43 protein-coding genes and 1 pseudogene are annotated in these 45,187 nt (G+C 41.4%); 25 read left to right on the top strand and 19 right to left on the bottom strand.

Features of this window, described 5'->3' with window-relative positions; genetic code table 11:
• Positions 1-96: 96 nt before the first annotated feature.
• Positions 97-664 (top strand): annotated as a pseudogene (locus ASG93_RS18590) (IS66 family transposase); the annotation flags it as partial.
• A gap of 529 nt (positions 665-1,193) precedes the next feature.
• Here the strand turns inward: ASG93_RS18590 and ASG93_RS18585 are convergent.
• From ASG93_RS18585 to tnpA, 5 genes are all read right to left on the bottom strand, one after another.
• Entirely contained in the window at positions 1,194-1,535 is a 342-nt protein-coding gene (locus tag ASG93_RS18585) for a (2Fe-2S) ferredoxin domain-containing protein (RefSeq protein ID WP_056834116.1), read from the bottom strand.
• A gap of 234 nt (positions 1,536-1,769) precedes the next feature.
• Positions 1,770-2,018, bottom strand: coding sequence for a hypothetical protein (locus ASG93_RS18580; RefSeq protein ID WP_056834114.1), 249 nt, complete (start codon positions 2,016-2,018; stop codon positions 1,770-1,772).
• Positions 2,015-2,356 carry a hypothetical protein gene (locus ASG93_RS18575; RefSeq protein ID WP_056834112.1) on the bottom strand — a complete coding sequence of 114 codons (342 nt, stop codon included), beginning with the start codon at positions 2,354-2,356 and terminating at the stop codon, positions 2,015-2,017. Before ASG93_RS18575 ends, ASG93_RS18580 begins: the two co-directional genes overlap by 4 nt.
• A complete protein-coding gene (locus ASG93_RS18570) occupies positions 2,346-2,822 on the bottom strand; it encodes an RNA polymerase sigma factor (protein WP_056834109.1) in 477 nt (158 codons plus the stop codon). Before ASG93_RS18570 ends, ASG93_RS18575 begins: the two co-directional genes overlap by 11 nt.
• An 864-nt stretch (positions 2,823-3,686) precedes the next feature.
• Positions 3,687-3,922, bottom strand: a 236-nt coding sequence (tnpA, locus tag ASG93_RS37205) for an IS66 family insertion sequence element accessory protein TnpA (RefSeq protein WP_414858877.1), incomplete at its 3' end; no start/stop codon positions are given.
• A 441-nt stretch (positions 3,923-4,363) separates the two neighbouring features.
• On the opposite strand from tnpA, the gene ASG93_RS18560 reads away from it, so the two are divergent.
• From ASG93_RS18560 to ASG93_RS18545, 4 genes are all read left to right on the top strand, one after another.
• Entirely contained in the window at positions 4,364-4,975 is a 612-nt protein-coding gene (locus tag ASG93_RS18560) for a hypothetical protein (protein ID WP_056834105.1), read from the top strand.
• A gap of 163 nt (positions 4,976-5,138) precedes the next feature.
• Positions 5,139-5,909, top strand: a complete 771-nt coding sequence (locus ASG93_RS18555; RefSeq protein ID WP_056834103.1) for an isocitrate lyase/PEP mutase family protein — start codon at positions 5,139-5,141, stop codon at positions 5,907-5,909.
• 211 nt (positions 5,910-6,120) lie between these two features.
• On the top strand, positions 6,121-7,035 hold the full coding sequence (locus tag ASG93_RS18550) for a phosphotransferase (protein WP_056834101.1): 915 nt from the start codon (positions 6,121-6,123) through the stop codon (positions 7,033-7,035).
• A 257-nt stretch (positions 7,036-7,292) separates the two neighbouring features.
• Positions 7,293-7,874, top strand: coding sequence for a histidine phosphatase family protein (locus ASG93_RS18545; RefSeq protein ID WP_056834099.1), 582 nt, complete (start codon positions 7,293-7,295; stop codon positions 7,872-7,874).
• Positions 7,875-8,061: 187 nt separating this feature from the next.
• On the opposite strand, the gene spoIIP is transcribed toward ASG93_RS18545, so the two are convergent.
• From spoIIP to ASG93_RS36420, 3 genes are read right to left on the bottom strand one after another with little or no spacing between them, the layout of a single operon-like run.
• Positions 8,062-8,985, bottom strand: coding sequence for a stage II sporulation protein P (gene spoIIP, locus ASG93_RS18540; RefSeq protein WP_056834097.1), 924 nt, complete (start codon positions 8,983-8,985; stop codon positions 8,062-8,064).
• The gene (locus tag ASG93_RS18535) at positions 8,978-9,400 is read right to left on the bottom strand and encodes an RNA polymerase sigma factor (protein ID WP_235550888.1); all 423 of its coding nucleotides are present in this window, start codon (positions 9,398-9,400) and stop codon (positions 8,978-8,980) included. The genes spoIIP and ASG93_RS18535 overlap by 8 nt, the downstream gene beginning before the upstream one ends.
• The gene (locus ASG93_RS36420; protein WP_235550887.1) at positions 9,397-9,552 is read right to left on the bottom strand and encodes a hypothetical protein; all 156 of its coding nucleotides are present in this window, start codon (positions 9,550-9,552) and stop codon (positions 9,397-9,399) included. The genes ASG93_RS18535 and ASG93_RS36420 overlap by 4 nt, the downstream gene beginning before the upstream one ends.
• Before the next feature lie 208 nt (positions 9,553-9,760).
• Here ASG93_RS36420 and ASG93_RS18530 point away from each other — a divergent pair, with 208 nt between their 5' ends.
• The 4 genes from ASG93_RS18530 (at position 9,761) to ASG93_RS18510 (ending at position 13,442) form a co-directional block, all read left to right on the top strand.
• Positions 9,761-10,012: a hypothetical protein gene (locus ASG93_RS18530; RefSeq protein ID WP_156410953.1), complete on the top strand. Its 252-nt coding sequence runs from the start codon at positions 9,761-9,763 to the stop codon at positions 10,010-10,012.
• On the top strand, positions 10,009-10,389 hold the full coding sequence (locus tag ASG93_RS18525; RefSeq protein ID WP_056834093.1) for a YolD-like family protein: 381 nt from the start codon (positions 10,009-10,011) through the stop codon (positions 10,387-10,389). The genes ASG93_RS18530 and ASG93_RS18525 overlap by 4 nt, the downstream gene beginning before the upstream one ends.
• A gap of 503 nt (positions 10,390-10,892) precedes the next feature.
• Positions 10,893-12,014, top strand: coding sequence for an SEC-C domain-containing protein (locus tag ASG93_RS18515; RefSeq protein ID WP_056834088.1), 1,122 nt, complete (start codon positions 10,893-10,895; stop codon positions 12,012-12,014).
• An 81-nt stretch (positions 12,015-12,095) separates the two neighbouring features.
• Positions 12,096-13,442, top strand: coding sequence for a hypothetical protein (locus tag ASG93_RS18510; protein ID WP_056834086.1), 1,347 nt, complete (start codon positions 12,096-12,098; stop codon positions 13,440-13,442).
• Between the two features lie 130 nt (positions 13,443-13,572).
• On the opposite strand, the gene ASG93_RS18505 is transcribed toward ASG93_RS18510, so the two are convergent.
• Positions 13,573-14,577 (bottom strand): DGQHR domain-containing protein, encoded by a 1,005-nt coding sequence (locus ASG93_RS18505; protein WP_056834084.1) that lies wholly within the window; start codon positions 14,575-14,577, stop codon positions 13,573-13,575.
• A 133-nt stretch (positions 14,578-14,710) separates the two neighbouring features.
• On the opposite strand from ASG93_RS18505, the gene ASG93_RS33655 reads away from it, so the two are divergent.
• Positions 14,711-15,055 (top strand): helix-turn-helix domain-containing protein, encoded by a 345-nt coding sequence (locus ASG93_RS33655; RefSeq protein ID WP_063891905.1) that lies wholly within the window; start codon positions 14,711-14,713, stop codon positions 15,053-15,055.
• 151 nt (positions 15,056-15,206) lie between these two features.
• On the opposite strand, the gene ASG93_RS18495 is transcribed toward ASG93_RS33655, so the two are convergent.
• The 7 genes from ASG93_RS18495 to ASG93_RS18465 all read right to left on the bottom strand — a co-directional run bounded on the left by ASG93_RS18495 (position 15,207) and on the right by ASG93_RS18465 (position 24,464).
• On the bottom strand, positions 15,207-17,390 hold the full coding sequence (locus tag ASG93_RS18495; protein WP_056834082.1) for an AAA family ATPase: 2,184 nt from the start codon (positions 17,388-17,390) through the stop codon (positions 15,207-15,209).
• A gap of 14 nt (positions 17,391-17,404) precedes the next feature.
• A complete protein-coding gene (locus ASG93_RS18490; RefSeq protein ID WP_056834080.1) occupies positions 17,405-17,815 on the bottom strand; it encodes a hypothetical protein in 411 nt (136 codons plus the stop codon).
• Positions 17,802-18,266 (bottom strand): hypothetical protein, encoded by a 465-nt coding sequence (locus ASG93_RS18485; protein ID WP_156410952.1) that lies wholly within the window; start codon positions 18,264-18,266, stop codon positions 17,802-17,804. Before ASG93_RS18485 ends, ASG93_RS18490 begins: the two co-directional genes overlap by 14 nt.
• 54 nt (positions 18,267-18,320) lie before the next feature.
• Complete coding sequence (locus ASG93_RS18480) at positions 18,321-20,096, bottom strand: tyrosine-type recombinase/integrase (RefSeq protein WP_056834077.1); 1,776 nt, start codon at positions 20,094-20,096, stop codon at positions 18,321-18,323.
• Positions 20,097-20,099: 3 nt separating this feature from the next.
• Positions 20,100-21,692, bottom strand: a complete 1,593-nt coding sequence (locus tag ASG93_RS18475) for a tyrosine-type recombinase/integrase (RefSeq protein WP_056834075.1) — start codon at positions 21,690-21,692, stop codon at positions 20,100-20,102.
• Between the two features lie 3 nt (positions 21,693-21,695).
• Entirely contained in the window at positions 21,696-22,844 is a 1,149-nt protein-coding gene (locus ASG93_RS18470; RefSeq protein ID WP_056834073.1) for a tyrosine-type recombinase/integrase, read from the bottom strand.
• A 348-nt stretch (positions 22,845-23,192) separates the two neighbouring features.
• On the bottom strand, positions 23,193-24,464 hold the full coding sequence (locus ASG93_RS18465; RefSeq protein WP_321166693.1) for an erythromycin esterase family protein: 1,272 nt from the start codon (positions 24,462-24,464) through the stop codon (positions 23,193-23,195).
• A gap of 323 nt (positions 24,465-24,787) precedes the next feature.
• Here ASG93_RS18465 and ASG93_RS18460 point away from each other — a divergent pair, with 323 nt between their 5' ends.
• The 10 genes from ASG93_RS18460 (at position 24,788) to ASG93_RS18415 (ending at position 35,332) form a co-directional block, all read left to right on the top strand.
• Complete coding sequence (locus ASG93_RS18460; protein ID WP_235550890.1) at positions 24,788-25,612, top strand: response regulator transcription factor; 825 nt, start codon at positions 24,788-24,790, stop codon at positions 25,610-25,612.
• Positions 25,602-27,401, top strand: coding sequence for a sensor histidine kinase (locus ASG93_RS18455; RefSeq protein ID WP_056834069.1), 1,800 nt, complete (start codon positions 25,602-25,604; stop codon positions 27,399-27,401). The genes ASG93_RS18460 and ASG93_RS18455 overlap by 11 nt, the downstream gene beginning before the upstream one ends.
• A gap of 72 nt (positions 27,402-27,473) precedes the next feature.
• Positions 27,474-28,817 carry an ABC transporter substrate-binding protein gene (locus ASG93_RS18450; RefSeq protein ID WP_056834067.1) on the top strand — a complete coding sequence of 448 codons (1,344 nt, stop codon included), beginning with the start codon at positions 27,474-27,476 and terminating at the stop codon, positions 28,815-28,817.
• 77 nt (positions 28,818-28,894) lie between these two features.
• Entirely contained in the window at positions 28,895-29,779 is an 885-nt protein-coding gene (locus tag ASG93_RS18445; RefSeq protein ID WP_056834135.1) for a carbohydrate ABC transporter permease, read from the top strand.
• A 16-nt stretch (positions 29,780-29,795) separates the two neighbouring features.
• Positions 29,796-30,638, top strand: a complete 843-nt coding sequence (locus ASG93_RS18440; RefSeq protein WP_056834065.1) for a carbohydrate ABC transporter permease — start codon at positions 29,796-29,798, stop codon at positions 30,636-30,638.
• A 124-nt stretch (positions 30,639-30,762) separates the two neighbouring features.
• Positions 30,763-31,254, top strand: coding sequence for a CYTH domain-containing protein (locus ASG93_RS18435; protein ID WP_056834062.1), 492 nt, complete (start codon positions 30,763-30,765; stop codon positions 31,252-31,254).
• A 383-nt stretch (positions 31,255-31,637) separates the two neighbouring features.
• Positions 31,638-32,381 (top strand): phytanoyl-CoA dioxygenase family protein, encoded by a 744-nt coding sequence (locus ASG93_RS18430; protein ID WP_056834061.1) that lies wholly within the window; start codon positions 31,638-31,640, stop codon positions 32,379-32,381.
• Positions 32,382-32,677: 296 nt separating this feature from the next.
• Positions 32,678-34,186 (top strand): amidase family protein, encoded by a 1,509-nt coding sequence (locus ASG93_RS18425; protein WP_056834060.1) that lies wholly within the window; start codon positions 32,678-32,680, stop codon positions 34,184-34,186.
• 52 nt (positions 34,187-34,238) lie between these two features.
• Positions 34,239-34,973, top strand: a complete 735-nt coding sequence (locus tag ASG93_RS18420; RefSeq protein ID WP_056834058.1) for a phosphotransferase enzyme family protein — start codon at positions 34,239-34,241, stop codon at positions 34,971-34,973.
• 35 nt (positions 34,974-35,008) lie between these two features.
• A complete protein-coding gene (locus tag ASG93_RS18415) occupies positions 35,009-35,332 on the top strand; it encodes a GNAT family N-acetyltransferase (protein ID WP_056834056.1) in 324 nt (107 codons plus the stop codon).
• A gap of 42 nt (positions 35,333-35,374) precedes the next feature.
• Here the strand turns inward: ASG93_RS18415 and ASG93_RS18410 are convergent, their stop codons facing one another.
• A complete protein-coding gene (locus ASG93_RS18410; protein WP_056834054.1) occupies positions 35,375-36,358 on the bottom strand; it encodes a ParB/RepB/Spo0J family partition protein in 984 nt (327 codons plus the stop codon).
• Positions 36,359-36,456: 98 nt separating this feature from the next.
• Here ASG93_RS18410 and ASG93_RS18405 point away from each other — a divergent pair, with 98 nt between their 5' ends.
• The 3 genes from ASG93_RS18405 (at position 36,457) to ASG93_RS18395 (ending at position 40,768) form a co-directional block, all read left to right on the top strand.
• A complete protein-coding gene (locus ASG93_RS18405) occupies positions 36,457-36,996 on the top strand; it encodes a GNAT family N-acetyltransferase (RefSeq protein WP_056834052.1) in 540 nt (179 codons plus the stop codon).
• Positions 36,987-38,267 (top strand): MFS transporter, encoded by a 1,281-nt coding sequence (locus ASG93_RS18400; RefSeq protein ID WP_056834050.1) that lies wholly within the window; start codon positions 36,987-36,989, stop codon positions 38,265-38,267. The genes ASG93_RS18405 and ASG93_RS18400 overlap by 10 nt, the downstream gene beginning before the upstream one ends.
• Before the next feature lie 188 nt (positions 38,268-38,455).
• Positions 38,456-40,768: an EAL domain-containing protein gene (locus tag ASG93_RS18395; protein ID WP_056834048.1), complete on the top strand. Its 2,313-nt coding sequence runs from the start codon at positions 38,456-38,458 to the stop codon at positions 40,766-40,768.
• Between the two features lie 51 nt (positions 40,769-40,819).
• On the opposite strand, the gene ASG93_RS18390 is transcribed toward ASG93_RS18395, so the two are convergent.
• Complete coding sequence (locus ASG93_RS18390; protein ID WP_056834046.1) at positions 40,820-41,626, bottom strand: histidinol-phosphatase; 807 nt, start codon at positions 41,624-41,626, stop codon at positions 40,820-40,822.
• A 101-nt stretch (positions 41,627-41,727) separates the two neighbouring features.
• Entirely contained in the window at positions 41,728-42,630 is a 903-nt protein-coding gene (locus ASG93_RS18385) for a LysR family transcriptional regulator (protein ID WP_056834044.1), read from the bottom strand.
• Between the two features lie 251 nt (positions 42,631-42,881).
• Here ASG93_RS18385 and ASG93_RS18380 point away from each other — a divergent pair, with 251 nt between their 5' ends.
• A complete protein-coding gene (locus ASG93_RS18380) occupies positions 42,882-44,408 on the top strand; it encodes an MDR family MFS transporter (protein WP_056834042.1) in 1,527 nt (508 codons plus the stop codon).
• Between the two features lie 12 nt (positions 44,409-44,420).
• Positions 44,421-44,999 carry a PadR family transcriptional regulator gene (locus ASG93_RS18375; RefSeq protein WP_056834040.1) on the top strand — a complete coding sequence of 193 codons (579 nt, stop codon included), beginning with the start codon at positions 44,421-44,423 and terminating at the stop codon, positions 44,997-44,999.
• Positions 45,000-45,187 lie beyond the last annotated feature (188 nt).

Raw genomic sequence — 45,187 nt, 5'->3', positions numbered from 1 at the left:
GTTGAAACGTGTTCGTATGGCCGCATGCGAAGCCTTGCCGTCTATCCGTTCTCAAGACAACAATCCGATGGTACCTGTAAACCCACCAGTTTCCGCAGGTGCCTTTGTTGGGCGCATCTTCGGAGGAAATTCGTAGATGCTCTTCCGAAAGATATCCAAAGTCCGGAAGCCACTTTTCCAAGCCAAGGCATTAAATTCTGCAACAAACTCTTCGAGATCGAAAAAAAGCTGGAGGACCTCTCGAGCGAACAACGCAAACTCGAGCGTCTTGAACGGGAAAAGCCTGTTCTAGAGGCCTTTTGGGTATGGGTTGTTTCCGTTAAGAGTAAGGTGTTGCCCAAATCCAAACTAGGCGAGGCTTTAAAATATGCACTCAATCATAAGGATGAGTTTATGAACTATTTACTGGATGGCAACTGCTCCATATCCAACAACCTTGCTGAAAACAGCATTCGACCCTTTACCATAGGTCGAAAAAACTGGCTTTTTAGCGGAAGCCCAAATGGAGCTTCGGCGAGTGCCGCCGTTTACAGCATCATTGAAAGCGCAAAAGCGAACAGCCTTCAACCTTATAAAATTGCCCGGAGTGCAGTTCGGCCAGCACCCCGAATTTCTCGAAGATTACCTTCCATGGAGCCCAGAAGTACAAGCAGCCTGCCAATAGAGCACAAGCTTTGTTTTTTTTCCATCCACCGAGTTATTTGACGCTTACCAAGAAAGAACCTCTTTAGTGACTGAGCTATTTCTTGAGTAGAATGTTTATTCTCAGATACAAGATGATCAAGTTTGGGAAATGATTGTGCTTGAGAGTTTACGATCGTCTGTTCCAAAACCCCAATCATTTGGTGAACTGATTCTGGACTTTTCTCGCTGACCATCAATAGCACTTTCGAGTCGATTGATTCATAATTTACAAACGTGGACTCTAAGTGTTTTACTTCCTTATGCTTGTATAAACAAGTAGGCAATAAACCAAGGAAATTCTTATGCGAACATTGTTGAAATGAACAATTCCTTTTTTAACTTAATTTACGTTTCTTTCAAAACACTGCCCGCATAGAGCCCTCCGCCGATAAGCATCATAATCAGAATACAAATGGAATGGCAACTGCATTGTTCATTCTAAAACGAGTCACAGATTTCATAGCTCGATTCCTCCTTTTTCCGAAAATTGAGTAGTTAGTTACTAGAGTTTATTTGCGGGTAATAACAGGCAACAAGCTATCGAGTATATAGGGCACGTGATTCGGAGTCAGTTTTTCGTATAAGACCTTTTTTGCTGGGAGAACCGACTTTATTTTATCAGCAAGCCATGAGTCGCCGATGTTGCCCTTGTTGACAAAACAAGCTACAGGACCGGCTTCACACTTGTCCAAACATCCGCTTTTTCGAACTTCTACATATTCGGTTAAATGGCGATTCTTGATCTCTGTCTTAAAGGCTTCGTAAAGTGCCGCCGCCCCCATATCACAGCAGCAAATTTTTTTCCCGAAAGAGCGCTGTTTCATGCAAACACGAATTTCCACAACCCCCATAATTCATACACCTCCTCTGATTCATTACAATTTGAGCGAATTATCTCCATGACTTAGGAAAGTTCTTGTATGCAGCTGAAAGCGATTTGATTTCCTTTGGGGCTAGGCCTGAGCGCTTGAGCTCATTTCGGAAAGCCCCAATTCCCCTGTTGCGGTAGATATGCCCCCAAATAAAGACCTTGATCAAACTGACAGCAATTCGGGCTAAGCTTGCGGCAATTCGAATAATGGATCTCATGATTCACGTATAACCTTTGCCAATGATTGCATTAAATTCATATAATCTTTCGTCATACGGAGCGCTTCTTCCCTTGGAATGCCTGCTCCTGTCAGCTCTTTATACATATTAGCGACTTCTTTGCCCATCTGTGTACCTACTCCCTCCGAGTAGAGCGCGTGCATCATTTCATTGGCCAACTTTGGCAATTTGTCCGCAACTATTTCCAGTAGATCACTGATTTGTTTAATAGGTATCTCTCTCATATGGTTAGCCTCCTTATCGCCTTAAGATAATCCGGGATTCGCGCTCCCGGTAAGGTAAAGCTAAGCACCCATTGTAACCATTGCAGGGGCGAAAACCCTTCATCCGCTGCGGTGCTGACCGCCTTACTTTGTATCTTACGAAGCCATTTCTCTTTATCCGATGAACGCAGAGTCATTCTCATTGTCCCAACCTGAGTGAAAAGAGCCAGCTCTTCCTTTACCACCTTTTTAAAGTTTTTATCGGTAAGCAGCAAATTAAAAAACTGAAGTTTTTCCTCATCCGAGCAGCGCCCCTGCAGGTACTGAAGTGCAAGATCCTGCTTTACTTCATCGTCCATCCTGATCTCCCCCTAATCGTTCCTTTAGCTTTGTACGAGCATAATGACACCGGCTCTTCGCTGTTCCTTCAGGAATACCCAAAACGCCAGCAATCTCTTTATAAGTCAATCCTTCAATATACACACCGTAGAGGATTTCGCGTGACAACGGATCGAGCGCATACAGCATTTCGTTTACGAATAAATGACTGTAATCTGGGTTTATCTGCTGCTCCCAAATTGAATCTGTTTCTACAACAGCGGTTTCGTGGGCATTTCTACGAAGCCTGTCGACCATCTTCCGATGCGCGATTGTTAGAATCCAAGCCTTTGGGGATCTTAAATCATCCCAATCGGAAATTTGCCTGTACACGGCGGTAAACGTCTCCTGAAAAATATCTTCTATTAAAAAGGAATCACGAAGACGAATTTTCAGAAAAGCATACACACTGTCGGCATGCGCCTCATAAATATGCTCAAACTGCATCTCCATCCTTCCTTTCTATAAGTTAAGTCGCAGGAGAACAACAAATGGTTCAATCAAAAGTAATTCATTTATTATGCCCTCCTAGACAAGACGAAGTGATTTGAAGATTAGCATCAGCTTTGTGATTTTTTTTAATTATAAGCTGAAAAATAAAAACTCTCGAGATCAATTTGATCTTGAGAGCTTATTTTGCGTTGATGGTACACGTAGAGGGAACCCCATGATCTCTCGTCAGATCCTAAGTATAGCGTGCCAAATAGTGGATTTATTAAACACAAGAATATCGAACCCTTGCCCAGTCCTTCCGCGCGGGACTGAACCCCTGACCTCATCACTGCCAGCGATGCGCTCTCGCGAAATGGTCAAGCACACTACCCCAAACAGGGTAAGCGTCAAATAACTCGGTGGATGGAAAAAGAACAAGGCTTGTGCTCTATTGGCAGGCTGCTTGTACTTCTGGGCTCCATGGAAGGTAATCTTCGAGAAATTCGGGGTGCTGGCCGAACTGCACTCCGGGCAATTGACTGAAGATGTATTGGAGATATTATTGTACTTCTGGGCTCCATGGAAGGTAATCTTCGAGAAATTCGGGGTGCTGGCCGAACTGCACTCCGGGCAATTGACTGAAGATGTATTGGAGATATTATGCCCTTAGGGTGTTTTCGATCACAGTTGTTGAAGCATGGTTGCGAATCTCCAGTGTTACGGCTCCAAAACGGATGACAATCTCTGAAGATGATTCCTGACTGCCGGAATGAGAGCCAGCTGCGGAAACTGGTGGGTTTACAGGTACCATCGGATTGTTGTCTTGAGAACGGATAGACGGCAAGGCTTCGCATGCGGCCATACGAACACGTTTCAACNCCTGCGGAAACTGGTGGGTTTACAGGTACCATCGGATTGTTGTCTTGAGAACGGATAGACGGCAAGGCTTCGCATGCGGCCATACGAACACGTTTCAACCAATAATAATACCTCTTTGGATCAATATTTTGTTCCGCACACCATGTTGAGATGGTTTGTCCACTACTGAGGCATTCTCGGACAATTTCAGTCCATTTGTTTAATCGATACTGCTTAGTAACTTCTCTGGTATCCATCTCTAAACCTCCCTTTGGAGTTTTTCGACCGAAGTCTAAAAACTCTGATTAAGGGAATTGTCTCAAAGAATGAGGGAAGTTTCTATACACTAACTTATTTGACGCTTACANACACCATGTTGAGATGGTTTGTCCACTACTGAGGCATTCTCGGACAATTTCAGTCCATTTGTTTAATCGATACTGCTTAGTAACTTCTCTGGTATCCAWCTCTAAACCTCCCTTTGGAGTTTTTCGACCGAAGTCTAAAAACTCTGATTAAGGGAATTGTCTCAAAGAATGAGGGAAGTTTCTATACACTAACTTATTTGACGCTTACCAGCCTTTTGTGATAAACGGGCAGTTAAGCGTGGTGGTAACTGATAGTTTATATTGATGGGCAGGATAGTTGAATCATTTCATGCGAAACCGCCAAACCATTTTTGAAAGGAAGTGACAAATATGAAAACATCAATCAATTTGTACTCAATTAATATCCTAGTCCTACTTTTTTTAATTTTAAGTAGTGTACCTTTTCAACAAACGGATTCAAATAAAAACTTAAAATACAAACCAGGAGAATATACTTTAGAGGATTTGAAAGTACATGATACCAAGACTAACAAGATTATTTCAATTGGAATGAGCAAGACGGAAGTAACAAATTTACTTGGTCAAGAGAAGGAAATCAATTTTAGGAAGATTTACTATTATGATGGATTAAAGGTTTATTATAGAGATGATAAAGTTGCGGGTTTAATGGTACTCGCAGGCGATAATATTGATAATAGATATCAAACTTATAGAGGAGTAGGTCTTACTTCTACTATGCAAGATGTGATGGACAGGTATGGTGAAACTAAAGTAGAAGAGTTATTTGGAAGCTACTCGGCAACATATCAAGGCAAACTTGATGGAACAATCCTAAAAACAAATAGTAATAATGACCCATTGTGGCTATTGACAAACCAAGAAAGAATTTATGTAATCTCATTTGGCTTTTTTAATAATTCGAATAAGAGTGTATCAGGAATATATATTTCAGATCATACGTTTGCTTATTCTGGGAAGTGACGGCATCGCATCATTAAACTAACGTAAGAACGATAGCAACTAAAACAGGGAGCAGCCCGCCGCGGAGCTGCTCCCTGTTCCATTGACGGAGTTTAGTTCCAATATGTGGTATTATTCTTGTTAGTGTTGGGTGTCCTAATATGTATATCTGGAGGAAGAGAATATGAGCAGAATGAAAGAGTTTCAAAGACTACACGAATTGAATGAATTGTTGGTGCTTGGGAACGCATGGGATTTACCCTCAGCACACGTTCTTGAAAAGGCCGGTTTCAAAGCAATCGGGACAACGAGCTGGGGGATAGCCGCTAGCTTGGGGTATTCTGACGGGGAAGCGATTGATTTCGAATTACAGCTTGCCGTGATTCAACGAATTGTTAATCATGTACAAATTCCCGTCACAGCTGATATTGAGTCCGGCTATGGACCTAACGACGAGGCAATTGTCACCAACGTCTTGAAGGTCGCGAATCTCGGAGGTGTTGGAATCAATATAGAGGACTCGTTGAAAGCTTCTGCGGGGCTGAAACGACTGTCGGAACAATGCGGTCTTCTTGCCAAAATAAGAATCGCCCTAGATAACAGTGGTTTCGGAGACTTTTTTATTAACGCAAGGACTGACCCCTATCTTCTCAATCTTCAAGATCCGCTCAACGAGACACTGACCCGATCAAAACATTATGTAGAGAGTGGTGCATCCGGGATCTTCGTACCCGGATTAAAGGATAAGGAAGAAATTAAAATGATTTCCTCCTCCACGTCTGCACCGCTTAATGTCATGGCACTTCCTGACCTTACGGATTGCGACAAGTTAAAGGAACTGGGAGTTCGACGGTTAAGCTTAGGTGGATCGTTGTATCGTAAAATGACTACGTTACTTGAGCAATGTGCGGTTGAAATGCTTGATTCACATGATGCCTCAATTTTATTTGAATGAAACAAATACTGTGATTTTTAGGACAGCAATATTGTAGTGCCATTAAGCTATCGGGACACGATAGTTCAACAAACTACAAAGTGAGGTTGCCGCGAAATTGATCGGCAGCCTCATTAAGCTATTGGGCAGGAAGTTTTATCAACTTCACGAATACGTTAGCATCGTACACTAAGCGAAATCACAAACTGCGTCTCAGGGAGGAGTAGGGAATATGGAAAGCTCGAATATGTGGGATGCAGAATGGGACATTACAGAGAAGGTCGCCTCGGAAATAATAAGTAGCCAGTTTCCGCAGCTAGCATCCAAAACCGTCAAAAAGCTGGGTTACGGCTGGGACAATACCGTTTTTCTTGTTGGAGACAAATATGTATTTCGTTTTCCCAGAAGAAAAGTGGCAATCAAATCATTATACATCGAAGGGAAGATATTGCCGCATCTTGAGGAGTATATTCCTATTCCTTACTCTAAGCCGCTGTTTTTCGGGGTAGGGGGCAGCGACTATCCTGCGCCATTCCTTGGTTATCCCTATATAAATGGTAAGTTTCCTATGGGATTGGCTGATGGGCAGCGCGTGTTATCGGTGAAAGCACTCGCACATTTTTTAAGGAAGCTTCACTCCTTCCCCGTACAGAAGGCGCAAGAATATGGGATTCAGCATGACCACCGTAATCTTACCGATATTTCGCAGCGTAAGCGGAAAATGCACTCTTTTATGTCCAATCTTGCCACGCATTTGAATGAGAAAGAGCAACGTACAATCAAGGATTATTTAGAGCGGCTTACCATTGAGCGAGTCGAGTCAAAGCATGTTTTCCTTCATGGCGATCTTCATTTTAAAAATATCTTGGTGGATGAAAAAGGGCTGGTTTCCGGGATTATTGACTGGGGAGACATGAATATCGGCCATCCTGCCTGCGACCTCAGTATTGGATACAGCTTCTTGCCACCGCATGCTCGTTCGGATTTTTTCGAACAATACGGGGGCGTTGAAGAAGAGACGAAAATACTGGCACGTTTAATAGCCGTATATATTCCAATTCTAATTTTGATGCAAGCAGTTGATGACAGGGATGAAACGGTGGCCGCGGAAGCAAAGACGACGATAATGCGCGCTCTTGCAGATTAAACTGGGTTTGTGAATGGTTTGTGAATAACGGATTGCATTAGTAAAATTCTCAGGTAGGCTATTACGCTAACGGAAACAAGAACTTATTAAACAACAAATGGGGCTGCCACGGAACGAATCGGGCAGCCTCGTTAAGCTATTGGGCAGTATACTGCGGATGCATCTTTTTACTTTTTTATTAAGATAAAGGTCAGTATTGCTCAAAATAAACTTGTTACATGGTATTATGTGGTAAAAGACGATTGATAGGAGAATTTATGTCAACTCACATTTATTTTGTTCGTCATGGTATAGCTCCATTTTCACTGGAACTTGAATTAGCAGGAGGAGCAAGTCTCTCCGAACAAGGAAAATTAGACTCAAAAAGAGTAGCTGAGTTGTTAGGTGATGAAAAAATAGATGTTATAGTTTCTAGTTCGTATAATCGAGCAAAAGAAACGGTTACTCCTCTGGCAGAGCTGTTACAAAAAGAGATTGTTCAATTCGAAGAGCTTATTGAAAGACCGATTGCGAGCTTGAAATACCCAACATCTGAAGAACAGCTAATACTTGGAATCGAAAGATCATTTACGGACGTTGATTATTGCATGCCTGATGGAGAGACAACAAGACAAGCTCGAGAACGAGCGATACCAATAATATTAAAATTGCTGTCTGACTATGATGGAAAGAAAATAGTTATCGGTACACATGGAAATATTATGACGATAATATTAAATTACTTTGATTCTAATTACGGATTTGAATTTTGGAAGCAAACAAGCAAACCTGATGTATATAAACTTGAATTTAAAGAAAACAAATTAATAAATGTTGAGAGATTATGGACATCATCCTAGTCAAGCTGACTAAGCTAACGTAGGAACGATAGCACAATAAACAGGGAGCAGTTTGCGCGGCAACTGCTCCCTGTTTTCATTTAAGTGAACGGGCAGTTTAGCGCAATAGTTATTCATCCTTTACAATTTGAGCATGCTCCATGTTAATAGGAAAAGGCCCCTCTTTAGGAGCCCGATTAATTTGGGTTTATTCTTGCTTTAATAAATCTTTAATAATACCCGCCAACATATCAGTTGTTCGATACACTTCCTCAAGGCTGTTTTCTTGACCACCGATTTCAATCAGGATTGAATGGGGATGCATTTCCTGGTTATAAGTATTTTTTGTCTCAGTGGATGTAACTACTCCCTCTGAAACACCAGGATACAATTCTTCAAACTTATTATTGATTTTTTTTGCAAATGTTATATTCTCAGAGGGAATTGCAATAAATTTGATTGATGCGACATCAAGATTGTTCCATTTAACAGTTGATTGTTCTCGGTGTACTGAATCCCTATGAATATCAAATATCATGTGAATTCCAGGGTATTGCTGCAAATTTTTGCTTACTGTTTCTTTTGAATAGTCGTAAGACCTAGAAAATTCGAACTTTTGTTTTTCTTCCTCTTCGTAATCAGTATTATCAGCAAGGGTTCTAACGCCTAATTCGTTTAATTTTACTGCCAAGTGTTTTCCCACAAGTGTTATATTTATATCTTTTGAATAAGCTTGTTGATTGGGTGGTATAACAGTTCCTGGTGTTTTTAACATATCAGGTAGAAATGATTCTTCGTAATGACTATGGTATATAAAAACTTCAGGATTTTGTAATAGGGGTTTCTGTACTTCTGGTTTGTCTACAGCTAAGGAGGAAAACAATCTATACCCCGCATCGACTGAATTTAAAATCCCCTCTTTCCCTCCAAATGAAGTAATCCAAAGAACTGTAATAAGAACTGCCAATGAAAGGAATCCCGCATAGAAACTTCTAATAGTTTTCTGTCTCTTACGTAATTTCAGAGCTCTTTCAATTAAATCGCGTTTTGTGGCATGAATAAAATCAGCACTTGGATAAATCTCCGGTGAATTCTTAATCATCCTCAAGATTTTTTCAGTTTGGTCACTCATATCCGGTACTCCTTTCCATTAAAGAAGATAATGTTTTCTCAAGCATCCCCATTGAACGGTGGTAATTGACTTTAACTTTTGATTCGCTACACTCCAAAATTTCGGCTGTTTCTTTAATCGAAAGTTCATTGATACCACGAAGAATTAAAACAGCTCTATAATTTGGTTTCAACTTTGAAATTGCACCCCATAAGAGCAATTTCGTTTCCTTAGTTTCTAATTGCTCAATTGGTGAATCATCTTTCGAAGTTAATTTCAAGAAAAAAGCATCTGTGAATAAAGAATAAAACTTTTTCCTTCGATAATGGTCGATAGCAACATGTTTTGCAATTGAAAGTATCCATGTTTTTAGTCCTGATGTTTTATTGAATTTGGACAATGATTTTAAAATCCGAATAAACACTTCATGGGTCAAATCTTCGGCATCGTTACGATCCCAATGAAACAAATTAGAAATTGGTACACTTCTTTATGATATTGCTCATAGATGAGTTGAATGGTGGACTCCAATTGGTTTTCGCCATTAATGTTTGGAATTATGTATTCAATATTCTTTGTCTCCTCCAATACATTACCTCCTATCAGGTTTTCTAATTATATAGTCGAATAAGCCATCGTAAAAGTTACAAAAAAATTCAATTGTCATTTAGCATATGACGGCAGCTTTCTCAATTAACGACTATATTAACGGGGGGAATATTTTTTACTGGATATCCATTATATGTTAATGTTTAGATAGACATATTGTAGTAAATGAGTTGCAATGAGGAGGACAATGATGAAACGGATGCCATTTGAACGTCCAACGGACCATTATGATAAACGAATTAGTAATATTGATGAGCAAATTTGCGATTTGATAAGACAACGAAAGGATATATCAGATAATAATCCAGGTTTCCCACCATTTGAGTATATCTCTAATTGGGCAACTACTTTTGAACTCTACGAAGATTTCTTGAAAGCCGTATTTGGAGCAGGATTGGCAACGGACAGGGCTGGTAAAATTGGGGGGCATTATAGATGAGCAAGAAACTAGAAATGAACGGTCTATGGGAATCAAGTCGGATGCTGCTTCCTCAACATAAAGAGTCCGCAATCAGAGTTAAGGAAGAAAAGCAAAACATTCAGCGGCAAGTACTCGATGAGCAAGAAATTCATTTCATTTCTAATACACTTAGCCAATCCCAAATTTACAAAAGAGTTGTACAACTCACCATATATGACAAATATCAGTCGCGTACTGTTTCGGGTGTAGTGACGCGCAGTAAGCATGGAGAATTTCGTTTGGATACCATTGATCCGTTCAGCGGGTTAGAGGATTGGGATTGGATCAGATTTCAAGATGTTCTTAAGGCGGAACTAAGTAAAGAATGGACAGAAGCAGAGAGGATTGATCCGTAGAATATTCAATAATGCTCATTTCGGTCAATGAACGTTGAGGTTCTAGTCGATTTGCGTGGTGAAGCTACGGAGTGTGCCTATCCTACAGATGGCGTAGAATGGCTTCAGAGGCCGTTTGGTGACATTGCAGAAGTCTTCATACCAACAAGCTATAAATCACGTTGTAGAGGCGTATAAGAGCGTTAAAAATGTTGGATTCCATTGCGGTGGTGGAAAAGGACGTACTAGCGCTGTGGCAATTGGTACTTTGATTACTTTAGGTAAGAGTGAGAACATCAAAGAATCGACCCAAATTTCATTATTTCTTTTCTGACAATAACGTGCAGAGATGTTCCAAAAAGTATTGATTGTACATGAGGTAAATATTAGGGCATTAAGTTCAAGCTGCCGATATTCGGCAGCCTGTTTTATTAACGGGTAGATTACTAAGAGCGGACAAACCCCAAGAAATTCCATTATAATAAGATTAAGAGCATTTATTTGATACCATGTTGGAGGAACTTATGGGCAATGGACATAAAAGAAACGAGCCTTGTATTTGCGGAAGTGGGAAAAAATATAAAAACTGTTGCTTACATAAAGAAAATTATATTCCCTTAAATGCCATACCAATTCCCCATAATCCTGAACCCTTCTTGAATTTCGTACCCAGCACTGAATATCAAGGCCAAAAGATACGTGCAATATGGAACACTCTCTACTTTCGACCGCTACTTGAAACATTCCATGAATTTTTAATTTTAATAGCTTATAGAATGACCTATGGTAAAGATTTTCATGAACTTCAGGTGACGATTCAACCAGAAAAGCGTCATGTTACGTTTAAATGGTGGGTGGCATTCTGCGATTGGGGAATGATTAACTCCGAACATTTTTTTGAAACAGAACATGGCAAAATTTATTTCGGTAACACTACAGGTGAAGTTCAATCCCTCTTGCAACACGCTTTTGATTTGTTCTGCCTTCAGACTGTAAATCGTTTGCCAGATTTTTTTATTGAGAGATTGAAAGACACACACGAATTTCAAGGAGCGCGGTACGAGGTAACTGTCGCAGCAATAATGGCTAGAGCAGGATTTGACATTGAATTCTTGGATGATAAAAACAAAAGCGAAACCCATTGTGAGTTTATCGCTACACATAGAGAATCAGGACAGCAAATTGGTGTTGAAGCCAAAAGTAAACGAAGAAAAGGAGTACTGCATGAAGAGGGAGTATTTGATGAGGAGACTGATTTTAAGGGCAATATAATGCACTTGTTCAGAAAAGCAAGAATGCAAAAGCCAGTAGGAATTCCATTTATCATTTTCATCGATATGAATCTTCCTTCAAAAGATGTGGATCTACAGAATATAGAGGTAGAACCAGAAAAAACTTGGGAAAATGATATTGATCAAATTTACTCTAACTATAAAAGTAAGCAATCACCTATGCCCGACCCCTTTAACGCATTATATTTCACGAATTTTGCTTACTATTATTCTGGCAACAAAAGCGATTTGAATCCGTCGGTGGCATACATTAAAAAATCAGATTCACCGGAACATGGAATCAGTAATATAGCTGTGCTTGATTCAATTCTTAATTCCATAATGAGATACTCAGTGATACCTAAAGAAATTTAAACTATGTAATCATTTTAGAAAAAACATTTTATTCAGTCCTTATGTGGGGAATGCAACAACGAAAGGTGGACTAGACAAAAGATGATTAACGGATTAGGTACATTTGATTATAAAAACGGAGAAAAGAAAATCGAAGCTGAGTTCTACTTTGATTGGAGTCCAAAAGCACTATCTAGGAGAAGTTTATTACAAATCGAAGCGGTTAAAAATGAAACAAACATATTTCAGGAGAATTTCATGACGCTCCCAAATCATTCTTGGGAGTTAATAACTAAAACTAAAGATAATAGACAGTTTATCGCTCAAAACCTTTTCCTCAAATCAGTTTCTGAGAGTGAGGATAAAAATGGGATAAGCTATATATTTGGTTGTAGTTCAATTGAGATCGGGGATAGAAACGAACAGTTTGAATACATTGAGTTCTATTTTCCGAATGTATTTATTGGTTTCGATGAATTTGAAAAAAAAGGGTCATTCAATTTCTTAAATAAAAGCAACTTAACGTTAGAATACAACGATACATATACTTTAACTTTTTCAGGTTTAAATGAAACTTCAATTCATGAAAAGAAAAAAGAAATCATCAGTAAAGGTAATGATATTTCCACATTAAAAGTCATTGTACAAAAAGCTTCTAGTAATCATATATACTTTTCAGAAGCAAATAAGGTTATAGAATTAGTATCAGATCTTATGAGTTTTGTGTACGATGGGCCAGTAAGCTGGATCCATGCTATAGCGTATCAACACAATGAGGAGGTATTTAATTATTTTAGAGATGTGAAGTACCCTCGGTTAGGAACATTTAGAAAATTGATACGTTTTGAATTTCCCTATATTCTGACTTCTTACATCTCAAAGGCTTTTACTGAATATAAGTCATTTAGTGAGGAAAAACAAAAAGCTATAAGGACTTTCATTAATGGCTTGCACTTTTCATCTGAGAGGCTCGTATTCCCGGCTCCCTTTACTTCTCTAGGCTCCTCTATAGAGGATTATATAGAACGTTCGATACCTGAAACTGAATCTAGATATATTAGTAAACCAGTTAGAAAAAAAATGATTGATCCTAGTTTCGAGTTGTGGGTAAGAGAACATATCTTACCATTGCTTAACGAAGTTGATAGGGAAGACTTTAGTGAATCTAACTTAAAACAAAAAACAAATGCATTACTGCAAAGAAATTTAAAATCTAGAATTATAAACTTACTTCATCATCATGATATTATTTTCGATCAAAATTGGGTAACTGATTTTGTTAAAAAAAGAAATGATGCTGCACATGGAGCATATATTCACGAGAAGGATGATTTTTTGAAATGGACACGTATGGCAGCTTTACTTGAAAAAATAATATTAAAGCAACTAAATTATACTGGTGAGTACATTGACTGGTCAGAAAGCCCGCCACAACAAAAGAGTTTTTAAAACGTACATAAAGGGTTCGTAGTAGTGGTAGTCTTGGACTTTTTTTCGCATCAATAACCAAAACAAAGCTAGGCGCTGTGACCACCTGCTTCATTTTGGTTATTAGTTTCGATTTTATTCGAGTTAATAATTAATCAGCTTTCTCCGGCATCATTTGAGCAATGAGATCTGAAGCTAGGGTCTTTGAACCACTGAACCCCTTAATGTATTTAAGGTTACCATTTGACGACCAATCAAATTTCTTAATCTTCTTCACATATTTTGTAATACGAATATAATCAATTTGCTTTTTGTCCACTGAAACTAATTCAGAGAAAATTTCTGACCCTGAAATGGCTAATGCATTTAAACAAACAATGTGAGTAATACGATATTCTTTATAGTCCATCCATTCTTGACTAAAAATTTCTTTCAAACCATTAAAATAAAAAAGACAAAGCATCAATTTTTCTTCTTTCGTAAGGTTCGATACATTAGTACTTTTCAAAAGGAGCTCTAGTACTCTATATAGATTTTGTAGCGTGACATGTCGGCCAGCATTTCGCTTGCCAGTAATAGTACCAATATTGAAAAAGGGACTATCGTTTCGAAGTATTAATTCTGTAGCGATCCAACTTAGATCATCAGAGTGTCTTCGTAAATAACGGCTAAGAGAAACGCCTATTCCCTTTGCTTTTGTATTAATTGTATCAAAGAGTTGAATTTCTTCATCCTCGTCCAAATAGTGCAATGCAAGAAACGGAATGTTTATTTCAGAATTGGTTTCTTGAATATATCTTTTGATCCCTCCTAAACGATGTTGCCCGTCCATTAAGGATGCTTTTTCTTTGCAGAGTAGTCTACCGTAGGATGGCCTATATTTATCATAAGGAACGAAATCCCATTTTGATTCGGCATTAAGAAGAATTGGTGTAAATAACGAGTTGTCTCCCTTTGATAAATAAAGCGCAAAATCATTTGCTCTTTTTGTGTCTACGGGGCGTTGATATCCTTTGCCAGACGGAAGGTCGTATGGTTTTACATAAGTGATCTGGATTGCATCTGAGGCAGCTACATGTCCTAAATACGCGACCTTACCTCGCATTTTATATTGAAGGACATTTTCAATAACATGCTGTTTAAGTAATATGCTCATGTCCTGTCTCCCTATCTTGTAGTATTTACATTCATTTTATGTATTATAATACATAAAATCAAATGGTATTATGTAGTATAATGATCTTCTTTAGTTGCACGGACAAGCCTACTCTAATTAATGAGGTGGTAGAATGTCCGTACTTTTTCAGCATGTTGGCAAAAAAATAAGATTTTATCGAAAAGCAAGAAATCTAACGCAGGAACAGTTGGCGGAAATAATCCCATTAGACCAATCCCATTTGGTAAGAATTGAGAAAGGTACCGTTAATATAACTTTGGAAACTATTGAGAAAATATCCGCGGCGTTGAAAATTCAACCTGGTCAGTTATTTGAGACGGATAGAAGTAATAAGGATGCGAACAGAGAGGATTTAGAAAAAATTCAGATCTTGCTGTTTGATAAAAGCCGCGAGGATATTAAAAGAGTGAGTAGTATTTTAAAGGAGATATTTTTAATAAAAAAGAATTCTGAGTAGTTATATAAAGTGTGTAGAGGCTGTTTATGAATTTTCGTGATGGGGATGTTTCTTTATATTTAGGGAGTTGTTGAGTGCAGTTACTAAGCTAAGCAGAACAAAAGTTTAATGATGCAGACGTCGTCGCGGTGGTCTGCATCATTAAACATAATTAAATACCATCCGACATCACGTTAAATATATTCAATTGATAATTAATCTCATTCTGTTTCCTAGCTGCATCGAACAATGCTTGTTTAAGGTGAATCGAAAAGGCAGTAGTCCGCGAGGAAGAGGTGCAGTTCTTTATCGCGCTATCGAACATTTCTTTTGTCCCGATGATAAATGCTATATCGGTTGCTCTTGTGATTGCAGTGTAAATAAGTTGTCGGTTCAGAAGCGGTCCTGCTGTAGGATACAAGGGAATGATTACGGCTCGATACTGTGAACCTTGTGATTTATGAACAGATATACTATATGCACAATCTAGTTCGCCAACTGCCGCTCCTGAAACCTGCACTAGCTCTCCATCAAAATCAACAATTACACCGTCGTCTAGGTATTCGACCACTATCCCCGTTGACCCATTCATGACCCCGTTTGTTCCTAAATCGTAGTTGTTTGCCGTTTGAATCACGCGGTCTCCGACAGAGAAGGGGATTCGTTGGTTAATATCGACCCTGCCTAGCTTCTTCCGGACCATCGAATTGATGTTTCTTGTACCACACAAGCTCTTTCTCAATGGCGAAAGGATTTGAGTTTGTTCTAACGGGATGCCAACAAGCGGTAATGCTTCGGTAGCCAGTCGAACTGTCCATTCAGCTCCCGTTCCTTCATTTTCTTGGCTGATGAGAAACACCCCTTTTAGCTGATGTTTCCAAGCGGGGAGGTCTGGTGTTTTTCCTTGTCGGATGTCTGTCGTGATGTAGGGAATGGGGTTATCGCTGGCTTGTCGGTGGATGCGAATTAATTCAGCGGACGGAACATTGGACTTTAATAAATCATTTAATATTTGCCCTGGTCCGACGCTCGGCAATTGTCCGGCATCGCCTACAATGATTAGACGCGTGTTCTCATTAACCGATGCTACTATGGTACTCCAGAGACGCAAATCAACCATTGAGCTTTCATCAATCACAAGCGCTGTTAACTCGATATCCTTCCTGAAATCGAAATCCCGTAGAGAGTATCCAAATGTTCGGTGAAGAGTTTTGGTTTCTTTACCCGTCGTTTCTTGGATGCGCTTAGCGGCTCTACCCGTAGGGGCAGTAAGCATAACCAATTCCCCCAAATCTGCTAAGATGGAGCGAATAGCATCAATCACTAATGTTTTACCAACTCCAGCGCCGCCGGTTAGAACCAATAAACGATGATTCACAGCCTCATGAACTGCGAGGCGCTGATCAAAGTCTAACTTAATGCCCTTGGTTCTTTCGTATTCATCAAGCCATTTTTCAACCCACTCAGTGGATGCAAGTGGATAAGAGTTGTAACTGAGTTCCGCGAAGACTCTAGCCACGGTCCTTTCCTGACTAGCAATACCAGTTAATTGAACGAGGTTCTCGCCAGCAAATATTATAAACGGTTCTTTCAAAAAATTTTGGATAGATTCTGGAGAAACGGATAAAATTCTACTCGATTTCTGGAGCAGGATGTCGGTGTACATTGCTGTATTACCACGACCAAGATATTGTTGTAGAACGTGAATGACAGAAGCCTCAAGTCTTCTGCGGTCGTCACTAGGAATTTGTAATGTCATTGCTATTCGGTCAGCGGTTTCCCAATCCGTAAATGATAACAAACGATATGGGTTTTCTTGTATTTGTTCTACTGCTTTATCCAGATAGAGCGTGGCTAACGGTTGCAATAATCGCAATGGCAGCTTATTTTCAACAAGATATCTGAGGAGCTTCCAGCGATATTGAAGACCATTAAGGGCTTCCAAAAGGAGCCTGGCTTTATTGGGGGTAATGATGCCTTCGCGCTCAATGCGATTTGGGTCATTTTCAAGGACTTTCCATAGCTCATTTCCATAAGCGCGGACTAAACTAGATGCAGTCGAAGCACCTATGCCAGGGAATTGGTCTCCCGATAAAAGGGCGATTAGTTCATCACTTCCCGTTGGCATGACGGGATATCCTGAAGTTATCTTGATCTGGGCCCCATATAAAAGGTCATGTTCCCAAACGCCTGAAATAGACCATATTTCGCCTTTCTTCACACGACCTAGTGTACCAATAGCTCTCATGGTTACCCCATCGCTACGAAGACGCAGAGCGCTCCAACCAAAGGCGTTCTCATAAAGGACTTCTTCAACAACCCCACGAATATTGATGCAATTTTCGTCAACTGACAACTCAGGTTCACCCCTTATAAAATAGAACGCCCCTCAGATAGTAGATGGTTTTTGAGACGTAAACGCTCTACTTCTGCTTCCAAAAAGCGCACTTTTTCATTGGATTCAGAAAGCAAGAGTTCCAACCGATTTGCCCGTTCCTCTGCTTTCTGGAGACGCTTTTCAAGGATGCCTGTGTCCTTCTTAGGCCTGTCCGCAACGGGCTCCTTCTCCTCAGTTTCTGTTATGGAAGGAGTATTAGTAATTACCCCAATCTCTTCAAGTCGGGCTCTGATTTTTGGATTCTGATAAAGGGTAGCCCTGCTACAGCCAACCCTTCTTGCGATTAAGGCACCATTTAGCTTTTCTCCAGTGATTTGACATTGGTGAATTAAGTCATCAACTGCTTCAAGGATTGCTTCAGGCGACACCCTATTTCGAGGCATGGTTTTTGCCCTCCACAACTGGAAGAATGTTGTTTTCAAAGGACTTCCATATAGTTCTAATGCGCTCTTCGACTACCCCTTTCATCTGTAGTTCCCTAATTAGAAAATCGAAACCAGTAAGTAACAGTTGGTTCTTAGTTTCCGTTTTGTTCAGATGAACTAACTGTTCTTCAAGTTTGGCAATTTTGTCTTTCGCTTGTTGGAGCTCCTTTTCTATTCGTTGGGTTTCGATAAAAAGAAGCTTATTTTGCTCCACGGCAATTTTTAGGTTTTCGGCACCCCTCGGTTTCGCTACTGGAGACAACTTTCTTTTCTTGTGAAGTCTCGAATCCCTACGTTCCTGAATCTTCTTGGCATCATCCGGATAGTTTTTATATAAAACACTTTTCGAGATTCCAGCTTTTTCACAAAAATCCGTAATGGTAGGATACTTTCCGCCTTTTTCAATCAATTCTTCCCACGTTCTAGCGATTGCCTCACCCGCATGTGCCTTTCTCGCCATTGTTTATACAACCACCTTTTGGTCGATTTCATTAAGGAGGGATTGCTTGTGTGCAATGATAGCCTTATAGTGTTGAGCCATTATGGATTCAGGGTTATGTTCCAATTCTTTAGCTAAATCCTCAGCATATACATCAATTTCGTTAACCATTACTGTTACATCCTCTGGACCATAAAGGTGATATTTACAACAACCTTCACCACCATCGCAGTTAATATAGCATTTGTTTTCATAAGGGCAAGGCCCCTTCGTCAAAGGCATTGTGCAGTATCCATATCTTGTTGTCTGTACGAGCAAGCCAATTTCTCTAAAACTCTCTAATTCCACGGTAGATAACGCGTCTAACTTAACTTCTTTATTGTATACTAGTTCGGTCATATAGCCCTTCAAATCACCATTTATGACGAGGGTCTCAAATTTATCTCTCGCAATAGCATCTCTATCCATGTAAACATCCGTCATGTTTACTGTTCTGTGCTTCAGATCTGCCTGTATCGTGCCAATACTAGCTCCACCAAGTTTAAGTGCTGTGGCTCTATGGTGTCTAAACTGGTGAAATCCCGCAACTTTCTCCATATCAACATCGTAGATAATTTTATGTCTTTTCAAAAAACCTTGGCCACGAGATTCTGAAAACCAATTTTTCATATCATAATAACTAATTTTCATGTGCTTCCCTTTTGTATCTCGTTTGATGAACAATTGCGTTTCTAATTCACTCAGCGCCATATCACTCGTTAGCTCTTGAGCAGTTCGAACTGCTTGTATCACATCTTCAGAAAGGGGATAGGGCACAAAGACTTTCTGCATTGCTTTCTTCATTTTTGTTTCATTCCATTGAAACCAAATACCTTTCGCTTCATCTTCTTTAGTTGGAATAAGCGGATTTCTCCCGCAAAGAAGAACGTGGGAAGAGCGACGACCCGTGGCAATAATAATCTTCAGAGCTTGGCAATAGACTAGATGATTGCTTGCCTTTACCCTTTGAATTAGTGCAGATTCAAGTTTTTTAGCTTTGGACTTTCGATATTTTATCGAGCTGATATACTCCTCGTCGATTCTATGTAAAGCTTTCCATAACTGTTCTTCTTCATCCTCTAATCTCGCCCAAAGTTGGTTGACAAACTGTGGAGGAGCTGCTTTCTTTTTCTTTTCAGCGAGAGTTTTCGGTTTTGTGTACCCGTTAAAGCGATGAAGTAAATAAAAATTAGGGGATACAATGTGCTTATTCTTCTCCTTTAGAAAATTAGCGAATTTTCGAACAGGAGAATAGAGTTTAAATTTCATTACCTCATTTGTTTGGAGTCCTGAAACATAGTTAGCGAATCCACTTGCAATCCCAAGATCCAGTTCACTAATACTATTCATGTCAGGATGATAGGTGGTTAGGTATTTGGCAAACTTTTCACATGCGGTTATTGTTTGCTTTAATACCCCATTAGCTGACTTTTCAAATGCGAGCCTCCATGCAAGAAATGCTTTGATAGACGGTCTAATCCATTGAGGGATATCAGTGAAATCCAACACATTTCCGTAACCTCTTGTTGCTTGGGTTGCTCTATAATGTAAATCCCATACTTCATCTGAAAAGTTGAAACTATCGCCTAGCCTTAAATCATTCTCAATAAATTTTCGATACGCTTTGTTTTCACCGTAGTTAGGAGTTTTTTTACGTGAGATTTGAATGAGTTTTCTGCCATTAAACGGTGAATATTCTGTTCGAATTATTGCGCCTATAGCATCAAAATCATAATTACTCGATACATATAAACGTTTCATAGGCTATTTCTCCTTCTTAGTAACTCGTTTTCTTATGGAACCAAGCTTAGCATCAGGCTCTTTTATTATTACCTTTGCTACTGCTTCTTCTATAAGATGAATCCATGCTTTAAACATCTCCGCTCGGTTGATGCTGTTTTGTTTGGTTCTGTCGAAGGAATCATCCTCCGCATCCTTTAAGACTCTTTGTAATTCTCGTTTGTAGTTTTGGAGTTTGTTAGCCATTGGAACTAATTTTTTACACCCAATGCAACCTATAATCTTTCTTTGACAATCAATTTCATCAGTGTCGTCATTAGTCGGAGCGCTGCACACCCCTAAGGTCACATCACGTTTCTTTTTTTCTGCTTCGTATTTAGCTGCTAGTTCGGGATGTTCTTTGATGAATTCTTCGTCGCTCACACAAGGATTTCGTCTGCTAAAGGCAATTTCTGCTGCTCGAATTCCAAATGCATCTGTGACTTGGTGGGATAATTCAATATTGTTTTGAGCAATGTAATGTTTCTGAGTTGTCAGTACATTTTCATGTCCAAGCAAGCTTTGCGCAATTGCTAAATTATCAGTAAACTTAGCAAGATTTGAACCAAAAGTTCTCCGTAAGTTTGTCCCGTTAAACGAATCAAATGAAATGTCGTATTTTTTCTGGAATTTTTTATAGTGCACTTGGTTCATTAAGTTAGCGTCGGTAACACGAGGAACTACCCTATCTTTAAATTTTTTATTACGAACTAAACTCACACAAAGCGCATCAGTTCCTAGTTTCTTCCTAATAGGTGCAGACCACGCTATGTATTTCCTAAGTAAACCCAATGAAGCATCATCAGCAAAGTGAATTTCCCTCTCTGGTTTTCCTTTCCCTCTGCCGACCGCCTTCTGACATCGAAGCATCCCGTTTTTCTCATCAATGACATCGGTTACTTTCAAGTTAAGTAATTCCACTGTGCGAATGCCATACTTGTAACCTAGCCAAAATGCAACAACAACTAGGAAATCGTTTTTATATTTTTCTTCTGAATTATCCGGTGATGAGTCCAAACATTTATCTTTTTCTTTCCTTGCAGCTTCTAATAACTTTGTTAATTGTTTCTCAACAAGAACACGGTCGGAGTTATCCTCAGCCATTCTTGCATTTAAATCCTTAAAATGTGTGCTTGTTACTTTCAAAATGGCTTCTGCTGTAATTGCGGATGCTTGAGGTAGACTGAGTTGGTCTGCTTGGAGAAAGGCTAGTCGCAAGTTTACCAACCGTTGTCGGATTGTGGCTGGCTTGTGCTTCTTCTCTTTTTCACACCAAGCGGCAAAGGCTGCAAAATGGAATTCATCCAAATCATCGTAGCCGTCCCAAATAATATCAGTGGGGTTTATCCATTCATGAAAAACTTGTATTGCCGGTACTATATCTTTTGCAGTATGAAACATTTGTTTGTCTATAAAATGCTGAACAATTGTTTCCCAAAAAAAACGATATGCATGGGGGATGTGTTTCCAAAGTAAAGAAGTTTTATAACTCCGATGTCCTTCCTCCCACTCCAAGATCCATTTACCATCAGGCAATTTCGTTATTGGATTCTTGGTAAACTGTAAAACATTTGCCATTGTTTAAATCTCCCCCGATAAGATACTACTTCTTGCATAGATATTAGCTAATTTATCTCTCCTCTGTTTCCCCGACTGGTGGATATATTTCGCGGAGCTTTCTATATTGCCATGACCCAATTGAAATGCTATATCGTCTATACCAAGCCCATGTTCTGCTAACTCAGTGGCATACGTATGTCGTAACATATGAGGGTGGACGACATTGACGGATAAGTCTTCACAATGTTGGTTCATAGTGTCAAAGAAGCACTGTATAGCTCGTCGGGTAAACATTTTTCCATATCTTTCTTGTATAGGATTGGATAGTAACAAACCATGACATGATTCCATTGGTCTTACCGCTTTCCATCTGGCGACGGTCTCCGCTAGTTTGCTGGTGATTGGAATTTGCCTTTCACCCGTCTTCAAAGATTCACCATATTCTGCTAACAGCTCTCTATCCTTTGGGTCTGGCGAATTCTGCACTTTCAAATCGTGACTAATTTCACCACGCTCATTGCGGACTTCTACACAATTAAAGGGGAGGGAGAGGACTTCGCCACGCCTTAAACCGGCTGATACCATAAGTTCAAAAATAACTGAATATAAACGATACCTTTGTATGTCGTAATCATAATATTCTCTAATCCACTCTCTAATCTTAGAAACATCGCTTGAAACCAAGTGTTTGTAATTCTTACTTCGTTCTTGAGGTGTTTTAATCTCTACTAACTTCTTTCTCTCCTCAGAATTATTTAGATAGTCAAAATAACCACCACGTATTCCCGCATGTTTTTCCTTGAAGATTTCTGCCTGGCTTTCTGGAGATAAGCACCACTGAAGGAATCTTCTTACCTCTCCGATGTAAGCCTTAATTGTTGTCGTATTTTCACCCTGCTGTTGAAGGCTACCTTTATACTCTTCAAGATGTACGACCCTTAGATTTTCAAACTGGATGCCTTGTTTATCAAGCCATTGTAGAAAATACATAATGTATCTTGTATAGGATTCGATGGTGTTGGGAGCTTTATTTGTGTTATGAAGATGGTGTAAGTATGAATGAACAGGATACATTGGGAATCCATCTTTTGCGATTGTCGTAAAACTTTTTAATGTGAACGCTTCAATGTTGCTAATAATTTTCATTTCTTTCATAGAAATTTTTGACATGGAATATTATCCCTCCAATATTTATGATTATAGTACACATATCGACGCAAAGACAAGTGGACATATAAACGTTAAATTAACTTTAAGTTATTCCACATATAATACATTAAATTCGGAAAAAAAGAGAGGAGAAACAACCGAGAGCCCCTTCTCAATTAGTAGACATAAACACGTCATAATATACTAATTTTTAGTGGATGTGGAATAATGACTTTAACCCCCAATTTTCCCTTTGTATCAAGTTAAATTAGTAGATATAATTGTGCATAGAAAGATCAAGAAATAAGCGGGTCTTAATACCATACAATAGTGGAAGTTCAGAAATGGAGAGGTCGTGCTTGTGTGAATTCACACAAGCACTTTATTTATGGTTAGCGGATGAAGCGCATGGCTTTCATCCACATGCACGAAGGCGTCGTACCGCCGAGCCATAAGAGAGGGAACGTAATTCCCTCTCTCATGGCCAGGGCGGTACACGACCCCGATGGCACGGTGCCCCAGCACCTCGTGCCCGAGAATCGGATCCTCCTTGCTCAGCAGGAGGATCTGATCGTACGCGCCGGCGCGATGTATGAGCTCCTCCCAGCTGCCCGGCTGGGCAGGGGGCACTTGCATCGTCGCCATCGGCGCGCCCCAGGATGTCGCGGCGATGACCGTGCCGCGGTAAGTGCCGAAGCCGATGGCGAACACATCGGCTTCGCCGTGCGCTTCGCGCACGAGCTGGCCGACGTTGACCATGCCGTCGGCTAACATATCCGTAGCACGCGCATCACCGACGTGCGTGTTGTGCTCCCAGACGATGACTTTGGCGTCTGGGCCGTGGTGGTCGGCGAGGCGGCGCAGCGCGCTGGCCATGTGCCGGTCGCGGACGTTCCACGATTCCGCGTCGTGACGAACCATGGTGCGGTAGTAATCCTCAGCGTTCACAGCAACAAGCGCGTTTAATTCCGCGCTAAGAGCTGCTTCGCTGTCTTCTTCGTACCGCACGCGTTTCGCGTGAAGTGCTTGAAGCAGCTTCACAACCTCATCTTGGCAGCTTTCGCCGTAAAAAGCCGCCGAAACCCCGTAATTTTGCCCCTCCTTCTCATAGGAGTCGAAGCACTCAAATGCCTTCCGCGCCAGAGCTAACTGCTCGGGTGTGCCTTTTTCCTGTAAATAACGTTCGATCTCTTCTAGCGACTCCCATAAACTATAGACGTCCAGACCGTAAAACCCGACTCGCTCTTCCACGGGCTTATCTGCATTGTGTTGGTTGAGCCACTCCATCAACTCCCCAACCTCTTCATTCGCCCACATCCACGTCGGCCAGCGATTAAAAGTTTCCATGACCTCTCGGGAGCTCGGTTTTGCATCCGTGTACTGCTTCACATAGCGATTGACCTCATAACATGAGGGCCAGTCGCCTTCAACAGCAATAAAAGAAAAACCTTTCGTTTCAATCAATTTACGGCTTAGCTCCATGCGCAGCTTATAAAATTCCGATGTACCATGCGTTGCCTCACCGAGTAAAACGTACTTCTTGTCCCCGATTGCCTCTACTAATACATCCAAATCTTCGGAGGTGCTCAGCCGCATAGCTTGCTGTCTAATCTGTTCCACAATGGCGTCTTCAACTTTCACTTGTTTGACTCCTATTCCTAAAGATTTACATTCTGTAGTATGTACAAAAGTGCATACAAAAAAGCCATTTGAACGGAATCGCTTTTTTTGTAACACAATTGGAACATTCCTGTTACACTTCTCTAACATAGTGGGTGTATTATAATAAACAAGACCCCCCTTTTTTAATATAAACTTTGGACCTGGCCCCGTTGGCTAGGTCCCTTTTTTTGTTTGTAGACTCAAAATCCTTCCTTGTATGGCAATTAGTCATTGAACTATTAAACAAAAACAAAGATAATGAACTCACTTACTTCAGGCGGGGAGGAATATGTGTGATTAGGATGATTATTGCCGATGATGAGCCGATCACTCGAATGGGCTTGCAGTCCTTAGAATGGGAAAAAGAAGGCTTTGAGTTGGTAGGGTTGGGGGCCAATGGATTGGAGGCTCTAGAGCTGATTCGAGCTATTCAGCCTGATCTGGTATTGACCGATATTAAGATGCCGGGTCTGGACGGACTAGCCTTAATGGAACTTATACAAGCAGAGAATCCATCGGTCAAATGGGTATTTATTACGGCTTACCATCAGTTGGATTACGCGATGACTGCGATAAAATTGGGAGCCGTTGGTTTTGTTCTCAAGCCTACGGATCCGGATGAAATTATGCTGGCTTGCAGAAAAGCCAAACAAATGATTGAAGAGGATCGCAAGCGGAATGAGTTAGAGCTTGGTCTGCGGCATCAGTTGAAGGAATATTCGTTTACACTGCAAGGCATGTTGGTACCGGAGGGTGAAATATCCAAGCTGAATGAAGTGATTGCGCAAATCATGGATTATATAGAATTGAATTACATGCAGGAAATGACCATTGCCAAAGTTGCGGACATGCTTCATTATCATCCAGACTATTTGAGCCGCTTATTTAAGAAGGAAACGGGAGAAAACTTCTCAGATACACTTACCCGAATTCGTATGCAAAAAGCTGTGGATATGCTAGCAGACCCGCAGATTAAAGTATTTGAAATAGCCAGCCGGGTGGGAATTCGAGATTCCAGATATTTTGGACAAATGTTTAAAAAACATTACGGACAAACGCCAAACGATTTTCGTAAGCAGTTATTTTCTAGACATGATGAACGAGGTGGGCACTTAAATGATACGTAACCAGCCAGTAAGCAGGTTGCGGCAATGGATACTGGACATGAAGATTCAAAAAAAATTACTAGTGTCCTTCCTCATTTTGAACCTTATTCCATTAGCTGTGATTGGCACATTAACTTATCAAAAATCCCGATCGCTCATACAGGAAAAAACAAACGCTTATACCACCGATTTGTTAACCGAAGTAAGCAAAAATATTGAGTTCAAGATGAAGGAAGTCAAGCGGCTGTATTATTCCCTTTTTACCAATAAAGAAATAAGGGATGCACTAAAAAAAGCCAATCTAGGCTTTCATAGTCAACTGGAATATTTAGATGAAATGAACAAAATTATGCTCTTGTTGGATGGTGCTATCATTGATAGCGAAGACGTACAGGACATCAGACTTTACGCTTTAAGTAACGATGTCTTTTCGTCGGGAAATGTCTTGAAATCCAATGATATGGATACGCACGATTGGGATGTACTGAAAGAGAATGAGGGCAATTTAGTTTGGATGAATACGAATCCCGAGCAGCTAACGATTACAGCTAGAAGTTCTATGTTTGATGTAGGAAACCTGAAGAAAATCGGCTATTTTGAACTTCATCTTAAAGAAGACGCTTTATATTCGGTTTTTGCGCAGACGAAATTAAACAATGAAGGCGAAATGTATATTATCAATCAGAATGGAAGGATCATTTCACATTCGAATAAATCTTTGATTAATACGACCCCTGATTACCCGTATATAAGTCGCGTGTTACATGGACCAGAACAAGATCATACTAGTGAGAAGATAGACGGGATTAACTATATAATTACTTATCATGCCATCGGGAATACCGATTGGAAGATCGTCAGTGTCATTCCGGATGCTAAGTATTCGCAAACGTCTATTGAATTGAAAAATTGGATGTTTGTTATCTTCATTATCTGTATTGTGGTTGCTTTATTACTTGCCTATTTTGTGTCCAATAGTATTTCTAAACCCATTCGTCAGCTCTCCGCAATGATGAAAGATGTGGAGAAAGATCGCTTTGATATTCAATTTAATTACAATTCCCGCAATGAGATAGGGGTGATGAGTCGAAACTTTAATCGGATGATTGATCGTATTCATCATTTAATCAATACCGTTTATCAAGAGGAATTGTTGAAGCAGCAGTCGCAGTTAAAATACTTAATGTTCCAAATTAACCCTCACTTTCTCTTTAATACATTAGAAACAATCAATTGGCTTGCGCGCATGAAGAACGTTCCTGAAGTAGGGAAATTATCCAAAGCTTTGGGTGATTTAATGCGGGAAGGAATCAAGGGAAAAGAGTACATCCCCCTCGACAAGGAATTGGACAATGTGAATAAGTATGTCTATATTCAGCAATATCGATATGGAGATAAAATTACCATTTCTATCGACATAGATACGAGGGCGCTGCCCTTGTTAGTTCCGCGATTTATTCTGCAGCCGTTGGTGGAAAATGCGATCATTCACGGTATGGAAATGAAGATTGACCAAGGGCTTATTGATATTCGAGGTTTTTTTGAGGATGATTTATTTATCATCACTATAAGTGATAACGGAAACGGGATCGAGGCTGAAAGACTAGCGCAGATTCGGGAAAATTTGCAAGTGACTGTTGATGATTCAGGTATGGGAATTGGATTGATTAATGTACATCAGCGGGTTCAATTGCATTACGGAATGAAATTTGGCTTGCAGATTGACAGCGTCGTAGGTCAGGGCACAGTGGTCACATTAACCTTACCGCGCAAAGATGAGAAGAGGTCGGCAGATTCAACCATGAAGTAAGGAATACCGCATACTCGTTTGAACCCATTTCATCTAAGCTTAGATAGTACAACATTATAGAGGAGGGTTTAAATGAAAAAGCTTAAAAGCATATCAGCATCAATCACCGCTATTTTTGCACTCACGGCTGTATTGTCTGCTTGCGGGACCGAGAAAGCAAGTGAGGCGCCAAAAGCTAGTGATGCTCCCAAAGCAACGGAAGCGGCTGCAAAGCCAAAAGATAAGATAAAAATGAAAGAATTTGATTGGTTAGAACCGGAAAACAAGGGGATCAACATCCAGAAAGATCTGCTTGCAGAATTTAATGCAAGAACAGATGTGAACGCGACTTTCGAAGCAGCGCATCTCTCAAGTACAGCTTTTTATCCGAAATTAAATGCTCAAATCGCTGGAAATGAAGCGCCGGATGTGTTCACTCTGCATGCTGCCGGAAAATTAAAAACGTATGCGGATTCAGGAAAAGTGCTGGCGCTTAATGAATACTTGGATAAGGATCCCGCGTGGAAAGATCGCTTTATCTCTGGAGCGTTTAATTTATTAACATTCAATGACAAAATTTATGGTGTTCCGGTTAACTTCGCGGCAGCTACCTTGTACTACAATAAAGACATTTTCAAAAAGAATAACCTTGAAGTACCTAAAACGTACGATGAGTTAAAGCATGTGATTGATGTGTTGGTTAAAAATAAAGTGACACCGATTGCAATGGGCGCCAAAGATGCTTGGGTTAGTGCCTTATTTAGTGAATTTGTAGCCAATCGGATTGGCGGTGACGCACCGTTTAATGCATTAATGGAGGGCAAAGGCACTTGGCTTGATCCTTCTTACATCGAAACAGGCCGTGTATTGCAGGAATTAACAAAAATGAAGGCATTCCCAGAAGGGTTCCTTAGTATTGACAACAGTGCAATGACGAGCATGTTCCAAAATGGTCAAGCGGCCATGATGGTTACTGGCAGTTGGGCAATCAATACGTTGGTAAATGCCGATTCCAAAGTGAAGGATGCCGTGGGCATTGCTAAATTCCCAACATTCCCGAATGGAAAAGGGGATATTGACACTTGGTTGGGTCAACCTGCCTTTAACTTAGTCATAAGTTCAACGGCAAAAGATAAAGATGCAGCTGTTAAATATCTGAAAGTATGGTCCGAGGACAAAACACAAAAACGTGTTGGTGAAGAGCAAGGAGACATTCCAGCTACGAAAGTTACTTTAGATCCGGCTAAAGTGCCAGGGTTAAGTAAAGATTTAAAAGATCAAATGTCCACCATGAAAGGGATGTTCATCTTTTATGATGTGGGACTGGGCGCGAAGATTGGGGACGAATATAACAACACGATCCAATCTATCTTAGCAGGCAAATCACCGGAAGATGCGTTCAAGAGCTTGCAAGCTTATACGGAGAAAAACCGCTAAACCAATAAAATTTTCTTATGGAGGGAGAAGATATTCTTCTCCCTTTTTTCATCAAAACAATAATGGAGTGGTTGTTTATGGATAAAATGCTGAGAAAAGTCTCGACCATTGCATTCTTTATAACCCCTGCCCTGTTTCTATATTCGGCAATCGTCTTCATCCCCGTCATCGCATCGATTTATTTAAGTTTTTTTAATTGGGATGTTCTGAATCCGATGAAGTTTATAGGGTTGGACAATTATATGCGGATGTTTTCAGATGATGATGTATTTTTTGTTACGATCCGTAACGTGTTATTCCTCTTAGTGACTAGTTTGGCGATTCAACTGCCATTTGGTTTTTTTCTGGCCTTGATTCTGACTGGAAACGTGCGAGGGAAAGATTTCTTTAAGCTTGTTTTCGTTATGCCAGCATTCCTATCGAGTGTCGCCGTGGGTATGATGTGGACATTTATATATCATCCGCAGATCGGTATTATTAATAATTCACTTGATTGGCTGGGGCTAGATTCACTAAAGCACCTGTGGTTGTCTGAACCCACAACGGTGATGTGGGCCGTTACAGCGGTTGTATCTTGGCAATTTATTGGGTATACCATGATCCTGTTCATTGCAGCGATACAGAATATTTCCGAGGAAATCTTTGAGGCCGCGCGTCTTGAGGGTGCTATCGGATGGAAATTGGTATGGCATATCACCATGCCATTGCTTAAACCGATTATTAAAGTAAATACCATATTAATCTCCATAGGTTCCTTAAGGTTTTTTGATCTTGTTTATGTCATGACGGGCGGAGGACCTGCCAATGTATCACAAACACTGGTCGGTTATTTGCAAAAACGTTCCTTTGGTCAGTTGGAATATGGCTACGGCAATTCATTAGCTGTCATCTTGCTCGTTATGTGCTTAATCGTTACATTTGTTATTAATAAATTAATTCCTACCAAAGATATCGAAGATTGAGGAAGGAGGTACGCATATGGAGCAAAGTTCAAGAATGATTCGTCCAATTCAAAAGCTGTTCACTTATTTATTTTTAGGAATAGGGACGCTTGTCTATATTTATCCGTTGTTCTGGCTTATTGTGAATTCACTCAAGAAAACACCGGAAATATTCGAACATCCATGGGAACTTCCGCTGCATTGGCTGTGGGGGAACTACATGAATGCATGGATCACAGGGGGAACAGGCCGTTATTTTTATAATTCGGTACTGATTACGACAGTCACTTTACTTCTCGTCTTACTGTTGGGTTCAATGGCCGCCTTTGCGATCATTAAATTAAAGTGGAAAGCATCGAAAGTTACGTTGGTTTATTTTTTGATCGGTTTGATGGTTCCGCTGCAAGCAACACTCATACCATTGGTTATATTCTTCTCTAAATTAAATCTGATGAATTCGCAAATCGGCTTGATTCTTATTTATGTTGCCTTTGCTTTGCCTACATCGGTACTGGTGCTAAGCGGTTTTATGGGTTCCATTCCCAAAGAAATTATGGAAGCGGCCATTATTGATGGCTGTTCGGTTTACGGTGTATATTGGCGGGTTTTAATGCCTTTATTGGTACCGGCGCTTATGACGGTTGGCATTATTAACTTTGCCGGTATCTGGAATGAACTGCTGGTTGTACTAACTTTCATTAACGATGCCAAAAAGATGACACTTCCGATAGGACTTTTGAATTTTCAGGGTCAATACGCAACGGACTTTGCGCCGATGTTCGCGGCCATTGTGATGACAACCCTTCCGTCGATCCTTGTAGTCTCCATTTTCAATAAACGGATTATTTCCGGCATTACTGCGGGATCTCTCAAAGGCTAGAAAAGAAAAGACGCTATAACCTAATGATAGACTGGTTACGCGTCTTTTTTACGCGTCTTTTTCATGATAGCGTGGTAAAATGGGGAAGAGAACATGATTGTTTGGAGAGGGGTCACACAAACCAATGAGTGCCGAAATCGAAAGAAAGTTCCTATTACCCGCGTTCCCTGCGGCTGAACTGGACAATAATGAGATAACGATAGTTTCAAAGCAGTACATCTATCAAACGTATTTGGCCTTTTCGGAGGATCAAGAAATCAGAGTGCGCCAGCTTGTTGATCGTTCTGGAGTGTCGCATTTTACACATACGTTCAAATCGGGGCATGGTATGGTTCGGGAAGAGATTGAATATAACATATCGGAGCCTATATATAAGCAGCTGCTTGCACGTACCGGGTTAATCCCATTGGAGAAGATACGTACCACGGTTGAAGTTCAGGGGCTCCATTTTGAAATTGATGAATATAAACAAGTGGATCTCGTGGTTGTCGAAGTCGAGTTTCCAGATGTTGAAGCTGCGCGGCTCTTTGAAGTACCTTCTTGGTTTGGGAGAGAGTTAGGGGCGGAGGAAGAATTCCGGAATAAGTCCATGTGGGTCAAACTGCAGACGCCATGATAAAGATTTAGTTAAGTGATGTTTCGATTTCCTTACAATTGATTAATAACTTCATCCATCGAGATAATGTACATAAGGCCGAGTATAATGACCCAAGTGCGGTCATCGCTTGGTCTTTTCGCTTTTTTCAGAAGTGTTAATCAATAGGGGCTAGTCAGACGAACGCAATTGATTTTTATAAGCATATTGAAGCAATAGATTGGCAAGCTGCACTCGCCAGTCTTGAAGGAAAAGAAAGCATTCTAGTCGTCATGCTCCAATTTAACTGCTATATCAATTTTAGACACAAACGTGATAATTCCAGCCATTGTTGAGTGATAACCTCGGCAGTATGATGAAGGTAAGGAAAGACACTTTCTCAAGCAGAAGGGGGGATAGCTGCAATGTTTGTTAAGAAACAAGATCGTTTGTCACCAATCACGGAAGAGCAATATGAACAGTTCGAAAGAGACGGGTATTTGCTTATTAAGAAAGGCTGCAGCAGCGATCTCATCGATGCCTTTAATGGACACATTTATGATATTCGTAACCAAGCGGAAGTACCCAAATGGGCAGCTTGTGAAGAAAGCAAGAAGTTCTCCCTGCGGTTGTTTAATCCTCACAAGTATGACAGCTTTTCACGCCAAATGATGAAGCTTCCCATCATCCGTGGTACGCTAGCTCAATTAATGGGCAGAGAGGCTAACTGTGTGCAAAGTATGTACTTCTACAAGGAACCGGGTTCACCGGGACAGGCTTCGCATCAGGACTACTACTATATTAAGAATGACCCCATGACAATGATCGCCGCTTGGATCGCTTTGGAAGAAGTCGTCGATATCGAAAATGGCTGCCTCTGGGTCATCCCTGGCACACATAAGCTTGGACTGCTGCCTCACGGCGCTGTGAAAAATATTGAAGAACACGAATCATGGACTGACGAGACAGAAGGCGCAGACCTTAGCAAGCAAATCCCAGTCGAGATGGAAAAGGGAGATATCCTCTTCTTTAGTGAGCTGCTCATCCATTCGTCCAATAAGAATCGAAGCAAGGACCGTTGGCGACGTTCCTTTGTATGTCATTACATTCGCGAGGACTCGTTTGTTACTCAGAGGGAAGATTTGCGAGAAAAATTTCCGTTGTATTAATGGAGATTTGAGCTCATGTTGACCCTATGAATGTTGATTCAAGCTAACTCTTTTTCAGTCAAGGCTGGAAAGGGTTAGCTTATTTTTATTTACACATACATATATATACGAGTGTTGGCTGCTATCAGGGTACGCTACTCTGAGACGATGAAATTCATCGTTAAAGTAATCCTGTTAAAGCGATCGTAATTTAATCAAAAATAACTATAATTAAACTCCCCAACGTACATATACAGGAACTTCATACGCTACAGAGAAAAGTGTTAATAAGGCTGAGAATAGAAGGAGATTGATGAATGGAAACTGGGTTGGAGCAATGGATCATAGAAGTAGAAATAGCAAGTATGCAGCAAGCAATGAATACGGGAATGGTTACTTCGGAACAATTGGTGCATTTGTACCTAAGCCGCATTGAAAAGTACGACTCTACATTAAATACCATTTTAGAAATAAATCCAGATGCTATGGACATAGCCAAAGGTTTAGATGAAGAACGAAAAGTAAAGGGCAGTCGTGGGCCTCTGCATGGTATCCCGATTCTGCTGAAGGATAATATCGATACATACGATCGTATGCATACTAGCGCTGGCTCTATCGCGTTAGCAGAATCCTTCGCAGCCGCCGATTCCTTCGTGGCGGCACAGCTTCGAGCGGCAGGGGCTGTGCTGCTGGGTAAAACGAATATGACCGAATGGGCGGGCTTTATGTCAGGCGATATTTGGGCGGGTTATAGCTCAAGAGGTGGTCTCACTTTAAATCCTTACGGCCCTGGCGAATTATTCGTAGGCGGTTCAAGCTCAGGCTCAGCAGCGGCCACGGCAGCGAATCTAGCAGCAGCGGCGATTGGAACGGAAACATCGGGCTCTATCATCAGCCCTTCTAGTCAGAATAGCTTAGTTGGCATTAAGCCAACGATTGGACTAGTTAGCCGAACGGGCATTATCCCAATTGCTCATAGTCAGGATACAGCAGGGCCTATAGCAAGAACAGTCAGTGATGCAGCGATTTTGCTCGGCGCTTTAACCATGACAGATGAGCGTGATATTGAGACATTAGCGAGTAAAGGGCGTTCTTTCCAAGATTACACGCCATTCTTAGACGCCAATTATCTGCAGCAAGCTAGAATTGGGATCCCGAGATTTTATTATCAACAATTAGACAAGGCTCGGCTTGATATTGTAGAGGCGGCTATCGCCGTTTTGAAACAAAAGGGTGCTACAATCGTTGATCCGGTAGAGCTTCCGTGCGAACAGACGCAATGGGATGGCAATGTCATGAGATATGAATTTAAAAAAGATTTAAATGATTATTTATCCAAATTGTCAGGTGAGATACCAGTCCATTCATTGGCAGACGTCATCGCCTACAATGAAGCACATTCAGATCAAGCATTGAGATATGGGCAAGGAACCTTAATCTGGTCAGAGGAAACGAGCGGGACACTAACGGAACAGGCCTATTTAGACAGCAAAAAGAGAGTTAAAGAGATGTCGCGAGAGCAGGGGATCGATTATGTAATAGAGAAGCATCATCTGGATGCGCTCCTATTCCTAGGATTTGAGGGCGGGGCAGATCTTGCGGCTAGAGCCGGTTACCCTTCCATCACGGTACCAGGAGGGTATGCGGCAACGGGGATTATCGCGCCAGGCGGGTACACAACGAAGGGACCACAAGGGATCACCTTTGTAGGATCGGCATTTAGCGAACCTACTTTGATAAAAATTGCTTATGGGTTTGAGCAGGCGACGAATCATCGCGTTCAACCCGAGTTAGCTGCTCTCTCGAATAGAGGTAAAACAAAATGATGAATCTAAGAACGATGGTTGTTGGATTAACAGCTGATCATGTGGCTAATGCGTGCCTATTCGTTCTAGCGAGGGTAAGCTAGTTGAAAGAGTAACGACAAGTGAAGGGGGATATATTGGTGTTGTGTTCAGTGATGCGGAAGGGGAAAGTTTAGATTGTGATCAAATGAACGATTCGCAGATGGAGGCGTGGGGGAAATCACTTGGCAGCTTACATACATGCTCACAGGTATATGAACCTGATAAAGAAATAAAGCGTAAGGATTGGCGAGATGGACTGGATCATATTGCAGTGGCATTAGAACGTCATTCACATGAAAAAGAAGCCTTGATGGAGCTGGATAACCTGAGGATTTGGCTTTATTCTTTAAAGCAAACCAAGCATGAGTATGGTCTCATTCATTATGATTTTCAACAGGATAACATTTTCTGGCATGCAAGTACGTCGCAATTTTATGTTATTGATTTTGATGATGCTATGTATCATTGGTATGCGATGAATATTGTTGCAGCTCTTGCTGACGTGTTGGATAATAAAGAGAGGGATTCCAGCCGTCAGGTAGAATGCTTTTTGAGGGGCTATACGGCGATATGTCCATTAGACAAGCAAATGATAGAACACTTTCCAAAGTTTCTACGGTTCTCTAAGCTCTATAGCTTTTCGAGAATCCTAACAGCTTTGGAGGATAGTGATCTATCCAATACGCCACCATGGTATGCAGGATTGAGATTAAAGCTCATCACAGTGAGGGACGAAATGAGACTTGGTTTCAGCAACCCATGGTGACCTACTGATCAGCAGCACACTAGGAGGACTACAACTTGGAAATAAGGCGTTTATGGCAACAAGATGTACCGCAAATCGCATTTCCCGGTCTAAGTGCCAGCAATCTCGGACGAGAGTTTGGAGTGCTGGAAGAAGAGCTACCAAGAGTAGCTTCTCTAGAAGGATCCATTGTCCATGAATCGGTCAGGGGACAAGGGCTCCAGCGGCATTTTCATGCCTTAAGAGAACAGCGGGCGCGGGAACAAGGTACATTATACCTCTACGCAACCGTACATCCTGACAATGGAATAAGTCGGAAAAACTTAGAAGCAGCAGGTTTCACACTTCAATTCACCCGCCTCATGTATGGGGTCTTCTAAGGCATTGCTATGCGAAGAAGCTTGAAGTACTAGACTAATAGGTTATTGGGTAACGGCAAGTTCCCTAACCTTTTTCCACGCATCCAAATGCTTTTCCAAATTACCGACTAAGGTATTGAGATCATTCAGAAATTGATCCTTATCTTGAGCATCAACGTCTAAGTCTTCAACTTGAAAATCATTAGGTGCAGGAAATGCGTTAAGCATTTGCAGAAGTTTGGTTTGAATTGGGTTAGATGTCGGGCTAATTTCCTTGGATTTCTCCGCTTTCTCCGCTTTTGTCGGAGCTTTTGCAGCTGCAGGCTTAGCCCGTTCTGCTCGGTTGTTTTGAAAGACAGACCAAGTTTCGACCAGATCATGACCTGTTTTATAGAGAAGCTTCCCTTTGGTGCTTTCTGAAATATCTTTATCTTTGAACATTCGAGCAATCTTTTTGACATCACTGACAGGCAATTCATCTCTAGCAATAATCAAAGCAAGCGGATCGCGGTGCTCGATCGGTAAATCTTTGATAGGCAGCAGCTGATCCTCGGTTAACTTGTCTTTTCGAATTTCTGTGCCGCTAACGATCAGTTTCTTGACTGAATTTCCAAACTTTAACAAATCACATTTGTTTTTGATGTAAGTTTCGGGCTTGCCAAGTTTACTAGAAAGGTATTTAATAGAGGAACTGAATTTGGAATCATTCATAAGTTTATGGAAGGCCTCGGCTTCCTCAATGGGGGAAAAGCCTTCCCTTGTCAGATTCTCCGCAATCTGTTCTAAATAAATCTCCAACTCATCCGTTACGGTCGATACGATACAGGACATGGTAGGGCGTCCCAGCATTTTGCTAGCTTTATATCTCCGGTTCCCGTAAATAATTTTGTACCGGTTGTCAGCCGTTGTTCGCACTTTAATCGGAGATAGTAAGCCAATCTCTTCAATGCTTTTCATTAATTCTTGGAGCGCCTCTTCATCGAATTGATATCTGGGCTGATCTGTATCCTCGTCAATTAAATGCATGGGAATTTCATGTATATCCATATTCATTTCTCCATTCGTTCAGGTTGTCCTTGGATTATTATATAACAAAGAACAAAATCGCGGTATTGCCATTCATGCGATTAGATCGGAGGTCCGTCATGTTTACATGTAAAATAAGTGAAGAACTCGAATTAAAGATTCTAGAAGTCAGGCATGCAGATGCCTTATACCAGCTGGTAAACAAAAATCGGGAACACTTAGCGAAATGGCTTCCATGGGTCGATAAAACAACACAAGTAGAAGACACAAGAGCTTATATTGAATTTGAACTTAGCCGTTTTGCAAAGAACAATGGCTTTTCTTGCGGCATTTTTTATCGAAATGAAATTGTTGGATGTATAGGTCTCCATGAAATTAATTGGGGGAATAAGCATTCGTCGATTGGATACTGGCTTGCAGAGGGGTATCAGGGGAAAGGGATCATGACCGATTCATGCAAATGTATCGTGAACTACTCCTTGAATGAGTTGAAACTAAACCGGATCGAAATAAGAGCTCGGACGGATAACTTCAAGAGCCGCGCGGTTCCGGTGAGGTTGAAATTCAAGCATGAAGGAACAATTAGACAGGCCGAGTTCAGCTATAACACCTTTCATGACCATGAGGTTTATGGAATTTTGGCAGAAGAATGGGAGTAAATAGAGTGGAAACATTAGCAAAACGCACCAAACTGCACTATGGCTGGATTGTTGTCCTGGTGACCTTCTTTACCTTGATTGTATCGGCGGGTATACGCTCGGTGCCCAGCATCTTCATGCTTCCCTTTGAAAAAGAGTTCGGATGGGGCCGCGCGGATGTATCCTCCGTTGTCTCTATAAATATTTTCTTGTATGGTCTGATGGGGCCTTTCTCGGCTGCATTGATGGAGCGTTTTGGTACCCGCCGGGTGGTGCTGATCTCCCTCATTTGCATCGCGGCCAGCCTTTCGCTGACGCCTATGATCACGGCTTTATGGCAGTTTGATTTGCTTTGGGGGGTCGTTGTGGGGCTTGGAACGGGATCACTTGCCAACGTGCTCGGTATAACGATCGCGAATCGATGGTTCGCCCAGAACAAAGGCGTGGTGGTTGGCATTCTGACAGCCAGCGCGGCGACAGGGCAACTGCTGTTTCTACCTCTTCTGGCTAAAATAACGGTGGACGTCGGTTGGCGCTATGCCATTTATACAGCGATCGCTGTGATTGCGGTGTTAATCCCTGTTGTAGCGATCTGGATGCGCAATCATCCCTATGACATAGGTGTCGCTCCGTATGGGTCTGATCAAGTCGTCAAGCCTGCCGTATTCAAAGGCAACCTCTTTATGACCCCTCTGCTTACACTTCGAGATGCCAGTAAGAACAAGGCGTTCTGGCTGCTTGCGGGGACGTTCTTTTTCTGTGGATTCTCCACGAATGGGTTAATTGGTACGCATCTTATTCCGGCCTGCGGGGATTTTGGCATTCCTGAAGTAACAGCAGCGGGATTGTTGGCGCTCATGGGCATCTTTGATCTGGTCGGGACAACGATGTCCGGTTGGTTGACCGACCGATTTGACGGGCGTTGGCTGCTGTTTTGGTACTACGGGCTCCGCGGAATTTCGCTGATTTTTCTGCCGGAAGCGCTTGGCTTAGGCTATACGGAGCTTCTTATTTTTGCTGTTTTCTACGGTTTGGATTGGATTGCAACCGTTCCGCCAACCGTGAAGATCGCATCGGATGTTTTCGGCAAGGAGAAGGCAGGCATGGTTTTTGGTTGGATTGTAGTAGCTCACCAGTTGGGCGCATCCTTTGCTGCCTATGAAGCAGGACTGCTAAGAGATTTACTAGGCAGCTATTCGCTACCTTTCCTTATGGCGGGTTTCGTATGTATGATTGCTGCCATCATGGCCGTACGTATAGGGCGTACAGGAACAGCAGCGAGAGCATTGTAAAATCGGACAACAAGAAGGACTCAGCCCATCTAGGCGAGGTCCTTCTTGTCATTTCATCATCCATTTTTTGTAGGGTAAAACTAAATTCAATAAAAAGATTGCATCGGAAGGTTTAGAGATGAAATAATAGAGGCTGATGATGTCGAATTATGACATAAAACTTTTATATGACTTAGGAGTAGAGTAGCATGAAAATGATTCGAAACACGATAATAGCTCTAATTTTCGTCATATTAGTTTCATCGTCAGAGTTAGTTCTTACTAAGTATAAGGACTCTTTGCTCCATGAGCTTGAAATTACGGAACAGTCCCAATTATCCTCGAGAGCATTGGCTTTACAATCCGTCATTGACCGTAATTTTAATTTGATGGTAAGCCTGGAAGCTTATGTAAATGCGAATTACTTGCAAAACAAAGATGATAAAGAAGTCATGGAATACATTGCTTCTCTCTATCTTGGTGCTCAGGGATCAACGTTAAATTTAATTATTGCGCCTAATGGCGTTATGAAGTTCGTTTATCCGATACAGGGCAACGAAAGTATATACAATTGGGATTTACTGAAGGATCCCCGTGCCAGTATTCAACAGCAAATTTCAAAAGCTTTGCAAACTAAAAAAATGACAATGAATGGCCCATTTAAATTACTGCAAGGCATTAATGGTTTGGTTGCTCGAAAGCCAATCTATCAAGATGGTGTCTTTTGGGGCTTCGTATCCGTTGGTGTTAATCTGGATCAACTGCTTGTAGAAGCAGGGATTAAGAATAGAGATACAGGGGATTTACAGATTTCCATCCGTAATCCTGGAGAGCCTGCGTTCTATGGCGACGATTCTGTTTTTCAAGAAAATCCAATGATAGCAACCATTGAGCATACGGATATGAAATGGGAGATTGCTACGCTGCCGCAGGCAAGTGCGGTTCAGAGTATTAGAGAGCAAATCATCTTAATACGCAGCTCTTTTATGCTTGTACTACTAATCGGTCTCATCTTTATCCTGTATATTCTTAGACAGCGGGATAAGTTACATCGAGCGGTAAATGAGCGCACACAAGAATTACAGTTTGCAAATGAAGATTTGACTGCTGTGAATGAAGAGCTACTGGCAGGACAACAGGAACTGCATGATTCAACCAAACGCTTGCTGGAATCCGAACAAATGCTTTCCTACATGGCTTATCATGATGTTCTGACAGGGATACATAATCGAGCCCATTTTCAAATGATTTTAAAAGAACAAATTGTACACAATGAAATTAATCGTACATCTCTTGCTATGCTTTTCTTTGATCTAGATAACTTCAAGATGGTAAATGATTCGCACGGTCATCATATGGGCGATCTGATGCTGCAGGAAGTTGCTAATCGTATTGGGCAATCTAAGCTTTCCTATCATACGTTTGCCAGATTTGGCGGTGACGAGTTTGCCATTCTGCTGGAAGATTGTCCAAGTGAGATGGAAATTCAGCTCTTCTGTGAACAATTAATAGATATTCTAAAACCGCCTTGTTTGTTATCAAATCGCTCTTTTTTCATTAGTGCCAGTATCGGTATCGTGCAGTATCCTTATGGAGGCGTGACTTGGGAAGCATTGCTCAAGAATGCGGATATAGCCATGTACATAGCCAAAAAAGAGAGCGGCAGCTCATACAGCTTCTTTAATCAGGAAATGGCATTGAATTCCCTATCAAAGCTGGAGATGGGAAATCATCTGCGTCAGTCACTTGACCGGAATGAACTCGAAATTGTGTATCAACCGCAGGTAGATTGTTTATTGGGCAAAGTTATTGGTGTTGAAGCACTCGTACGTTGGAATCATACGACCAAAGGCTATATTTCTCCAGCTGACTTCATTCCTTTAGCAGAAGAAATAGGCACAATTGCTAGTATTGGTGAGTGGGTTTTGAGAGGTGCTTGCAAGCAGATGAAGGCTTGGCACAGCATGATGGTTGAACCCTTAGCGATCTCGGTCAATCTATCCGTCAAACAGCTGAATGATGAACGTTTTGTTGATAAAGTGATACAAATTTTAGAGGAGACAGGCCTGGAAGCAAAGCATCTGGAGATGGAAATTACCGAAAATTTCGCCATGCAGGATGAACAGCTGGAAGCACTTAGCAAGCTTCGCGGGCTGGGGATTGCGATATCCGTCGACGATTTCGGTACACATTACTCCTCTCTAAGTTATTTGAAAAGGTTCCCCGTCACCAAAATCAAATTGGACCAATCATTTGTCCGCGGCGTACAAACGGATGACAAAGATCGAGCGATGATCAAAGCGATTATTTCCGTAGCCAATTCGTTTCAACTGCAAATTATTGCGGAAGGTGTTGAAACAGAAGAACAGGCCGGCTTCTTAGTTGCTAATGGCTGCAGTCAAATTCAAGGCTATTACTTCTTCCGGCCAATGACTGCCGAGCATGCGCTGCCTGTGTTACAGGAATGTTTACAGGATAAGCTTGCCTTTCTTGAATCAAACCCCTCTGGCCATATTCAATAAAGAACAAAAAAAATCTCCCCTGCTGAGGCAGCGAAGGAGATTTTTTCTGTTTTATAATTGAACGATTTGTTTTTGCTTATTTTTAAAATAGACCCAATGTTTGAAGCCGATCTCTTTTAACGTCTTGCGAACTTCTTCCCAATCGTCAGCCACGCGGCTTGGCAGATGAGCATCAGAGCCGAAGGTCACTTCAACACCATAATGCAGAGCTTGCTCCAGAATTTCATTGGAAGGGTACCAGCCGCCTACGTCCTTGGTTTTTCCTGAAGTATTGATTTCAATCGCTATACCAGCTTCTCCGATGATCTTCAACGTTTCGTTAACCTTAGGTGTAAAGATATCAGAGAAGGCTGGATAGAAGCCTTTCATGGCATCGATATGCCCAAGAATATGGAACATGCCGGATCGTGCTGACTCCGCAATTAGGTTATAGTACTCTTCTTTATGCTGGATCTTCTGCTCTTCATTTAGTTTTTTCCACCTGTTGCGATTAAAGATGCTGACACCACCTGATAAATGAACAGAGCCAATGATGTAATCGAATGGATATTTCGCGTATTCTTGACGGTAAACCTCGACATGTTCAGGGAAATAGTCGGACTCAACACCAAGAAGCACATCAATTTTTCCTTCATATTCTTGTTTTAGATGCAGAACTTCCTCAATATAACGGGGGAATTCGCTCTTAGCCATAGCGATTAAAGGTTGTGCCTGATCTTTTGGACTCGCAAAATAAGGGGAATGGTCAGAAATCCCGATCACTTGCAATCCGCCTGCAATAGCGGCTTCGATATAATCGCGAATTTTATCCTTGGCGTGACCACAACGATCATGATGGGTATGTAGGTCGAATTTCATCGGAAATAACCTCCTTAGAGTTTTGCGTTAGCAAAACTGGCATCGTAAGCATGGACCTTAGAGTTTTGCGTTAGCAAAACTGGCATCGTAAGCAGTAAATATTATTCTGAGCCGAGAAATTGGGTTTCTGGCATTCCTTTTAGATCACGGAGGAACTGCTGCATCGCAGAATTTAAGTAGCGTCCTGACTTATATACTACACCTACAGGATGAGTAATATCCAATTCGTTCACTTTGACCATTTTCAAAGTTCCATGTCGCAGTTCATCTGCGACAGAAAGCTTGGAGATGATAGCAACCCCGAGATTTAACTCCACCATGCGCTTCACTTCCTCGCTGCTGGAGAGCTCCATCACAATATGCGGGGAGACGTCATAAGCCTTGAAGATTTGATCGACGAATCGCCGTCCCGCAGTTTCCGGAGAAAGCATGATGAATGGAATGTTGCGCAGCTTCTCAATGGATAAATGGGCAAATCGGCTAAGTGGATGCTGCGTGGAAACGATCAGCTCGAAAGTATCATAATAAAGCACTGAAGTTTCTAAGGCTTGATTTTTTTCGAACAAATATGTAATCCCAATATCAATTTGACTATTTTCCACGGAAGCCATAATTTGTGAAGAGGTCATCGAGTGAATGGTCGTCTTGATGAGTGGGAATTGGTCTTGGAAATAGGAAAGCACCCTCGGCAAAATCTGCATAGCAATCGACGTTGTCGTGCCAATATGGATATGACCTTGCGGTGTATGATGTAAGTCGGACAATCGCTGCTTGAGATCACTGGCGATCCTCAGCATTCTTTCTGCATGCTCCAAGAACAGCTTACCACTATCGGTTAAAGTAACAGGTTGATTGCGATCAATGAGAATTGTGCCGAATTCGTCTTCAAGGCTCTTTATTTGCGCGGAAACGGCAGGTTGGGTCAAGTTAAGAATTTCGCCAGCTTTTCGAAAGCTCATTGTTTTGGATATGGTGAGCAATGTTTCTAACTGGTTCATATTCATGAGCATACCTCCTGCTTTTTATAGTAAAGATACAAATAAAATTTATCGGAATTGTAAAGGGCATAAAAACCTTTTGTAACCCCATTATATGATAGGAGTACCGGAATCGGCAACTTTTTAGGATAAAGTTGGACAACCGTGTACATTCTAGCAAGGAAGCTCGGACGAATACAACCGATTTTCGTTGCTAAATACTCAAATTTGATTATAATAATTTACATACTAAATAAAATATGAAGGAGATTCAACTTATGTCGTTAACCCGTAAGTCAAATACAACGTGGACCGTTGTGGCGTTGATGTTGGGACTCTTACTGGCTTCGCTGGATCAGACCATTGTTTCAACAGCGATGCCTACGATCGTGTCCAAGCTAGGCGGCTTCAGCCAATTCGTCTGGGTTTTTTCTGCGTATTTAATTGCGAATGTGGCCGCCATGCCTATTTTCGGTAAACTATCCGATATGTATGGTCGAAAACTATTTTTTATTATCGGTATCGTTGTATTTATGATTGGCTCAGCCTTATGTGGAACAGCAGGATCGATGACTGAGCTCATCATCTACCGCGCCATTCAAGGAATTGGGGGCGGTGCCCTTATGCCGATTACTTTCGCGATTATTTTTGATATTTTCCCGCCGGAGAAGCGGGGTAAAATGCAAGGGCTGTTCGGAGCTGTATTCGGACTATCCAGCGTACTGGGGCCGATCATTGGCGCTTACTTCACCGACCATGTGACCTGGGAATGGATTTTCTTTATCAATCTGCCCCTCGGCGTTGTGTCCTTACTATTAATCATTTTCTCATATCACGAGTCCGTGGAACACAGTAAGGCGAAAATTGATTGGGGCGGTACTATTTTTCTGACAGCATCGATTATCTCCCTCATGTTCGCATTGGAACTTGGCGGTAAAGAATACGCTTGGGATTCTTTACAAATCATCGGGTTGTTTGCAGGTTTTGCGGTCCTCTTAGGTACATTTATTATGATTGAAAAATATGCAGCAGAACCGATTATCCCGCTTGATTTGTTCAAAAATCGGCTATTTGGCGCCAGCATGGGTGTCAGCTTCGCTTATGGTGCGGTTTTAATTTCGGCCGGTACCTACATACCTTTATTCATTCAAGGCGTATTTGAAGGCTCAGCTACAAGTGCTGGCTCTACTTTAACCCCAATGATGCTTGGTGTTGTTGTCAGCAGTGCCCTCGGCGGGCGATTCATCGGTAAGTTCTCTTATCGCAATGTCATGCTGGTTTCCGCAGCCTTACTGCTGCTGGCAACTTCGCTTTTAGGCGGACTCTCCATCGATTCCAAACGCTGGCTAATTACAACCTATATGATTCTCCTTGGTCTCGGGATTGGTGCTTGCTTCCCAATTACATCGATGTCTGCGCTGCATAAAATAGACTTTCGCCGCAGAGGCACGGTGACTTCACTTGTTGGTTTCTTCCGTTCCGTAGGTTCGGCAATTGGGGTAGCTGTGTTCGGCAGCATTCAAGTCAACTCGCTAAGAGATAACATTACAACATCCCTTCAGGATCCAGCGATGGCCGAGAAGTTTCATGATGCGCGAATTCTACTTCAGCCGCAGGTCCGTGCAAACATTCCCGCTGAAATTCTACACAAGCTCCTAACCGCATTGGCGGATTCCATTGCCGTTGTTTTCCAGACGACCATTGTTCTGGCTGTAATCGGTCTTGTGTTCATCTTATTCATGGGTAACGCTAAGCTTGAAGTGGGAAGAGCTCCAGTCAAAGAAAGCGTACCCGTAGGACACTAGGAGGTTAACAGCATGTCGATGAAGCTCGTCATTCTCGGACTGTTGATGGAAGCCAATCGGCATACCTATGAAATTCGGCAAACGATGAAAGAAAGAGGCATGAACAACTACATGAAGCTGCAAGACGGCTCGCTGTATTATGCGATGGATCAACTCCATAAGGATGGTCTCGTAGAAGCACTTGAGGTTGTACGCGATACGAATCGCCCTGAGAAAACGATCTATCAAATTACCGCGGCCGGGAAATTAAAATTTCAAGAACTGTTAGTTGAACAATTGCATGAAGACATTAAGCACTATCATCCGCTTTATGTCGCCCTGCCTTTCTCCGTGCATGGGGATCAGGCGAAGATTGCCGACATTCTTGAAAATAAGATTATGGCCCAAAAAATGATTATGAACAAAATGAAAAGCTTGTATGAAGAACACATCTCTATTGTTCCAAGAGTTGTCCTACAGATGATGGTGGGCACCTACAAGCGCGCTTTTAGTGAACTTAAATGGCTGGAGCAGTTGCAAAAGGATGCAAGAGAGGGTCGCTTGCAAGAGAAGAACTCCCCGCTGGAAGTTGACTGGGACCGTATTGAATAGAAGAAAAGCCGCAACTGCTCTTGTTGATTGCAGTTGCGGCTATTTGGTTTGAAACTGCTATAGAGTAATTCCACCTCGGTAGCGGTATAAATGATCTTAAGTCAATAGGTTGGACACAACGAATTGCTGTTTCTACCCAGTTATCCGAGCGTAATAGGCCGCTTCAAAACGCATGGGTGATAGATAGC

This window comes from Paenibacillus sp. Soil787 (genome assembly GCF_001429545.1).
Taxonomy (GTDB): domain Bacteria; phylum Bacillota; class Bacilli; order Paenibacillales; family NBRC-103111; genus Paenibacillus_E.
The sequence above is the reverse complement of the archived record's forward strand: the minus strand, read 5'-3'. Positions and strand labels throughout refer to the sequence as shown.

Excerpts from the sequence above, each read along its gene's own strand:
- ASG93_RS18585 (WP_056834116.1), bottom strand. The coding sequence starts at position 1,535 with ATGGGGGTTGTGGAAATTCGTGTTTGCATGAAACAGCGCTCTTTCGGG.
- ASG93_RS18580 (WP_056834114.1), bottom strand. The coding sequence starts at position 2,018 with ATGAGAGAGATACCTATTAAACAAATCAGTGATCTACTGGAAATAGTT.
- ASG93_RS18575 (WP_056834112.1), bottom strand. The coding sequence starts at position 2,356 with ATGGACGATGAAGTAAAGCAGGATCTTGCACTTCAGTACCTGCAGGGG.
- ASG93_RS18570 (WP_056834109.1), bottom strand. The coding sequence starts at position 2,822 with ATGCAGTTTGAGCATATTTATGAGGCGCATGCCGACAGTGTGTATGCT.
- ASG93_RS18560 (WP_056834105.1), top strand. The coding sequence starts at position 4,364 with ATGAAAACATCAATCAATTTGTACTCAATTAATATCCTAGTCCTACTT.
- ASG93_RS18555 (WP_056834103.1), top strand. The coding sequence starts at position 5,139 with ATGAGCAGAATGAAAGAGTTTCAAAGACTACACGAATTGAATGAATTG.
- ASG93_RS18550 (WP_056834101.1), top strand. The coding sequence starts at position 6,121 with ATGGAAAGCTCGAATATGTGGGATGCAGAATGGGACATTACAGAGAAG.
- ASG93_RS18545 (WP_056834099.1), top strand. The coding sequence starts at position 7,293 with ATGTCAACTCACATTTATTTTGTTCGTCATGGTATAGCTCCATTTTCA.
- spoIIP (WP_056834097.1), bottom strand. The coding sequence starts at position 8,985 with ATGAGTGACCAAACTGAAAAAATCTTGAGGATGATTAAGAATTCACCG.
- ASG93_RS18530 (WP_156410953.1), top strand. The coding sequence starts at position 9,761 with ATGATGAAACGGATGCCATTTGAACGTCCAACGGACCATTATGATAAA.
- ASG93_RS18525 (WP_056834093.1), top strand. The coding sequence starts at position 10,009 with ATGAGCAAGAAACTAGAAATGAACGGTCTATGGGAATCAAGTCGGATG.
- ASG93_RS18515 (WP_056834088.1), top strand. The coding sequence starts at position 10,893 with ATGGGCAATGGACATAAAAGAAACGAGCCTTGTATTTGCGGAAGTGGG.
- ASG93_RS18510 (WP_056834086.1), top strand. The coding sequence starts at position 12,096 with ATGATTAACGGATTAGGTACATTTGATTATAAAAACGGAGAAAAGAAA.
- ASG93_RS18505 (WP_056834084.1), bottom strand. The coding sequence starts at position 14,577 with ATGAGCATATTACTTAAACAGCATGTTATTGAAAATGTCCTTCAATAT.
- ASG93_RS33655 (WP_063891905.1), top strand. The coding sequence starts at position 14,711 with ATGTCCGTACTTTTTCAGCATGTTGGCAAAAAAATAAGATTTTATCGA.
- ASG93_RS18490 (WP_056834080.1), bottom strand. The coding sequence starts at position 17,815 with ATGCCTCGAAATAGGGTGTCGCCTGAAGCAATCCTTGAAGCAGTTGAT.
- ASG93_RS18480 (WP_056834077.1), bottom strand. The coding sequence starts at position 20,096 with ATGAAACGTTTATATGTATCGAGTAATTATGATTTTGATGCTATAGGC.
- ASG93_RS18475 (WP_056834075.1), bottom strand. The coding sequence starts at position 21,692 with ATGGCAAATGTTTTACAGTTTACCAAGAATCCAATAACGAAATTGCCT.
- ASG93_RS18470 (WP_056834073.1), bottom strand. The coding sequence starts at position 22,844 with ATGTCAAAAATTTCTATGAAAGAAATGAAAATTATTAGCAACATTGAA.
- ASG93_RS18460 (WP_235550890.1), top strand. The coding sequence starts at position 24,788 with ATGATTATTGCCGATGATGAGCCGATCACTCGAATGGGCTTGCAGTCC.
- ASG93_RS18455 (WP_056834069.1), top strand. The coding sequence starts at position 25,602 with ATGATACGTAACCAGCCAGTAAGCAGGTTGCGGCAATGGATACTGGAC.
- ASG93_RS18450 (WP_056834067.1), top strand. The coding sequence starts at position 27,474 with ATGAAAAAGCTTAAAAGCATATCAGCATCAATCACCGCTATTTTTGCA.
- ASG93_RS18445 (WP_056834135.1), top strand. The coding sequence starts at position 28,895 with ATGGATAAAATGCTGAGAAAAGTCTCGACCATTGCATTCTTTATAACC.
- ASG93_RS18440 (WP_056834065.1), top strand. The coding sequence starts at position 29,796 with ATGGAGCAAAGTTCAAGAATGATTCGTCCAATTCAAAAGCTGTTCACT.
- ASG93_RS18435 (WP_056834062.1), top strand. The coding sequence starts at position 30,763 with ATGAGTGCCGAAATCGAAAGAAAGTTCCTATTACCCGCGTTCCCTGCG.
- ASG93_RS18430 (WP_056834061.1), top strand. The coding sequence starts at position 31,638 with ATGTTTGTTAAGAAACAAGATCGTTTGTCACCAATCACGGAAGAGCAA.
- ASG93_RS18425 (WP_056834060.1), top strand. The coding sequence starts at position 32,678 with ATGGAAACTGGGTTGGAGCAATGGATCATAGAAGTAGAAATAGCAAGT.
- ASG93_RS18410 (WP_056834054.1), bottom strand. The coding sequence starts at position 36,358 with ATGGATATACATGAAATTCCCATGCATTTAATTGACGAGGATACAGAT.
- ASG93_RS18405 (WP_056834052.1), top strand. The coding sequence starts at position 36,457 with ATGTTTACATGTAAAATAAGTGAAGAACTCGAATTAAAGATTCTAGAA.
- ASG93_RS18400 (WP_056834050.1), top strand. The coding sequence starts at position 36,987 with ATGGGAGTAAATAGAGTGGAAACATTAGCAAAACGCACCAAACTGCAC.
- ASG93_RS18395 (WP_056834048.1), top strand. The coding sequence starts at position 38,456 with ATGAAAATGATTCGAAACACGATAATAGCTCTAATTTTCGTCATATTA.
- ASG93_RS18390 (WP_056834046.1), bottom strand. The coding sequence starts at position 41,626 with ATGAAATTCGACCTACATACCCATCATGATCGTTGTGGTCACGCCAAG.
- ASG93_RS18385 (WP_056834044.1), bottom strand. The coding sequence starts at position 42,630 with ATGAATATGAACCAGTTAGAAACATTGCTCACCATATCCAAAACAATG.
- ASG93_RS18380 (WP_056834042.1), top strand. The coding sequence starts at position 42,882 with ATGTCGTTAACCCGTAAGTCAAATACAACGTGGACCGTTGTGGCGTTG.
- ASG93_RS18375 (WP_056834040.1), top strand. The coding sequence starts at position 44,421 with ATGTCGATGAAGCTCGTCATTCTCGGACTGTTGATGGAAGCCAATCGG.